This window comes from Syntrophomonas curvata, assembly GCF_052976825.1.
This window is the reverse complement of sequence record NZ_CM129641.1, coordinates 288,358-346,028: the sequence shown is the minus strand read 5'-3', so window position 1 is coordinate 346,028 and position 57,671 is coordinate 288,358. Positions and strand designations below refer to the sequence as shown.

Annotated in this window: 54 protein-coding genes (2 of these 54 only partly in view); 3 read left to right on the top strand and 51 right to left on the bottom strand. The window is 47.6% G+C overall.

All coding sequences use genetic code 11. From position 1 onward, the window contains the following. From ACU70B_RS01665 to ACU70B_RS01595, 15 genes are all read right to left on the bottom strand, one after another. A protein-coding gene (locus tag ACU70B_RS01665) for a gluconeogenesis factor YvcK family protein (RefSeq protein WP_447184629.1) crosses the window boundary here: on the bottom strand, positions 1–63 show its start. The gene continues 900 nt to the left of window position 1, outside the view; the window shows 63 of its 963 coding nt (coding positions 1–63); its start codon is at positions 61–63; its stop codon lies beyond the left edge, outside the window. Beyond that, positions 64–951 (bottom strand): RNase adapter RapZ, encoded by an 888-nt coding sequence (gene rapZ / locus ACU70B_RS01660; protein ID WP_447184628.1) that lies wholly within the window; start codon positions 949–951, stop codon positions 64–66. After that, positions 915–1,703, bottom strand: coding sequence for a PHP domain-containing protein (locus ACU70B_RS01655; RefSeq protein WP_447184627.1), 789 nt, complete (start codon positions 1,701–1,703; stop codon positions 915–917). The genes rapZ and ACU70B_RS01655 overlap by 37 nt, the downstream gene beginning before the upstream one ends. Before the next feature lie 339 nt (positions 1,704–2,042). Beyond that, on the bottom strand, positions 2,043–3,074 hold the full coding sequence (locus ACU70B_RS01650) for a bifunctional phosphoglucose/phosphomannose isomerase (RefSeq protein ID WP_447184626.1): 1,032 nt from the start codon (positions 3,072–3,074) through the stop codon (positions 2,043–2,045). Between the two features lie 121 nt (positions 3,075–3,195). Further along, on the bottom strand, positions 3,196–4,155 hold the full coding sequence (locus ACU70B_RS01645; protein ID WP_447184625.1) for an ROK family protein: 960 nt from the start codon (positions 4,153–4,155) through the stop codon (positions 3,196–3,198). Between the two features lie 14 nt (positions 4,156–4,169). Further along, on the bottom strand, positions 4,170–4,967 hold the full coding sequence (locus ACU70B_RS01640) for a Cof-type HAD-IIB family hydrolase (protein WP_447184624.1): 798 nt from the start codon (positions 4,965–4,967) through the stop codon (positions 4,170–4,172). 109 nt (positions 4,968–5,076) lie between these two features. Continuing rightward, entirely contained in the window at positions 5,077–5,433 is a 357-nt protein-coding gene (locus tag ACU70B_RS01635) for a phage holin family protein (RefSeq protein WP_447184623.1), read from the bottom strand. Between the two features lie 122 nt (positions 5,434–5,555). Continuing rightward, a complete protein-coding gene (gene uvrC, locus ACU70B_RS01630) occupies positions 5,556–7,352 on the bottom strand; it encodes an excinuclease ABC subunit UvrC (RefSeq protein ID WP_447184622.1) in 1,797 nt (598 codons plus the stop codon). A 12-nt stretch (positions 7,353–7,364) separates the two neighbouring features. Further along, the gene (uvrA, locus tag ACU70B_RS01625) at positions 7,365–10,187 is read right to left on the bottom strand and encodes an excinuclease ABC subunit UvrA (RefSeq protein ID WP_447184621.1); all 2,823 of its coding nucleotides are present in this window, start codon (positions 10,185–10,187) and stop codon (positions 7,365–7,367) included. Between the two features lie 40 nt (positions 10,188–10,227). Further along, positions 10,228–12,231: an excinuclease ABC subunit UvrB gene (gene uvrB / locus ACU70B_RS01620; protein ID WP_447184620.1), complete on the bottom strand. Its 2,004-nt coding sequence runs from the start codon at positions 12,229–12,231 to the stop codon at positions 10,228–10,230. A gap of 279 nt (positions 12,232–12,510) precedes the next feature. After that, positions 12,511–13,872, bottom strand: coding sequence for an acetyl-CoA hydrolase/transferase family protein (locus ACU70B_RS01615; RefSeq protein ID WP_447184619.1), 1,362 nt, complete (start codon positions 13,870–13,872; stop codon positions 12,511–12,513). A gap of 34 nt (positions 13,873–13,906) precedes the next feature. Then, on the bottom strand, positions 13,907–15,064 hold the full coding sequence (locus ACU70B_RS01610) for an acyl-CoA dehydrogenase family protein (protein WP_447184618.1): 1,158 nt from the start codon (positions 15,062–15,064) through the stop codon (positions 13,907–13,909). Between the two features lie 25 nt (positions 15,065–15,089). After that, a complete protein-coding gene (locus tag ACU70B_RS01605; RefSeq protein ID WP_447184617.1) occupies positions 15,090–16,436 on the bottom strand; it encodes an acetyl-CoA hydrolase/transferase family protein in 1,347 nt (448 codons plus the stop codon). Between the two features lie 16 nt (positions 16,437–16,452). Next, the gene (locus tag ACU70B_RS01600) at positions 16,453–17,610 is read right to left on the bottom strand and encodes a 2-hydroxyacyl-CoA dehydratase subunit D (RefSeq protein WP_447184616.1); all 1,158 of its coding nucleotides are present in this window, start codon (positions 17,608–17,610) and stop codon (positions 16,453–16,455) included. Between the two features lie 12 nt (positions 17,611–17,622). Then, a complete protein-coding gene (locus ACU70B_RS01595) occupies positions 17,623–18,846 on the bottom strand; it encodes a 2-hydroxyacyl-CoA dehydratase subunit D (RefSeq protein ID WP_447184615.1) in 1,224 nt (407 codons plus the stop codon). A gap of 576 nt (positions 18,847–19,422) precedes the next feature. Between ACU70B_RS01595 and ACU70B_RS01590 the strand changes: the two genes are divergently transcribed. From ACU70B_RS01590 to ACU70B_RS01580, 3 genes are all read left to right on the top strand, one after another. Continuing rightward, a complete protein-coding gene (locus tag ACU70B_RS01590) occupies positions 19,423–20,223 on the top strand; it encodes an acyl-CoA dehydratase activase (protein ID WP_447185684.1) in 801 nt (266 codons plus the stop codon). 275 nt (positions 20,224–20,498) lie between these two features. Next, positions 20,499–21,674 carry a YkvI family membrane protein gene (locus ACU70B_RS01585; protein ID WP_447184614.1) on the top strand — a complete coding sequence of 392 codons (1,176 nt, stop codon included), beginning with the start codon at positions 20,499–20,501 and terminating at the stop codon, positions 21,672–21,674. Positions 21,675–21,768: 94 nt separating this feature from the next. After that, positions 21,769–23,040 (top strand): ArsB/NhaD family transporter, encoded by a 1,272-nt coding sequence (locus ACU70B_RS01580; RefSeq protein ID WP_447184613.1) that lies wholly within the window; start codon positions 21,769–21,771, stop codon positions 23,038–23,040. Between the two features lie 91 nt (positions 23,041–23,131). Here ACU70B_RS01580 and ACU70B_RS01575 read toward each other — a convergent pair whose 3' ends face one another. The 36 genes from ACU70B_RS01575 to ACU70B_RS01400 all read right to left on the bottom strand — a co-directional run. After that, on the bottom strand, positions 23,132–24,562 hold the full coding sequence (locus tag ACU70B_RS01575) for a sigma-54 interaction domain-containing protein (RefSeq protein ID WP_447184612.1): 1,431 nt from the start codon (positions 24,560–24,562) through the stop codon (positions 23,132–23,134). Between the two features lie 134 nt (positions 24,563–24,696). Then, positions 24,697–25,785 (bottom strand): hypothetical protein, encoded by a 1,089-nt coding sequence (locus tag ACU70B_RS01570; RefSeq protein ID WP_447184611.1) that lies wholly within the window; start codon positions 25,783–25,785, stop codon positions 24,697–24,699. Positions 25,786–25,853: 68 nt separating this feature from the next. Then, complete coding sequence (locus tag ACU70B_RS01565; protein WP_447184610.1) at positions 25,854–27,092, bottom strand: PDZ domain-containing protein; 1,239 nt, start codon at positions 27,090–27,092, stop codon at positions 25,854–25,856. A 149-nt stretch (positions 27,093–27,241) separates the two neighbouring features. Beyond that, positions 27,242–28,390, bottom strand: a complete 1,149-nt coding sequence (locus ACU70B_RS01560; RefSeq protein WP_447184609.1) for a S41 family peptidase — start codon at positions 28,388–28,390, stop codon at positions 27,242–27,244. A gap of 217 nt (positions 28,391–28,607) precedes the next feature. Then, positions 28,608–29,750: a murein hydrolase activator EnvC family protein gene (locus ACU70B_RS01555; protein ID WP_447184608.1), complete on the bottom strand. Its 1,143-nt coding sequence runs from the start codon at positions 29,748–29,750 to the stop codon at positions 28,608–28,610. 102 nt (positions 29,751–29,852) lie between these two features. Beyond that, positions 29,853–30,737: a permease-like cell division protein FtsX gene (gene ftsX, locus ACU70B_RS01550; protein WP_447184607.1), complete on the bottom strand. Its 885-nt coding sequence runs from the start codon at positions 30,735–30,737 to the stop codon at positions 29,853–29,855. After that, positions 30,734–31,417, bottom strand: a complete 684-nt coding sequence (gene ftsE, locus ACU70B_RS01545) for a cell division ATP-binding protein FtsE (RefSeq protein ID WP_447184606.1) — start codon at positions 31,415–31,417, stop codon at positions 30,734–30,736. The genes ftsX and ftsE overlap by 4 nt, the downstream gene beginning before the upstream one ends. Before the next feature lie 66 nt (positions 31,418–31,483). Continuing rightward, positions 31,484–32,428 carry a transketolase family protein gene (locus tag ACU70B_RS01540; protein ID WP_447185683.1) on the bottom strand — a complete coding sequence of 315 codons (945 nt, stop codon included), beginning with the start codon at positions 32,426–32,428 and terminating at the stop codon, positions 31,484–31,486. 32 nt (positions 32,429–32,460) lie between these two features. Further along, entirely contained in the window at positions 32,461–33,279 is an 819-nt protein-coding gene (locus tag ACU70B_RS01535) for a transketolase (protein WP_447185682.1), read from the bottom strand. A gap of 181 nt (positions 33,280–33,460) precedes the next feature. Further along, positions 33,461–34,523 (bottom strand): peptide chain release factor 2 gene (prfB, locus tag ACU70B_RS01530; protein WP_447185681.1). Its coding sequence is split into 2 segments (ribosomal slippage): positions 33,461–34,486 and positions 34,488–34,523, totalling 1,062 coding nucleotides; the frame shifts between segments, so codons are not numbered across the junction. Positions 34,524–34,570: 47 nt separating this feature from the next. Further along, positions 34,571–35,389: an OmpA/MotB family protein gene (locus ACU70B_RS01525; protein WP_447184605.1), complete on the bottom strand. Its 819-nt coding sequence runs from the start codon at positions 35,387–35,389 to the stop codon at positions 34,571–34,573. Between the two features lie 4 nt (positions 35,390–35,393). Beyond that, a complete protein-coding gene (locus ACU70B_RS01520) occupies positions 35,394–36,185 on the bottom strand; it encodes a flagellar motor protein (protein ID WP_447184604.1) in 792 nt (263 codons plus the stop codon). Then, positions 36,185–38,677 (bottom strand): preprotein translocase subunit SecA, encoded by a 2,493-nt coding sequence (gene secA, locus ACU70B_RS01515; RefSeq protein WP_447184603.1) that lies wholly within the window; start codon positions 38,675–38,677, stop codon positions 36,185–36,187. The genes ACU70B_RS01520 and secA overlap by 1 nt, the downstream gene beginning before the upstream one ends. 103 nt (positions 38,678–38,780) lie before the next feature. Next, a complete protein-coding gene (gene hpf / locus ACU70B_RS01510; RefSeq protein ID WP_447184602.1) occupies positions 38,781–39,326 on the bottom strand; it encodes a ribosome hibernation-promoting factor, HPF/YfiA family in 546 nt (181 codons plus the stop codon). A gap of 193 nt (positions 39,327–39,519) precedes the next feature. Further along, a complete protein-coding gene (locus ACU70B_RS01505; RefSeq protein ID WP_447184601.1) occupies positions 39,520–39,810 on the bottom strand; it encodes a zinc-ribbon domain containing protein in 291 nt (96 codons plus the stop codon). A gap of 115 nt (positions 39,811–39,925) precedes the next feature. Further along, entirely contained in the window at positions 39,926–40,405 is a 480-nt protein-coding gene (gene flgN / locus ACU70B_RS01500; protein WP_447184600.1) for a flagellar export chaperone FlgN, read from the bottom strand. A 15-nt stretch (positions 40,406–40,420) separates the two neighbouring features. Then, positions 40,421–40,882 (bottom strand): flagellar protein FlgN, encoded by a 462-nt coding sequence (locus ACU70B_RS01495; RefSeq protein ID WP_447184599.1) that lies wholly within the window; start codon positions 40,880–40,882, stop codon positions 40,421–40,423. 2 nt (positions 40,883–40,884) lie between these two features. Next, positions 40,885–41,316, bottom strand: coding sequence for a flagellar export chaperone FliS (fliS, locus tag ACU70B_RS01490; protein ID WP_447184598.1), 432 nt, complete (start codon positions 41,314–41,316; stop codon positions 40,885–40,887). 89 nt (positions 41,317–41,405) lie between these two features. Next, positions 41,406–41,786 carry a flagellar protein FlaG gene (locus tag ACU70B_RS01485; protein ID WP_447184597.1) on the bottom strand — a complete coding sequence of 127 codons (381 nt, stop codon included), beginning with the start codon at positions 41,784–41,786 and terminating at the stop codon, positions 41,406–41,408. A gap of 83 nt (positions 41,787–41,869) precedes the next feature. Next, positions 41,870–42,235 carry a DUF8042 domain-containing protein gene (locus ACU70B_RS01480; RefSeq protein ID WP_447184596.1) on the bottom strand — a complete coding sequence of 122 codons (366 nt, stop codon included), beginning with the start codon at positions 42,233–42,235 and terminating at the stop codon, positions 41,870–41,872. A 105-nt stretch (positions 42,236–42,340) separates the two neighbouring features. Next, entirely contained in the window at positions 42,341–42,547 is a 207-nt protein-coding gene (locus ACU70B_RS01475; RefSeq protein WP_447184595.1) for a YjfB family protein, read from the bottom strand. 152 nt (positions 42,548–42,699) lie between these two features. Further along, positions 42,700–43,833: a UDP-4-amino-4,6-dideoxy-N-acetyl-beta-L-altrosamine transaminase gene (gene pseC, locus ACU70B_RS01470; protein WP_447184594.1), complete on the bottom strand. Its 1,134-nt coding sequence runs from the start codon at positions 43,831–43,833 to the stop codon at positions 42,700–42,702. Then, on the bottom strand, positions 43,830–44,774 hold the full coding sequence (locus ACU70B_RS01465; protein WP_447184593.1) for a dTDP-glucose 4,6-dehydratase: 945 nt from the start codon (positions 44,772–44,774) through the stop codon (positions 43,830–43,832). Before ACU70B_RS01465 ends, pseC begins: the two co-directional genes overlap by 4 nt. A 24-nt stretch (positions 44,775–44,798) precedes the next feature. Next, entirely contained in the window at positions 44,799–45,803 is a 1,005-nt protein-coding gene (locus tag ACU70B_RS01460; RefSeq protein ID WP_447184592.1) for a UDP-N-acetylglucosamine 4,6-dehydratase family protein, read from the bottom strand. Between the two features lie 342 nt (positions 45,804–46,145). Next, positions 46,146–47,153, bottom strand: coding sequence for a UDP-2,4-diacetamido-2,4,6-trideoxy-beta-L-altropyranose hydrolase (gene pseG, locus ACU70B_RS01455; protein WP_447184591.1), 1,008 nt, complete (start codon positions 47,151–47,153; stop codon positions 46,146–46,148). 36 nt (positions 47,154–47,189) lie between these two features. Next, complete coding sequence (gene pseI, locus ACU70B_RS01450) at positions 47,190–48,239, bottom strand: pseudaminic acid synthase (RefSeq protein WP_447184590.1); 1,050 nt, start codon at positions 48,237–48,239, stop codon at positions 47,190–47,192. After that, positions 48,214–48,933, bottom strand: a complete 720-nt coding sequence (locus ACU70B_RS01445; protein ID WP_447184589.1) for an HAD family hydrolase — start codon at positions 48,931–48,933, stop codon at positions 48,214–48,216. The genes pseI and ACU70B_RS01445 overlap by 26 nt, the downstream gene beginning before the upstream one ends. 1 nt (position 48,934) lies before the next feature. After that, positions 48,935–49,903, bottom strand: a complete 969-nt coding sequence (locus ACU70B_RS01440; protein WP_447184588.1) for an ATP-grasp domain-containing protein — start codon at positions 49,901–49,903, stop codon at positions 48,935–48,937. Between the two features lie 119 nt (positions 49,904–50,022). Beyond that, a complete protein-coding gene (locus ACU70B_RS01435) occupies positions 50,023–51,054 on the bottom strand; it encodes a class I SAM-dependent methyltransferase (protein WP_447184587.1) in 1,032 nt (343 codons plus the stop codon). A gap of 17 nt (positions 51,055–51,071) precedes the next feature. Further along, complete coding sequence (locus ACU70B_RS01430) at positions 51,072–52,214, bottom strand: phosphonoacetaldehyde reductase (RefSeq protein ID WP_447184586.1); 1,143 nt, start codon at positions 52,212–52,214, stop codon at positions 51,072–51,074. Positions 52,215–52,252: 38 nt separating this feature from the next. Beyond that, positions 52,253–53,536, bottom strand: coding sequence for a phosphoenolpyruvate mutase (aepX, locus tag ACU70B_RS01425; protein WP_447185680.1), 1,284 nt, complete (start codon positions 53,534–53,536; stop codon positions 52,253–52,255). Positions 53,537–53,559: 23 nt separating this feature from the next. Next, positions 53,560–54,282 carry a phosphocholine cytidylyltransferase family protein gene (locus ACU70B_RS01420; RefSeq protein ID WP_447184585.1) on the bottom strand — a complete coding sequence of 241 codons (723 nt, stop codon included), beginning with the start codon at positions 54,280–54,282 and terminating at the stop codon, positions 53,560–53,562. Beyond that, the gene (gene aepY, locus ACU70B_RS01415) at positions 54,283–55,416 is read right to left on the bottom strand and encodes a phosphonopyruvate decarboxylase (RefSeq protein WP_447184584.1); all 1,134 of its coding nucleotides are present in this window, start codon (positions 55,414–55,416) and stop codon (positions 54,283–54,285) included. Between the two features lie 37 nt (positions 55,417–55,453). Continuing rightward, entirely contained in the window at positions 55,454–56,116 is a 663-nt protein-coding gene (locus ACU70B_RS01410) for a CDP-alcohol phosphatidyltransferase family protein (protein ID WP_447184583.1), read from the bottom strand. Between the two features lie 18 nt (positions 56,117–56,134). Next, a complete protein-coding gene (locus tag ACU70B_RS01405) occupies positions 56,135–57,151 on the bottom strand; it encodes a class I SAM-dependent methyltransferase (protein ID WP_447184582.1) in 1,017 nt (338 codons plus the stop codon). Positions 57,152–57,187: 36 nt separating this feature from the next. Next, positions 57,188–57,671, bottom strand: partial view of an N-acetyl sugar amidotransferase gene (locus ACU70B_RS01400; RefSeq protein WP_447184581.1) — the final stretch only. It continues 647 nt past the right edge of the window; only the last 484 of its 1,131 coding nucleotides appear in the window; its start codon lies beyond the right edge, outside the window; it ends in the stop codon at positions 57,188–57,190.

The following is a 57,671-nucleotide window of genomic DNA, read 5'->3' as shown; positions in this document are numbered from 1 at the left end:
TACTGATAGACCGGTACCTCCGCCTATCACGACTATTGCCGGTTCATGCCTGCCAGTATTCATTTACCCCTCCATTTTGTATCTTGCCACATCTCTATGCCGGGTTAAAACATTATATCCCATCTTCTTAAGCTGCCCGGCCACATAATCGGTCAGCACCACCGAGCGGTGCTGGCCGCCGGTACATCCTATAGAGACAGCCAGATTGGTTTTACCCTCCTGTACATAATAGGGAATCAAATATTTCAGGAGATTCAGGAAACGGCGGGTAAATGACCTGGTGACTGGAGATTCCAGTACATATTCAATTACTTCCCGGTCTTCCCCGGTAAGGCTGCGCATCAAAGGGTCATAGAAAGGATTGGTCAAAAACCTTACATCCATAACTATGTCAGAGTCCAGGGGAATACCCCATTTATACCCAAATGATACTATATTCACCGTAAACTGGGCGGATCTGCTTTCGCTATACAAACTTTGCAATTTGTCCTTGAGCTGCCGGACGGAAAGGCCGCCGGTGTCAATCACCAGATTAGCCCTGCCCCGCAATTCCTCCAGCATCTTCCTCTCCAGTTGGATAGACTCCATAAGCTGGCGGTGATCCGAAAGCGGATGGCGGCGGCGCGATTCCTTGAAACGCCGTACCAGTACATCATCGGCCGCCTCCAGAAAGAGAATCTCGTAGGCTATGCGGTCTTCCTTCAATTCGTGCAGTGACTGGGACAGATCGCTGAAAAAGTCTCCTCCCCTGACATCTATAACCAGGGCAACCTTGTCAACCCGGCCTTCGGACTGCATACTCAGCTCTACAAATTTAGGCAGCAATGCCGGAGGCAGATTATCGACACAATAGTAGCCCATATCCTCCAGACAATTGGCCACCTGGGTCTTACCGGCTCCTGAAAGACCGGTAATTATGAGTATGTGCAGCTTCTCTTCCTTTTTCTCCATTGGGTATAACCCCCTCCCTGGAACCGGTTCACCACCTGCTCGGGAGCAATATCCAGCTTTTCCACCAATTCGGTTCCATATTCCAGGTTTCCTACCGTCTCCCGGAAATGAGCATCACTGTTGATTATAAAATCAACCCCCGCTCCTTCTGCTTCCATTATAGCAGATATATCGGGGTATTCGTGCCCGCAATTTATCTCAAAGAGAACATCATTGCGGACACAAGCCCGGGCCACTTCTCCTACATCGACGGTGAAAAACAGACCGGGGTGAGCCAGGATATCCAGCAGGGGGTTATTATACATAGCCTCTATGCTGGCCTTGGTGTTATTGTTAATTGCTTTTTCCCGCTGTCCCCGCCCCAGGCGGCGCAGGGAATTTTGGACAAAAACCGCCCAACCGTCTTTGATTGAGGTAGGAAGGGTGTAAGGATGCAGCCCGGCAATGAGTATATCCATTTCAGCTATTATCTCCGGCGGGATATCCAGAGTGCCCTGTAAATCCCGGATGTTGGCCTCAGCTCCCAGCAATGCCTTTACGTCAGAGTGCACGGAAGCGACGGCATCCAGCTTGTCTCGCAACAACAGATAGTCACCAGCATCACTTACCCCGATTACAGCCGCCAGCGGACCATGGTCGGTAATAGCCACTTCTTTTAACCCCCGCTCCCGGGCTGCCCTGATAATATCTTCTTCATCCTGTCTGCCGTCGCTGAGCCGGGAATGGGTATGATAATCTCCGTATAGCTCCATAAAACACCTCAGCCGTCTATTCAAAAGTAATGCCCTGGGGCTTTAAATTGGATGCGGAACACGCCGATCCTATATGATTCACGCAGCTTTTTGCTTAACCCCGGCTTATATCTTCATTAGTGATTTCATCCTCGGGGCATGAACGGTTAATTGGAAAACAGAGTTTCCCAGGGCTGCGTCTCCTGCCATTAACGGTGAGACGCGCTTCATCTTGTACATAATGTGTGCATATTCCGCCGGCTTTAGACAGCTCAATAGAAAAACCAGCGTATAGCTGGTTTTAAAAAATTAGCGTTAATCCTACAAATCCGTGTGATCCGCATCTGTTTACGTATTATTCTATTTCCCCAATTCGGCCTTAAGGTAGTCGATGACTGCTACCGGAGTGGGATTTATGCCATATTCCAGGGCCAGGTAGACACTGGCATAGTCCCCGATATAGACCAGGGAGTAAAAGCGGGCGAGGTAGGATTCACCCTGGCTGTTTACTTCCGCTATGCTCTTGACCCGATCCTTGATTATGCCTTTGCTTATCTCTATCCGTCGTTTGACCCGTTCGTGGTCATACTGGTCTTTTAAAATTATGCAGCTCAGGGATGACAATAACTGCGGCGGGACTTCAAAACCCACTATCTCATTATGGCTCAGCTCCGGAAATACATTGTAAAAGGCCGGACATTTGGCATTTTCGTTAATCTGGGCCTTCCAGCGCAGAGCAGCTGCTTCGGATATGCCTGAGGTGCCCCAGATAACCGGTAGTGAACCTTTCAATTGCCGGGCAATAATCCGGGCCTGGTTGGCTGAAGCCGGGGCAGCAGGTTCGAGATTGCCCCGCATATCCCGTAAAACCTTTACCGTTTCCTCCAATTCCTGGCGAACGCCGGCAACTATTCCCAGTTCCTCCAGCAGCAGCGCCAGGGGAGCAAAAAGATGCCCGGTGGCGGCCCGCGGTACCAACCCGGCTGGTATCCCGACTACGGCATAGCCGTCTTCTTCTGCCCGCGCCTTAAGCTTCCCGCCGGTGGTAACGCATATTATCGATGCCTTCTTCTCCCGCGCCTCACTATAGGCGCTGAGGGTCTCTTCAGTATTGCCGGAGTAGCTTACCGCCAGGAAAAGAGTATCCTGGTTCACAAAAGCGGGCACATTGTAGTCCCTCACCACTACCACAGGTATTTTAGCCGTTCCGGCAGCATAGGTGCGTAAAATATCTCCGCCGATAGCCGACCCGCCCAGGCCTGACACTACTATCTGGCGGTAATCCTTTCGGTACCCGGAGGCAAATGCCAGATCCAGATCCAGACTGCCGGCAAACTGTTCCGGCAAGCCATACAGGTATTCCATCATCTGTTCCGCTGTCATATTGCTCAAGCTGTTTTCCCCCTCATTATTTATTATCTTCCGCCTCCCAACGGACAACCGTCCGGCTCTCAGGCCAATACCCGGGCTGCAAGCCGTCATATGTGAAAATATGCTTACCTGCGCCTGCCATCTAACATCTGTTTTCTAATACCGCTGCCACACAGCCATACAAAACTACATCATCTCCCAGTTCAGTACAATCAAGCGCTAAATGCTCCCGGTTCAAGGCAAAAGTATGCCGGAAGACATACTCCTGTACCGGCTGCAGCAGCAGATCCTTTAAACCCAGCATGACTCCCCCTCCCAGTACGACTGCTTCCGGATTCAAAACATTTACCATATTGGCTATGCCAATTCCCAGATATTCCGCCAACCGGGCAATCATTGACCTGGCCTCCTGATCTCCCTGCCGGGCGGCCCTGCCCAGTTCCCGGGCACCCGGCTTAACTCCTGAAGCGGTACATGCCAGTATTCCCTGGCCTGAACCCTGCTTGAACATCTCATCCAAATGCCGGCTGATGGAACTGCCTGAAGCCAGAGCCTCCATGCAGCCCCTGCGTCCGCAGTTGCACCGGGCGCCGCCGGCCTCTATAACCATATGGCCAAATTCTCCGGCTCCACCGGACCTCCCCCGGTATAATTTACCCGAAGTAATTATTCCTGCACCCACACCGGTGCTGACGGTAATATATAAGAGCTCCTGACAGTTGGAGTAGCGGCCATAGCGATGCTCCCCTATTGCAGCCATGTTGGTATCCTTTTCAACTATAACCGGACGACCGAATCGCCGGCTCATTTCTTTCCGAAACTCTACCTCTCCCCAGCCAAGGTTGGGAGAATCCTTTACTACTCCCTCGGGAAAAGCCAGCGGCCCTGGAGTAGCAACCGCTATTCCGGTGATTTCCTGTTCCCTGATTTCGTAAACCCTGATCAATTCACGGGCACTATCTGCAATCATATTCAGTGCCCCGTCAGGGTTATCCCCGGGAGTAGGCACACGGCTCCGACCCAGTATCGCACCATCTATACTGACAATACCGGTCAATATTTTAGTGGCCCCCAGGTCAACCGCCAGTACCAGTTCGCGCAAATAATAACCCCCAATTACAGTATGTACTTACGCAGGGCTTCGGCAACACCATCTTCATCATTGGAGCGGGTTACAAAATCGGCAGCTTCTTTTACCGCTTCCCAGGCATTTCCCATGGCTACTCCCACTCCTGCCCACTCCAGCATCTCCAGGTCATTATAGCTGTCTCCTATCGCCATTACTTCAGCCCGGCTTACGTGGTAATGGGATGCTACCACCCGCAGAGCATCCGCCTTATTGGCCTCCCGTGCCATAACCTCCAGGAAAAAAGGTTTGGAACGGGTAATATTAAGCTTCTCCCCATACCGGTCTTTTAATTCCCGTTCCATACTTAACAAGAGTTTCCTGTCCTCGGTTACCGCCATAATTTTCATAGCGTCTCCGCTGCCGGCAACCGTCACCAGGTCGTCAACCATGACCGCCTTTATTCCTGACAGGCTCTCATAGTAAAGGCCTTCCTCGGTGAGCGTTTCCATCATTAATTGATCCTCCAGATAACTATGATAATGAACCCTCTTGCTTCGGAAAAATCGAACCACCTCGGCTGCCGGCGCCGACGGCAAGGGGCGGTAGTAAATTACTTCTTGGGAGCGCGAGTTTTTTACCAGCCCTCCCTGATAGGTTATCAAGGGAATATCTACTTTTATCTGCCTGGCATAGGGTAAGGCGGAACGGTACATGCGGCCGGTAGCCAGGGTAACCAGAATCCCCCTTTGCTGTACCTCGCTTATAGCCCGCAGGCAATTATCGGCTATTTTCAAACCCGAGTCCAGCAGAGTATCATCCAAATCTATAGCCACTAATTTGACCAACCGCGAAAACCTCCTTTGGCTTAGGGGAAATCAGGTCATCGACATGCATGGATGCCAAGAAGCCGAGCTGATGCCCGGCTTTTAAGAACATTTTGTATTAGTATACCCTTTATTTAAAGTAAAATGTACGATCCTCGACCAGAAAACTTATCAAGAAACTCAGCAGGCTGAATATCAGAGCACTCAGTATAGCCCAGCCAAAACCTTGGATATCAAAGCCGCGGATAGTTATGGAAGTAATCCACAACATGAAACCATTGATAACCAGGGTGAACAGTCCCAGGGTTATAATATTCAGGGGCAGAGTTAAGATTATTAACAAAGGGCGGATAACGGCATTAATAACTCCCAAAAATATTGACCCGACTACAGCCGCCCAAACAGTAAGATGAAAAGCCGGTATAATTGCTGCCGTCAAAATAAGGGCCAGAATGCTCAGCAGCCACCTGATAACCCAACCATGCATCGATATACCCCCCCTCGACAATTAGCTTTCACCTGTTTACATTTATAATCAACGGGTTTGCAATTATTCTAACATAATTTGCAAGCTTAACGATTTATTTCCCGGGAAATCTTTAAAAAAATTTAAAAAGTGCCGCCATGGAAGTAATTATAGACATTTTCGGCGGCCTGGCGGGTCATGCCCGATATTTGGCCCAGTTCCTCCAGTGAAGCCTGCCGTATAGCCTTGACGGAACCGAAATGGCTTAAGAGCTTCTTTTTGCGGGTCGGCCCGATACCTTCAATTTTATCCAGGGCTGAAGCTTTGACTTTTCCGGCCCGGCGCTGGCGATTGTATTCAATGGCAAAACGGTGGGCCTCATCTCTTAGCCTCTGCAGCAACTGCAGGGCTTCGTCGCGGCGGGGCAAACGCAGGGGATGAGCCGGCCCCGGGGTATAAATTTCCTCATTCTTTTTGGCCAGACTGAACAAAGGTATGTCTACCCGCATAGCCTTGAGCACGTTGTTAACCGCATTGACCTGGCCGGCGCCACCGTCAATTATAATCAAATCCGGCTCCGGCAGGAATGCCGGATCTCCCTCCCGCGCCCGCTTAAAGCGCCTTTCCAGGGCCTCGCTCAATGAAGCGAAATCATCATTCTGATCTGACTTCATCTTAAAGCGGCGGTAAGCCTTGCGGTCTGCTGCCCCGCCGGTAAAAACCACCATGGAAGCCACCGTTTCTTCTCCTCCCAGGTGGGATATGTCATAACACTCTATCCTTTCCGGGATTACCTCCAGTTCCAGCACCTGGCTCAAGTGTTTAAGGATTGCCAGGTTGTTCTCTTCTCTATCGTGTTTCTCCTGCCAGAGCAAGGCCGCATTATTTAGGACCATATCCAGGAGACCTTTCTTATCCCCCCGCTGCGGTACCCGCATCACCACCTTGTGGCCGCTTTTGGCCCTGAGCCAGGATTCCAGCACTTCTATTTCCGCCGGCAGATGGGAGACCAGTATCTCCCCCGGTATATCCGGCCGTTCATCATAGTAATGCTTGAGGAAGAATTCCATCAGCTCGGCTTCATCTTCATCAATCGCCCGGTTCAGCCAGAAGGTGCCTTTGGCCATAATAGCACCGCCCCGGATTTTAAAAACCAGAACCAGGCTTTCTCTTTCCTCTCCGGTCAGGGCAATCATGTCCAGGTTGTAGGGGTTTTCAAAACTGATTTTCTGCTTTTCACCGATTTTCTTTATGCTTTCTATCTGATCGCGCAAACGTGCGGCCTTCTCAAATTCCAGATGGGCAGCCGCATTTTTCATCTCTTCTTCTTTTTGCTGCAAAAGTTCGCGGGATCTGCCTTCCATGAAGTCGAGCAGGGAATCAACTACCTGACGGTACTCTTCCGTGCTTGTTTCTCCGCTGCAGGGAGCCAGGCAGCGTCCGATATCACGGTTCAAGCAGGGCCGTATGCCCGTCCTTAAGGTCTTGCAGGTGCGCAGAGGAAAGACCAGATTTAACAGCTTCATGGTCTCGCGCAGAGAGGTGACATCGGTATAGGGACCAAAATAGCGGCTGACTCCATCTTTCTCTTCCCTTACCAGGGAAAGGCGGGGATAGGCTTCGCCTATGCTTATCTTCAGGTAGGGGTAGGTCTTATCATCCCGCAATCGGATATTGTATCTGGGTTTATAGGCTTTAATCAGGTTGTTTTCCAGGATAAGGGCTTCAACTTCGCTGCCGGTGACGACATAATCAAAATCAGCCACCCGGGCCATCATGGCCCGTACCTTGGGATGCAGTTTATCCGGGGACTGGAAATAAGAGCGCATGCGGTTACGCAGGGCTTTGGCCTTGCCCACATAAATAACCCGGCCATCCCTGTCCTGGTAAAGATAAACCCCCGGCTTCAGGGGTACATTACGCAACCGTTCCTTTAACATAGATACCACCTTTTATTTTAAAACATCCCTTAAATATTTACCGGTATAAGAAATCGGGCTTTGGGCTACTTCTTCCGGGGTTCCCCGGGCTATTATTTCTCCTCCTTTTTCGCCGCCTTCCGGCCCCAGGTCGATTAAATAGTCGGCCGTTTTTATCACATCCAGGTTATGCTCGATAATAAGAACGGTATTGCCATTGTCTACTAAAATGTTTAGCACGCTAAGCAGGTGTTTAACATCATCCTTGTGCAGTCCGGTGGTAGGCTCATCCAGTATATACATGGTTTTACCGGTGGAGCGCCGGGACAGCTCACTAGCCAGCTTAACCCGCTGAGCTTCTCCCCCGGAGAGAGATGGCGCCGGCTGCCCCAGGCGGATATAACCCAGACCTACATCCTGCAGGGTCTTTAATTTACGGTGTACCTTGGGAATGTTCTCAAAAAAATCGACCGCCTCGTCAACTGTCATTTCCAGTACATCAGCTACGGTCTTGCCCTTGTACTTTACCTCCAGGGTCTCCCGGTTATAACGTTTGCCCTTGCAGACCTCACAGGGTATATAGACATCCGGCAGAAAATGCATCTCGATTTTGATGATGCCATCTCCGGAACAAGCTTCACAGCGTCCTCCACGGACATTGAAACTGAATCGTCCCGGTTTGTAGCCCCTTATCTTGGATTCGTTGGTGCTGGCGAAGAGCTCCCTAATCCCGTCAAAAGCACCGGTGTAGGTAGCCGGATTGGAGCGTGGAGTCCGGCCTATGGGAGACTGGTCTATATTTATAACTTTGTCTACTTCCTCGATTCCCCTCAGTCCTTCATGCCGGCCGGGGCGGTGTCTGCCCCCGTGCAGTTTCTTCATCAGGGCGGGATAGATGATATCTTCCACCAGGGTGCTTTTACCCGAGCCTGACACTCCGGTTATAACCACCATCTTACCCAGAGGTATGTCTACATCGATGTTTTTCAGGTTATGCTGGGAAGCGGATTTCACCAGCAGGGATTTGCCGTTGCCGACCCGGCGCCGGCCCGGTATCTCTATATCCATACGCCCCGAAAGGTATTGACCGGTAAGGGAATGCCCGCTGGCAATTATATCCTCCAGCTTGCCCTGGGCCACCACTTCTCCCCCATGGATGCCGGCCCGGGGGCCGATATCGACAATATGATCGGCACTTCTTATGGTATCCTCGTCATGCTCCACCACTACCACGGTATTACCCAGGTCGCGCAAGCGCTTCAGGGTAGCCAGCAGACGGTCATTGTCCCGGGGGTGCAAACCGATGCTGGGCTCGTCCAGCACGTATAGCACCCCCACCAGGCTGGAGCCCACCTGGGTAGCCAGACGTATGCGCTGAGCTTCCCCTCCCGACAGGGTTCCCGCCGCCCGGTCCAGGGTCAGGTAGTCCAGCCCCACGTCTACCAGGAAGGTCAGCCTTTCTTTGATTTCCTTGATTATCTGACGGGAAATGTAGGCTTCCCTCTCATTCAGCTGCAGTTCCGTGAGAAACCGGCAGGCTTCGCGCACCGACATTGAGCTTACTTCGCTTATGGATTTATGCTCCAGCAATACCCAGAGTATCTCTTGCTTGAGCCTTTTCCCCTGACAGCGGGGGCAGAGGCTCGAGGTCATATACTTTTCGATTTCTTCGCGCATGGCTTCGGATTTGGTCTCATGGTAGCGGCGTTTAAGGTTGTTAATCACCCCTTCATAGCTGCTGCGGAAGGAACTGGCCTCACCGTAGGAGTTGGTATAGTTGACCTTGAAACGCTCCTCGCCATTGCCATAGAGAATGATATCCCGCTGTTTGCGGCTTAAATCTTTAACCGGCTGATCCAGCGGTATTTTGTGCTTTTGGGCCATGGTAGCCATAATCTGGTTATAAAAGGTATAGAAATTATTGGACCAGGGGATTACCGCCCCATCAGCCAGACTTTTGTTCACATCCAGAACCAGGGCCGGGTCAATTTCCCGTTTTTCCCCCAGGCCGTCACATTCCGGACAGGCGCCGAAAGGACTGTTAAAAGAAAACATGCGGGGGCTCAGCTCCGGCAGGCTGAATCCGCAATCGGGGCAGGAAAAGTCCTGGCTGAACATCATTTCCTGTTCCCCCTCCTCCTCCAGGCGGTGAACCATCACCAAGCCCTCACTCAATTGAAAAGCGAGCTCCAGCGATTCCGCCAGGCGGCTGCGGATGCCTTCCTTTATTATCAGCCGGTCGACCACGGCACTGATATTATGCTTTTTGTTTTTGTCCAGTAAAATCTCTTCATCCGAGGTATATTCGTAGCCATCCACCAGCAAGCGGACAAAACCGTCCCGCAAAAGGTTGGCGATGGTCTTTTTATGCTCCCCTTTCTGCCCCCGGACCACCGGAGCCAGCACCTTGATCTTGCTGCCGTCGGGCAGACTCAGGAGGCTGTCCGCCACCTGGTCCACCGTCTGCCGCCGGATAGGCTGGTGGCAATGAGGACAATGGGGCGTACCTACCCGGGCAAAAAGCAGGCGCAGATAGTCATAGATTTCGGTCACCGTCCCTACCGTGGAACGGGGATTGTTGGAAGTCGATTTCTGGTCTATGGATATAGCCGGGGAGAGCCCTTCGATGTAATCCACATCAGGTTTGTCCATCTGCCCCAGAAACTGGCGGGCATAGGTGGAAAGCGACTCCACATAGCGCCGCTGGCCTTCACTGTAAATGGTGTCAAAAGCCAGACTGGACTTGCCCGAGCCCGACACTCCGGTAAAGACCACCAGTTTATCCCGGGGGATGACTACGTCGATATTCTTAAGATTATGCTCCCGGGCTCCTTTTACATATATATAATCCTTCACGATAATCCTCCTGAGACGTTAAAGCTGCAACATCGGCTCTTTATTTTCTTCTCTTCGCTTTGCCCCGTTTGCTCCGGGCGGGTTGCTGCAGTTCCCTGATGGCGTCGCGGAGCTGGGCGGCCCGTTCGAATTCCAGCCTTTCGGCAGCAGCCTGCATCTCCAGTTCCATCTCGGTGATGAAGCGCCGGCGCTCCTCCCGGGGCAGCTGGGTCAGTCCGTTAATATCATAATCCGCCGGTTCTTCCGCGATGGTGGCTTCCACTGCTGCATATACCGCCTTCTTGATGCTTTCCGGGGTGATATTGTTCTTTTCATTGTATTCAATCTGCAGCCGGCGGCGCCGGTTGGTTTCATCTATAGCCAGGCTCATGGATTCGGTAATACGGTCGGCATACATCAGTACCCGCCCTTCGACATTGCGGGCGGCCCGGCCGATGGTCTGAATCAGGGACCTTTCCGAACGCAGGAAGCCTTCCTTATCCGCATCCAAAATAGCTACCAGGGCCACCTCCGGCAAATCCAGGCCCTCCCGCAGCAGATTGATTCCCACCAGTACATCGAAATCGCCGTTACGCAGATCCCTGAGGATATTCAGCCTCTCCAGGGCATCTATATCAGAATGCATATAGCGTACCTGGATTTTGACATCAGCCAGGTAATCACACAGGTCTTCCGCCATCCGTTTGGTCAGGGTGGTCACCAGTACCCGAAATCCTCGGGCTACCGTAGCCCGGATCTCGGCCATGAGATCGTCAATCTGGTTTTCGGTGGATCTGACCTGTACTTCCGGATCAATCAGGCCGGTAGGCCGTATTATCTGTTCCACCACCTGGGCGCTTCTTTTTATTTCCCCATCTCCCGGGGTGGCGCTCACATATACTACCTGTCCTATTTTATTATAGAACTCATCAATTTTCAGGGGGCGGTTATCCAGCGCCGACGGCAGCCGGAAGCCATAGTCCACCAGATTCTGCTTGCGGGAGCGGTCGCCTTCATACATCCCCCGCACCTGGGGTACGGAGATATGGGATTCATCCATAAAGAGCAGAAAATCAGACGGGAAAAAGTCGATCAGGGTATAGGGAGGTTCTCCCGGAGCCCGTCCCGTAATATAACGGGAATAGTTTTCTATGCCCTTGCAGTAGCCCACTTCTTTTATCATTTCCAGGTCGTAACGGGTGCGCTGTTCCAGACGCTGGGCCTCCAGCAGTTTTCCCTGGCTTTTGAACCGGCTAAGCTGCTGCTCCAGCTCTTCCTCTATGTCTCCGGCCACCTCCAGCATATGTTCCCAGGTAGTAACGAAGTGGGAGGCCGGGAAGATCATTACATGGATGCGGCGGCCGTAGACTTCGCCGGTTATAGGGTTAAATTCTATGATTCTGTCTATTTCGTCACCAAAAAATTCGATCCTGATAGCTTTTTCCCCGGCAGATGCGGGAAAGACCTCCACTACATCCCCCCGGGCCCGGAAATAGCCTCGGCTGAAAGCATAATCATTGCGCTCATAGTGGGTCTCCACCAGCCGCCGGAGCAGCTCGTCACGGCTCAGTTCCATCCCCGGACGTAAAGATATGGCTAATTTATAGTAATCGTCAGGAGCCCCCAGGCCGTAGATGCAGGACACGCTGGCTACGATTATCACATCGCGCCGTTCCAGGATGGATGCGGTAGCCGCATGGCGCATCTTGTCGATTTCATCGTTTATGGAAGAGTCTTTTTCAATATAGGTGTCGGTATGAGGTACATAAGCCTCGGGCTGATAGTAGTCATAATAACTGATAAAATACTCCACCGCATTTTCCGGAAAGAACTGCTTAAATTCCGAATAGAGCTGTCCGGCCAGGGTCTTGTTGGGCGCCATAACCAGGGCCGGGCGCTGCTGCTGCTCGATGATCTGAGCCATGGTGAAGGTCTTGCCGGAGCCGGTAACCCCCAACAGGGTCTGCTCCCGGTAGCCCTGATTCAGCCCTGCGGCCAATCCCTTGATAGCTTCGGGCTGGTCGCCGGTAGCTTTATAGTCCGAGTGTAGCATAAAATTCCCCATTTTTTTACCTCACTTACATGATCCCGGGGACAAACAATTGTTCTCCTCAGATTATAATAGCAAACCGTATAGCGGCAGGGCAAGCATTACAAAAAACCTTTTTAAAGGGATAACAAGACGGAACGGAGATTGCGGAGCCTGAAAAAGGCGGGGCGCAAGGGTATAAAAACATTCAGAGAGGCTGAAGTTAAAACAAAACCGCAGCCTCCCTGATTTCAGCATAACCCCCCACCAGGATTCCGGTATAAATTCAGGTTTATCCTTTGACTATCCGCATGATTAACCCGCACTGCCAAGAATCTTGTTGCTTTTTCTCCATATATTAGCTTCCCGGCAGGCCTTGACCAGTTCATCCTGGCAGTCAGGATGGGATATCGACACCAGGGCTTCGGCTCTTTCCCAGGTGGATTTTGCTTTGAGGTTGACCATGCCATACTCGGTAACCACATAGCCGGTCAGGGAAATGGGCAGGCTGACCACGGTACCGGGGATAAAGGACGGCACGATATTGGACTCGTATTTGCCGGTTTTCTTGTTGAAACGGGCGGAGGGCAGACATACGATTCCCTTGCCGCCCTCGGAATGGAAGGCGGCAAAATGGTAGTCCATCTGTCCACCTGTTCCTGAAATCTGGCGCCGTCCAACCGACTCCGAGGAAACCTGCCCGAGGATATCTACATTGATGCAGCTGCAGATGGATATGACCTTGTCGTTCTGCATAATTACATAAGGATCATTGGTATAATCGGTGTTATATACATGTACCAGCGGATTATCATCCACAAATTCATATAATTTTTTTGACCCCATGGCAAAATTTGCTACCGATACGCCTACGTTGAGTGTTTTCTTCATGTTAGTAATTTTACCGGCTTCATACATCTCCACATAGGCGTCAGCCAGAAGTTCGGTATGCACACCCAGATCCTTTAAATCGGATCCGGCAATTATTGTACCCACGTAATTAGGGGTTCCGCCCACACCCAGCTGCAGACAGGCGCCGTCTTCAATCACTTCCACTATGTGCTCCGCAATCTGCTTATCGATATCAGTCGGTTCAATTACCGGCAGGTGCAGAGGCAACTGGCTGTTCTCGACCTCAACCACACGGTCGACTTTGGAAATATGCAGATACTGGGTATGGGGTCCATGCACCCGGGGCAGGGTGTCATGGACTTCAACCACGATATGCCGAGCCGTTTCCAACTGAGCGCCAAGACTCAAACCGGTAACCGAGAGATTGAGATAGCCCCGGTCATCCATCGGTGCGGCGCAGCAGAATACCACATCGGAAGGCCGGCGCCTGAAAAATTCAGGGATTTCGTGCAAGACTTCGGGGATATGGTAGACTAATCCGTCTGCCTGCATCTTCCTTTCCGCTACCGAGAAAGACAGATCATTCATTATAAAATGCTGCTGGCCGGGATCGCATTTGGCGCATTCACAATAATGCATCATACTGGAGGAAATGATATAGACATTCTGCAATTCATCTCTGCGTTTAGCCAAAGCCTGGTCCAGTTCCAGCGTAGGAGTGACGATTTGCCCGAAATTTACCCGGTCGCCTGATTTAACAATTTTGACCGCTTCATCGGCACTGCATAATTTGCTTCTATATTCATTCCAATAACTGCCGCTCATGCTATGACCTCCTTTACATAGTCATATTTTATTTTTAAAAATAAGGGGTATATCCGTTCTTGCTGAGGTCTTTGCCGATGACCATTCTCTGCACCTGGGCCGTCCCCTCATAAATCTGCATGATCTTGGCATCCCGATAGTATTTCTCCACCGGGTATTCCTTGGTGTAGCCGTAGCCGCCAAATACCTGAATAGCGTCACAGGATACCTTTACGGCTGCGTCTCCCGCCCAGGCTTTGGCCATGGATGAGGTTGATTTAAACGGCAGGCCGGCATCCTGCAGACTGGCGGCTTTCATATACAGGAGTCTGGAAGTCTCAGTATATATAGCCATGTCGGCCAGCATGAACTGTACACCCTGAAAAGCGCTGATGGGTTTGCCAAACTGCTGTCTTTCATTGGCATACTGCAAGGCTGCTTCCAGAGAAGCCTGGCAAATACCGGTTGCCATGGCTGCAACTCCGGTCCGGCTTAAATCCAGGGTCTGCATAAGAATCTTCATGCCCTGCCCTTCTGCTCCCAGCAGGTTCTTGGCAGGTACCCGTACGTCTTCAAATACAACCTGGTTGGTGCAACTGGTTCTGATGCCCAGCTTGTCTTCTTTTTTACTGATGGATATGCCCGCGCTGTCCCGGTCCACCATAAAGGCACAGATCCCTTTGTTGCCCAGTTTTTTATCCAGGGTGGCCAGAACCGTAAACTGCTGGGCGATTTCTCCGTTGGTAATGAACTGCTTGGTGCCGTTCAGTATATAGTCGCCACCGTCTTTAACGCATTTGGTGGCCATGCCCAGGGCATCGGAACCTGCTCCCGGTTCGGTCAGGCAAAAGGCGGCGATGGCCCCTTCCATCATACGCCCGTACCACCATTTCTTTTGTTCATCATTGGCCCCCACCAGAACCGGGTCGGAAGCCAGCCCCGTAGACGCCATGACCGCGGTGGCCAGGCCGGCATCCCCACGGGCCAGTTCTTCCATAACCCCGCATAGGGAGACATTGTCCAGGCCGGGTCCGCCATATTCCGCCGGCACGCCTACGGTGGTCAGGCCCAGATCGTACATCTTGGCAATGACATCCAGGGGGCAGTGGTCGTCCTTGTCCCATTGCATGGCATAAGGCGCTAATTCATTGGTGGCAAAATCCCTAGCCATTTGCCGGGTCATTTTCTGTTCATCCGTCAATACGAAATCCATTAATTACTCCTCCTTGATGCCTGTTTTAAATAGCAATCTTGTTGCTGGGTCTCCAGATATTGGCTTTTTTGCATTCGTTGATTAAGTCATCCCGGAAATCGGGATGGGCTATGGATATTAAATCTTCTGCCCTTTCCCAGGTCGATTTTCCCTTGAGATTGACGATGCCATACTCGGTAACCACATAATTGGTCAAGGAACTGGGAACTGTTACTACCGTACCGGGCAGAAATGCCGGAACGATTCTGGACATCTTTTTACCGGTTTTTCTATTCATATTGGTGGAAGGCATGCAGAGAAATCCTTTTCCGCCTTTGGAATGGAAGGAAGCAAAGTGGAAATCAAGTTGCCCGCCGGTGCCGGAAACCTGTTTAAAACCTATGGATTCTGAGGAAACCTGACCCAGAATATCAACGTTCAGGCAACCGCAAATGGAAACAAAGTTATCGATGCTGGCAATTACCCCGGGACAGTTGGTATAATCCGCCGGATAAGCGCAGCAGGCGGGATTGCGGTCAATATAGTCATACAGCTTTTTAGAACCCATGGCGAAAGTGTAAACGCTTTTGCCTTTATCTATATTCTTGGCCATATTGGTTACTCTCCCGGCTTCATAGAGGTCAACCACGGAATCCACCAGCATTTCGGTGTGAATACCCAAATCCTTTATATCCGAATCGGCCAGCATTTCCCCCACGCAATTGGGCATGCCGCCGATTCCCAGCTGCAGGCAGGCTCCGTCGGTGATTTCTTCCACCAGATAAGACGCGATGATGCGGTCGATCTCATTGGCGTTAACCTTGGGTATTTCAAAAAGCGGAGGATTAGTTGAACTTTCCACCACATAATCCGCCTGGGAAATATGCACATTGTTGTCAACCCCGTAGGTGAAAGGCAGCGAACGGTTGACTTCCAATACAACGTGTTTGGCTGACTGCAATGCCGCCGGGTTGACCGAGCAGGTACTGCTCATATTAAAGAATCCATGCTCATCCATGGGAGTTACCGGCAGGAATACCACATCTACCGGTCTGATTTTCCTGTAATAGTCGGGAATTTCATGATAGGCTTCCGGTATAAAGTAGGCCTGTCCTTTTTCATTCAGTTTCCGGGATACCACTCCAAAGGAATAATCATTAAAAACAAAGTGTTCTCCCTCCGGGTCTGCCTTTACGATTTCCGGTACATGCATAGCAGTGCCAAGCATTACGTATACATCTCTCAATTCATCCTTGCGCTTGGCCAGGGCCGCATCCAGGTCAAAAGCCAAGGTAACAAACCATCCGTACATTACCGTGTCGTTGGACTTGACAACTTTTACCGCTTCATCGGCGCTGACCAGCTTTTCTTTGTACATTGCCTGATAGTTCATTATTTTAAACCTCCTTCTATGCTAACCGCTTCAAATCTTTATAACTGGCAAGCATTTCTGCAAATCCCTGAATACGTGTCCGGGCCTGCTCCAGCGACTGCATCTGCTGGTCTATTTCCAGGTATAACAGAGGAATGCGGACTTTTTCCAGTTCGACGGTAAGTATCGGATAGTCGAACTCTTCCGGATCACAGAACTTCATCATACAAAGCACGACTCCGTCGGCATCGCTTTCTTTTACCATGTCGATCAGCATGTCACCGCGTTTTTTCTCCGGGTCATAGACAAGCGAACATCCTTCAATCACTGACCATTGCTGGGCTAAACGAAGCAGCGGGTCACTGCCGGCCGGGACATCGGTTCTGAACTGTCTGGATTCATGAGCCAGATCGTCCCCCACCACAGTAATGCCGTTTTCGCTGAACAGTTCCAAAAGGCCGTCAGGTTCAGCCATAATTCCCGTCAATATAACCTTTTGGCCCTTAAATTCTTCCGCCGGAAGCTTATGGAGCTCATTAATCAATTCGCTCACCAGCAGAGTGTGCTGGCCTTTTTCCATAAAATATCCGCTCTTGATAACCAGATGCCTTACGGCCGGGGTAACGGTTGCAGGATACCGGCGGGCCACTGAGCAAAACTCCCGCATCACTCTGCGATGCGCATTATAGACCTCAATGCTTTTATTAAGGGCTTCATCGCTTATAGGTTCGCCGCCAATTGCCTCAACTGCGCTCTTGATATCCTGAAACTCGGACTTGAGATACTCAACCCCCGCTGCTATTTTTCTCATTTGGGGATAAACCGTAAGTATAGCCTTGATATCAGGAATAGCATAGAGCCAATCCTGTCCAATCGATTTCAGGGTATCGCAGGGGGCCGGAATAATAACCGCATCCAGGTCGCTGTATACGCCCTTTAGGGCAAATTCCATGATGGATTGCATAATTGAACAGCAAAAGGGAGGGAAAACCGTATGCGCCTGGGAAACCTGGGTCTGTCCGCCCCATATTCCAATAGGAAGCATGCCTGCTGCATGGACAATTTCTTCCGGGCAATAGACCGGGAAACAACCGATTACGCCTTTGCCTGTCTTTTCCTTATAGTCCTTTACTGCCTGGCGGGGGTTGGATACCGCATCTTTCATCTCGTCAAGTATTTCTTTAACCGCTTCCATTATTATCACCTCCTAAAGTTGTTGCGCTTTCGCCTTGTTGTTTTCCATCATTTCAACCAGCGCCTGGATCCTAGTTTCAAATTGGGCTTTGGCAAAATTCCTGGGGTCAGTCTGATCTCCGTCAAAGGTTATATATGGTACTCCGGTGCGCTTGTACACCTCCTGGGCCAGTTGGTACTGCATAAAGTCCATCAGCTTGCAGCTGCGGTTCAAATGATAGACTGCTCCGTCACACTTGCATTCCTCGATGATTCTTACCCGGAGGTCAATCTGGCGTTCCAGGTTGCAGTTGTTCATAACACCGGCATAAGCCCGGGCCATCCCGTCGATATCTCCGGCTTCATACAGCAGGGTCCAGGCTTCGGGATAAGTGGAACCCACCATATTTATCCCGTACTGCTTAAAGGTCTTAAAATTGTGGGACAGATAGGGCCAGCAGGCTATTCCCTCCCACATAATCCGATATTTTTCCTCCACCGGAAATTGGCTCTGTCCGTTCTGAACCATAGCTTCCATTTCGTCAGCAATCATGTCGAACAGCTTGGCCGACTCCTCCCGTCCCCGCATGCAGACCATCATCGCCATATAATTAAAGATATTAAACCCGTTAAGGGGCGAAGGTGTGTATTCGGTATATTTCATAGCCCGGTTCCACGCCTTGGCGGCTTTACTGGAATTTTCCATAACAGCCTGAAAGCGGTCGTAATCAAAGGGTTTGCCGCATATTTCCTCCAATTGCCGGATGGCCTCCCGGAATTGGCCTTTAATATACTCCACCCGTTTTGGGCTGATTTCATATTCAATGTTGTAGGGCACGTCAATGCAGATAAGAGGGATGTTCAATTCCCGGGAAAGATTTTCGTACCATTTAACCAGGGTATTGCAAATGTTGTTGCAGATAATCAGCAAGTCCGGGAGAGGAATATTTTCAAAGCAGCATTCCTGCATGTCCTTGAAGGCCAGGTTGATTCTGGCATAGGAGCAGAGGTCAACCGAATAGCCCCGGGACTCGGCGTAGTTAATCAGGGGCAGGGCGCCGCCTTTGGCGCCGATGGCAGCGGCATGATTCTCGGGATACAGGACATGAATCCCCATAGTTTCACAGAACTCCTGGGGAGCTATGGACGAGGACCAGGCTACCAGTTCGCCGCGTTTTTTGCCTTCAATAGCGTCCTGGTAATGCTTGGCAGTCAACTCGGCCAGATATTGTTTTGAAGTCGGCTTTTCTTCTGTCATAGCAAACACCTCTCATATATTATTAATTTGGTTGTCAATTACGAACGGCTCAAAATTCAGATTCTGCAGTTTGGCCGTATGAGATTGCAAAAGCTATGCCAGTTGGTTTGTGTGGATAAAACCACCTTTGTGAAAGATATGCGGAAGCAGGGTCGGAAGCGTTTATTTCCGGGAAACCAGACCTTTAAACAGCAGTTCGCCGGATACCTTTTTATTCTGTTGTTTACTTTTTATGGTTAGGCTTTTTACCTCAGTGCCGTATTTGTGCCTCAATTTTCGACAAACTTCATTCTCACGCTATTTGATTCGAGTATTTTATGTGAAATATATCACTTTCGAGGCATTTTACCTCAAAAACGTGTCGGCGGAATGCCCCAACAGACTATTCCATATCGTAATCGTCATAGCACCGGAAATTATTTTGGGCGGTGGATTACGGGTCAGACAGAGGTTTTTATAAGAGGTCATGGAGCAGGCATTCTTGGTCAAAACACTATTGGCATATATTTTGCTCTTACAGAAGTGCAGCAACAAATCACCATCCGATTAAGAATATAGCGAAAGGAGGATCATATGGTGTACGCGCTGGGGATTGATATAGGCTCGGCTTCGTCCAAGGTCGTAATTATCGATAAGGAGAAAAATGTCATTGCCAATGCCGTAGTTCCAGGCGGGGCAGGTACAACCGGACCTGTCAGAGTTGTGGATGAAATCTTTGTTAAATCCGGTCTAGCATGGGAGGACATAACCAGAACTATCGCGACCGGATACGGAAGAATAGGCTTTCAGCGAGCTGACAATCAAATTAGTGAAATTACCTGCCATGCTTTGGGAGTTCATCACTTGGTGCCATCGGTCCGCACGATCATTGATATCGGCGGTCAGGATGTAAAAGCCATGTCTTTGACTCCAGAAGGCATAGTATCCCGATTTGCCATGAATGACAAATGCGCAGCGGGAACAGGCCGTTTTCTGGAAGTTATGGCAAGGGTGCTGGAAGTAGATGTAAGCGAACTGGGTACGCTAGCTGAACAAGCCGACGCTGTCATCGATATCAGCAGCACGTGCGCAGTTTTTGCAGAATCAGAGGTAATATCCCGCTTAGCCTCTGGAGTTAAACCTGCTGATGTCGCTGCAGGCATACACCAATCGGTGGCTCGACGTGTAGCCGGATTAGCCGTCAGGGTAGGAGTAAATCCCGATATTGTCCTGACCGGAGGGGTAGCTAAAAACGGAGGGCTGGTAAATGCTCTGGCCGACGAACTGCAGCAAGATATCACGGTCGCACCTGATTGCCAACTGACCGGCGCTCTGGGCGCAGCACTGATAGCCATGAAAGAAATAACCATTTCAGCATCCCAACCAATGTATGCCTAAGTCACTATTTTGGTAAATGATTTACGTAATTCCTTCATTTTGTCCATGACCGCAGGACATGACCCCATATAGAATAAGTTATCTCTTTAAAACCAAGCTTGCTTAATAATAACGAATAGGGCAGGGACCATCCCTGCTGAAGACGAGGTTGATTCTTGTGCATTATCCAATAAGGTTTGCATCGCTTACAGTGAAAAACCACTATCACAAAGCCCATAGGCATGCTCCCCCCAAATGACGGTGTAATAGTTAGGTAATATAAGGAGGATAATAATATGACAGAAAATAAAAAAGCGGCAGCAACATCTGCAAGTATTGCATTCGGAATGGCGGCAGTCTGGTTCGGAACCCATTGCGGAGGTGGCTTTGCTACCGGCAACCAGGAAGTAAATTTCTATGTACAATATGGCTGGTATGCCATACCTCTGGGAATATTGGCTATGCTCCTGCTGGGATACTGCCATAGGAACGGCCTCATTTTTGCCAAAGACAATAAGACCTATGATTATAAGAGCTATGCCAATGCACTTTTCCATCCCTATGAAAAGATATTTTCCCCCATTTTCGAAATCGGTTATATAATCCTTATCCTGTGCGGTGTCAGCGCAGCTGTTGCCGGTGGCGCCGCCCTCCTGAGCAAAACAACAGGTATTCCTTATGGTCTGGCTATCGTTATAATCGGTGCCATCTTGCTGGTAATGACTATATTTGGATCAAAGCTTATTATTGCCGCCTCTAAATATATGACTTATTTCCTGCTGGTTGCTGTCGGACTTACATTTTTTCTGGGAATTAAGGCAGGCTGGGTCAATTTCACCCACATTATGGCCGCCCGCGATACATTTGGTACCAGCTTCGGCCCCGCCCTCTGGAAGGCATTAGTATATGTGGGATTTCAGTCTTTTACCCTGATGCCGATTATTTCATGTGCCCAAGATGTCAGAAGTACCAAGGAGTGTAATACCTTCTTCGGGTACGGGTTTGCCATGAACGCAATAATGCTCCTGCTCGCCTGTGTTATGTTGCTGGGATTCTCTCCCCAAGTGCTTAAAGAAACCCTGCCCGTTCACTTTGTCGCTACTTCTCTGGGATACTCCTGGATGCTGGCGATTTATAGCCTGGTACTGTTCATTGCGCTGGTATCCACTGCCGTAACTCTGGTATTTTCCATGGTGGCTCGATTTGAAAATGTATGGCAGCCCAGTTCCGGTATTTTCGAAAATCTGAGAGCACGACGCATAGCTATTTCCATTCTTACTACGGTCATTTGTACTTCGATATCCATTTTTGGTCTGACCGCTATTGTAGTAAAGGGTTACGGTTCTGTGGGTTATCTTGGCCTCCTGATTGTGGTAATTCCCGGTATATTCGTGGCTGGATATAAAAATAGGAAGGCTACTGAATTAAGGGCAGCAAACGGTATTGACGAATCCGATTCCATACCGGCCTAAGAAAGACCTAATCCTGAGATGCGGGGTAAGGAGCGATGAATAGTCCTTCTTGCCCCTATTTATTATATATCTTCTAACATAGGAGGAAAATGCGATGGACTGGCAAGTATGGTTTTCCGCTATACTTTTTTTGTTGGTATATGCCGTAATTATTTCCGAAAAGATCCACCGTACTGCTATAGCCCTCTTTGGTGCAGCCCTTTTGGTAGTATTGGGCATTCTTGACTTTACCGAGGCCGTCGGTAAAGTTGACTTCAATACTATCGGCCTTTTGGCAGGCATGATGATAATCGTGGGCATCACCAGGAAAAGCGGGGTATTCGAGTACATGGCTATCAAAGCCGCTCACCAGACCGGGGGAGACCCGGTCAAGACCATGATAGCACTTAGTATTGTAACCGCAGTAGCTTCAGCTTTTCTTGACAACGTTACCACCGTTCTACTGATAGTTCCGGTGACTATCTCTATTTGCTCCGCTTTACGCATTAGCCCGGTGCCCATCTTTATAGCGGAAATTTTGGCCTCGAATATAGGCGGAACCGCAACCCTGATCGGCGACCCGCCTAATATCATGATTGCCAGCGCGGCCGGACTCGGATTTATGGATTTTATTTATAATATAGCTCCGGTGGTAATAGTGATATTTATCGTTACTATCCTGCTATTAAAGGTTATCTATGGCAAAAAACTGCAGGCCGCTGAAGAAGACAAGGCCAAGCTGAAGGCTATGAACCCTGAAGATGCTATAAAAGACCGGCCCCTGATGATCAAATCTCTAACCCTGATAGCTCTCGTAATATTGGGCTTTATTACCCACTCCGCGCTGGGTCTTGAGCCGGCAGCTATAGCCCTTGCGGGAGCATCTGTGCTGCTGCTGATAACCCGTGAAAATCCGGAAGAGGTTCTGCAGACGGTTGAATGGGCCACCCTGTTTTTCTTTATAGGTTTATTCATCCTGGTAGGAGGGCTGGAGAAAGTGGGTATTATTGAAGACATGGCAAGGGGAGCGATTGCCGTTACTCACGGTGATTTAACCATCTCGGCCATATTAATCCTCTGGCTTTCCGCTATTGCTTCCGCCTTCATCGACAATATACCCTTTGTAGCCACTTTTATTCCGTTGATTAAAGAAATGGGAACTATCGGACATATGGACATCATGCCTTTATGGTGGGCGCTTTCCCTGGGAGCTTGCCTGGGCGGCAACGGTACCATAATTGGCGCTTCAGCTAATGTAATTGTTTCCGGAATCGCATCGCGTGAAGGCTATCCGATGACTTTCCTCGGTTATATGAAGATTGCCTTCCCCTTAATGCTGGTGTCGATAGTAATTGCGATGATTTATTTACTGCTGTTCTTGGTATAATCGGTTTTATAATTTATCAAAGGGAATATACCCGGGAAGCAGACAGCATCTGCCGGCAGGGTATATTCCCCTTGGTTTAGAATATCAAAACTTATTTATGGAGTTCATGCTGCAGCCCGTATTTTTTTATTTTACGCAAAACCGTAGTCTGGTCTATACCGGTATTTTTAGCTATCTGGCGGCTGCTGGAACATTGTTTCATGGCATGACACAATATTTGCTTTTCCACTTCTTCGATTGCTTGAGGGATGGAAATAAAATGATTAACGGTAACCGCTTTATTAGCATCAATCTGGCTCTGCAGATTGGGATTCAACTCAGAACAGGGCAATGCCGATGTTTCCAAATAATCTCCGTGACTTAAAACCACCATGCGTTCCATGGCATGTTTCAGTTGACGGATATTCCCGGGCCAGCTGTAATTTTCCATGGCCCTTAGCACATCCAGGCTAATCCGTTTGGCCTCCCCGTAGCGCTGGTTGCATTCTCTCAGGAAATGCATGCAAAGCGGACGGATATCTTCGGGGCGTTCACGCAGCGGCGGTATGTCAAGATTAACGACGTTTAAACGATAATACAAATCTTCCCTGAACCTGTGTTCCTGGACCATTTGATTGAGGTCCTGATTGGTTGCCGCCAGTAATCTTATATCTACGGGGGTGGGACTGTTAGCCCCCACTCTGGTAATTTCACCGCTGTCCAGAGCCCGCAAAAGTTTTACCTGCAGGTTAAAAGGCAGGTCGCCAATCTCATCCAAAAAAAGGGTCCCCCCGTTGGCAGTTTCAAACAGGCCTTTTTTCCCGGTTTTGGTGGCCCCGGTGAAAGCTCCCCCAACATATCCGAAGAACTCCGATTCCAGAAGCTGTTCGGGAATAGCGCCACAGTTGACCGGTACAAAAGGCTCCGCCTGTCTGGGGCTGTTTTCATGGATATACCGGGCCAATACTTCCTTTCCCACCCCTGATTCACCGGTTATCAGAACGGTTATATCGACTAAGCTGACCTTCAGAGCCGCCATCAATAATTCTTTCATTTTACTGCTTACCGCTATGGGACAGGTTTTTAACTGTTTCAGCCCGTCAAGATGCTTATAGTACAGCTCCTCCATCTCCTGCGCTTTTTCAAGCTGTTCCCTTAATTGCACCATCTCCGTCATGTCGCGGCAATTGGTTATTACCAGACGGATCTCATTTTCACTGTCAAAAATGGGGCTCGCCGTTACCATGACCGTCTTGCCCGGTATCAGATTGGAATGAGTATAGGTTACCGGGACTTTTCGCTCCAATACATCCAGACAGGCAGCTTTTTGATAAGGGGTCAAGGCAAAAAATTCACGGAAATTTTTACCTACCACTTGATCCTTGTTAAGCCCGGTAATACGGAAATAGGAATCGTTTACCATTACAACATCAGCATTGTAGTCAGTCACCAATATGCCATCATAGGATTGTTGAATAACAGCTGCCATTTCGTCGTAGGAAAGATCAACCCTGATTGAGGGTGAAGATGATGTGGAATCCATTACACTCACTCCTATCAAGAGCTAATGACCGCAGCATACATGGTTCCTATTTTATATGCTATTGCATCTTCACCGGTTGCGCAATGTATCATAATGGCAAATAAAACCGAATATATCGCCTATGCTCCACAATCTTACAGGAATTGGGGCCGGGAGCCGTTGTTGATTATTTCCTCCAGGATTTCCTGGCGTCGGTCATCCAGTTGCTCAAAATCCATGAAGCCGGTATAAATCTTCTTTAACTCCTTGAGCGTGGAGTGGGCGCTCTCCAGTTTCACCTGCGCATCCAGCAGCAGCGATTCATAATTGCGAGAGGCCTCACTGCTCCGGGTTGCTGCCGCTTCCGGGTCATAATTATCCAGATAGGCGGTCATGTCAATGACAATATCCCAGGGCTTAACGGATAATTCCATATTCCCTCCATCTATAAGCGCCAGTTGCAGGTTGCGGATAATGACCATGACAATGCTTTCCACATCGAAACCGCAGTGATAGTATTCCAGAAAATATCCTTTCTCCCGGGCCAAACGAGCCAGCTCGGTAACAACCAGGGACTTGCCGCTGCCCGGAGGCCCTTTTAAGATATAACGCCGCTTGCATTCGTTGCTGATTTCGTCAATATAATTGACCACCCCATCGGCAGTTACGGCACTGGCAAAATAATGCCTTTCCCCCGGTTGTTCGCGCAACAATTCACTGGCCAGCTCTTCAATCAGCTGCCGGATATTGCCCATATTCAAGCAAGCCCGGGCCGCTGTTTTGATCTGCTCCCGGGCCTGGCTGGCGCTTCTTAAGACATCATAAGCCTTGCCGTTTTGCTCCTCCTGGCAGTCAATCAACTCGATTATTTCCCTGGTTTTGCCGTTCAATTCTTTTTTATTGCGGTATTCTCCCAGATAGATTATATGCCCGGTGGCACCCGGATATCTGGGGTCTATAGGCTGAGGCAGACTGCCGTTGATAACAGCTGTGCCCAGACGGGGAATATACACGCCATCGGGATTTACCGGGTCCAGAGCCGATATCCAGAACTCAATCTCATACCCCTTTTCGGAAAGCGATTCGCCCAAGAGGCGAATAAACGTGGACTTGCCCGAACCAGGAGCCCCTTTTAATATATATATCTTCCTTAATCCCCGTATCAGGTCCGGAATAAAGGTGTAAAACCCCTGGCTGGTGTTGCTGCTGGTCAAAACATAACGAATTTCTCCCGATTTGCTCATTTCCCTAACCCCTCCATAATACTTTGCTATAAGGTATTCATTTGGGATACGGAATGTTAATACTCCGGCTACCTTTTTTTAAGCTTGCGCCCAATTCGCTGGGTGAAGCCAAAGAGGCTGCCGTCATCCAGGGTCAGGTATCGGGTGGTAGTATTATCCGGTACCGGTATAACGCCTAATTCCTGCCAGGGTTTACGGGTGAGCTGAAGCAGGATGCGCTGACCTTCCCGCAATATTTCGAATTCCAATTCTTTAAATCCGCAGCTTAGAAACTGCTGAACAGCATACAGCTCATTTACCGGTTCGCCGTTAATGCTTAAGATTACGTCTCTCGACCTGATGCCGGAACGGCTGGCCGGAGAAGCGGTCTTTACTTCCAGCACCATAATCCCCCGAGGCGGCTTTACGTAAATGGGTTGACTGGTACTCTCTTCCCGCATGCCCAGCCAGATTACAAATTCGTGGCCCAGCGGACTGAAAAGAGCGGCTATGATGGTCAATTGCCCCCAGTGGGAGGACAAAATAGCAAGCAGCAGCAGGATTATGCTAAAACCAAAAAGGTTTCGGGCCGACTTCTTCACCCTCTGCTCCGGGGTACGGGTGGAACAGATCTCGCCGTAACCGAGCACGGCCAGAACGGGCAGGAGGGAATAGTGGCGTCCGTAATCGAATGGTGAATAATCTTTGATCAGCGGCCACCAGTCAGGCATGCTTACTCCGGCAGCGGGGTCGGCCAAACCATTGGCCATCAGGGCAATCAAAGGGATGGGCCAGAAGTATTGCAGATTAAATCCGCCCCGCAGGCTATGGCTGCGCTTCAGGTATATGGGTATAGGGCCGGCACTGCCGTTCAGCAGGATAAGCATACTTTCCACCATATGCAGCACGGCTATAAGACCCATTAGCTGGGCGATATTGATGTCAGGATAGCCGACCGCTAAGCTTATCAGGGACAGTATACCCCCGGCATAGGCAAAACATAGAAACCGGGGATTGACAAGCATCAGCAAGACCGCTGCCAACCACAGATACATGATTCCCAGGTGGCTTAAGTCGATGCCGATAAAAATCAGCAGGATGCTGCCCAGCAAACCGCCCAGGATACCCAGTGCAGCAGAAACCAGGGCGGACTGCAGGTAGCGGTTGCGCGTATAGTTGTGGAGGCTGCGGGTTATGTCTTCCATGCGCCGGTACTGCCAGGCGACGATAATCAGCAGGAGCAGATAAATAATAATGAACATGGGCGAAGTAAAGGCATTAAGGAGTACTTTCCCCATTAGGACCACAATTGAAACCAACAGCTCCAAGCTTCCATCTCCTTTACGCTCTGGAAGAAAAAACCCCCACGGGTAGCGGGGGATTCTGGCCCAATGTTTAAGGTTAAGATTCAGTAGGGAAAACCCGCCCTCTATGAGGGCGCTGATGTTAACCGTTCGCAATCAAGGACGCGTTTTTTCTAATATATTTGTTTTTTTATAAGGGATACCGCCTTTTCCAGTTGTCGGTCCTGGCTGTCATTGTCTTTATTCTCCACCACGTAATCCGGGGTTATGCCGACTTCATTGATATCGATTCCAGCCGGAGTGTAGTACTTCTGAGTGGTAAGCTTAAGAGCGCCGCCATTGCGCAGGGGAAACACGGTCTGCACCAGCCCCTTGCCGAAGGTCTTCTTGCCCACCAAAACTGCCCGCCCGTTATCCTGCAGGGCGGCAGCCAGGATCTCCGAGGCGCTGGCACTATCTTCGTTTACCAGAACCACCATGGCGGTATTTACCTTGCCCTTGCTGGCCCGGTATACTTTTTCATTACCCTGGGCATCGGCCACGCTTACAACCTTATCCCCATCCAGAAATACCCCGGCAATGTCGACGGAAACATCGAAATCACCGCCGCCGTTATTACGCAGATCCAGTATCAATCCCCTGACTTTCTTGCTCTCCACCAGATCTTTAACGCTGGCTTTAATCTCTTCGGCAGAACGGGTACCAAACTGGTTGAGGCTTATATAACCGATCTGATCGGCACTGTCCAGCACCTTTGCCTCCACCGAGGGTACATTGATAATTTCCCTGGTTATACGGAAGGTATGCTCCTTGCCGTCCGCTTCGCGGTAAACGCTGAGGGACAGCTGGGTTCCGGGGTCACCCCGCATCAAATGTACGGCCTCATCCTGACTCATGCCCACGGCACTGTCGTCATTTATCTTGATGATAATATCCCCGTGTTTAATGCCCTCCTTGTATGCGGGAGTACCTTTTATAGGCGACAGAATTTTTAATCGCCCCTGATTATCCTGTAAAATATAGACGCCGATACCGCCGAATTTGGCATCCAGCCGTATTTTTAAATCCTGCCAGGTATCTTTATCCAGGTATTCTGAATAGGGGTCATCAAGGGAAGATACAATGCCTGAAGCCGCCCCCTCAAAGACCCGGGAATTATCAATATCGTACAAGGATTGGGTCTTCACCAGTCCCAGAACGCTGATAAAGGTATTCAGCCCGCCCGCATTGGTTAAAAAGACGTAAACCAGTCCGGTAACAAACAGAGCACCCATTATACTCAAGAAAACAATCAGGCCTTTTAAAAAAGATTTTTTCTTCAAACTTCCACCACCATACATTATTGTATTTATACCGGCTTCATCCTATGCCAGTTAAGGCGGGTAAAATATTCCTGCAGCCGCAGAGGAATTAATCTCTCCGCAAAATCAACAAGCAAGCCCGCGTTTATTTCAACTCATTCATTATATCGGTTTCCCCGCTATCTTAGCCAGCTAAATAAAATGAGCCAGGGTATTGACCCTGACTCGCTGATTATTCCTAGCGTACATAACCCGTGGGGTCGGTGGGAGTTCCGTTTATACGTACCTCAAAATGAAGATGGGGACCGGTGCTCCATCCGGTACTGCCTACCTTCCCTATAGCTTGGCCTTTTTCCACATTGGCTCCTTTCCCTACCAGAAAACGGGATTGATGGGCATAGAGGGTAGACAAACCATTGCTATGATCTACGATCAACACCTGACCATAGCCTGACATCCAACCGGCATACATGACCGTTCCACTGTCGGCCGCAACTATGGTAGCTCCCATGGGGGCGATTATGTCTATGCCGGTGTGCATCCTTCTTTGCTTAAGTATGGGATGGAACCTCATGCCATAAGGCGAGGATATGCCGGTATGACCAGGGGCAGGCCAGGTATAGGTGCCGGTACCGGCCTGACCGCCGCTGTTGCCCGCCTGGTACTGGCGGATTATCGTCTCCAGTTCCTGCGAGGTCCGCTCCAGCTCATCCAGGGCTTTTTCATAGGCTTCCTTCTCCTGGCGTACATTGCCCAGAAGTTTCTGCTTCTCATCCTTTTGGGCGTCCAGTTCCTCTTTCTGGGCCAGACACTCGGCCTGAATATTCCGCAGCTCTTTCTGCTTTACCTCCAGGTCGCATTTTTTCAGGGACAGTTCCCGTTTCTCTTTATTTATGGATTCAATAAGCTCCACATCCTGTTCCACTATGACATTTAAAAGATCATAGCGGGTTAAAAAGTCCTTAATGTCAGTGGCTGAGAGCAATACCTCCAGATAGGAGACATCGCCGCCTTTTTCGTAGATGAACACCAGCCGCTTGCCCAAAATATCACTTTGTTCGGCCAGAGCTTCCTCCGCTGCCTTAATCTCCTTTTCGGCTTGGTTAATGTTCGTCTCCAGATAGGCAACCCGCTCCCCGGTATTTTTAATATCGGCTTCAGTTTTGCTGATATTCTTATCCAAACTGCCGATCTGTCCCATAATGGACTTTTCCTGTTTACGGGCCTGGTTTATATTATTCCTTTGCCGGTTAATCTGCTGGTTAACTTCCTGCAGCTTCTGCTGCTGTTCCTGCAGAGGATCGGCATAGACCGGGAAAATAGCGCCGCTCAAAAGAACCAGGGCCAGTCCAGCCGCCAGCAGGTGTTTTCTACTTCTCACTCTCTCCCCAACCTTTCTGGTTTGATTTATTGCTTGGGCGCGGATTCATCTGGGTTTTCCGCGTCTATTTTATCTTAAGAATTTATAACCGGATTGCTTAAATTAGACATCCAAAAAGCGATTCAGTGATACCCAGGTTCCTATAATCCCCAGCAGAGCCCCGCCTGCCAGCAAGCCCAGATAGACGTTGGTCAACATTCCCGGATCGGTAACCAGAGGCAGGAAAAAGAGCGCATCAATTCGCTGGATTAACGAACCATAGCCTGCAGCCAGTACCAGGATAGAAATAAGCCCACCGAACGTACCCAGGAATACCCCTTCGATAAAAAAGGGCCAGCGTATAAACCAGTCGGTGGAGCCGATGAGTTTCATCAGGTAAATCTCCTTGCGGCGGGCGAAAATAGCCAGGCGAATGGTAGTGGCTATCAGGAATACGGCCGCCACAACTAAAAGGACTATGAATACCATGCTGATGAGGCGAACCCAGCGGGTTACTTTGAAAAGCCTTTCCACCACGCCCTGTCCGTAATTCACCTTGTAAATCCCGTCAATCTTCTTAATTTTTTCCGCCATCCGGGGTACGGCATGAGGATCCCGGGCTTTGATTTCATAACTATGGGGCAGCGGATTCTCTCCTAAAGTATCCTTAAGGTTATAATCCTTCCCTCCGAAACTGCCCTGCAGCTTCTCCAGGGCCCGGTCCCGGGAAAAGAAGTTTACCGACTCTACTCCCGGGATAGCCTTCAGTTCCTGCCTGATATCAGTAATCTGGGTTGAGGTCAATTCCTGATCCAAATAGGCAACAATCTCTACGTCTGATTCCAGATGCTTCATAAACTCGCCGGCGTTAAGAGAAAGCAAAACGGCAAAGCCCAATATAAGTATGGAAATCGCCACGGTGGAAACAGTGGCGAAGCTCAAAAGGCGATTTCTAAGCAGTGATTGCCAGGCCTGCCCCAGGAAATAAAAAATACTGCCCGGTCTCATAGTATGGCCTCCCCGGATGGGTTATCGGCCGCTATTTTACCATCCTCCAGCATAATTACCCGCTTACCGGCGTTTTTTACCAACTCCCGGGCATGAGTGGCCATAATTACAGTAGTTCCTTTGCGATTGATGCCAAAGAGCAATTCCATAATCTCATGGGAGGTGTCTAAATCCAGGTTGCCGGTAGGCTCATCGGCTATCAGGAGCAGAGGGCGGTTGGCCAGTGCCCGGGCGATTCCAACCCGCTGCTGCTCACCTCCGGAAAGCTCCCCCGGAAACGATTTTTCCTTGCCCTTTAATCCAACCAGGCTGACTACCTCCGGTACCCGTTGTTTAATTTCCCGGCTGTTGGCTCCCACCACTTCCATGGCAAAAGCAACATTTTCGTACACCGTTTTATTCTCCAGCAGCTTAAAATCCTGAAAAATAATGCCCATATTACGCCTTAGTTTGGGAACCTCGCCCCGTTTCATCCTTACTATGCTGCGGGCCGCCAGAAATATCTGTCCCCGGGTGGGCAATTCTTCCCGAAACAGCATCTTTACCAAAGTGGACTTTCCTGCTCCGCTGGGGCCCATCAGGAACAGGAATTCACCCCGATCTATTTTAAGGGAAATATCATCCAGAGCTTTAACTCCATTGGGATATATCTTGGAGACGTTATAAAACTGAACTAACATCTGTTACCTCCAAATAAAAAAACCACCAATATTGGTGGTTCTACAAAAATACCGGGAAATCCTTTTTTATTTTAGTTTCTTTTTAAGTAAAAGCCGTATATTCTGTACTATTTTATCGGACGTCAGGCCATAATGCTGCATTAGCTCATCAGGGTTGCCGGATTGTCCAAAAATATCGTCAATTCCCATTCTCCTTACCGGAATCGGATATTTTTCACTTACCGCCTCACATACTGCGCCCCCCAGCCCACCAATTATGCTATGCTCCTCAACCGTCAATATGGCTCCGGTTTCCCTCGCCTTGCGAACAACCAAATCTTGATCCAGGGGCTTGATGGTGTGCATATCAACCAGTGATACCTGAATTCCTTCTTCGGCTAGGGTATGCGCCGCTTCCAGAGCCAGGGATACCGTAGTTCCGCAGGCAATCACAGTGGCGTCCCGGCCATCACGAAGCACGATACCACGGCCGATTTGAAAATCCGTATCATCTTCATATATCAATGGCAGCGCCGACCGCCCCAGGCGCAAATAAGCCGGTCCCGGCTGCTCATAGAGCTTTCGCAGAGCGAGGCGGGTGCTGGCTCCATCAGCAGGTACGATTACGCTGAGGTTAGGTATGCTTCTCATAATGGCAATGTCCTCCACCGACTGGTGGGAGCCGCCGTCTTCGCCCACGGTAATTCCGCTGTGGGTGGCGCAAATTTTTACATTCAGGTTGGCATATGCCAGGGAATTGCGTACCTGCTCGAAGGCCCGGCCAGCGGCAAAAACAGCAAAAGAGCTGGCAAAGACCACTTTACCTGCCGCAGCCAGCCCGGCGGCCATACCCACCATGTTCTGCTCGGCAATCCCGGCATTGATGAAACGCTCCGGGAATATTTTGGCAAAATCGGCGGTTTTGGTCGACTTGGAAAGATCGGCATCCAGTACTACAATATCATCGTGCAATTGCCCCAGCTCCACCAGGGCTTTCCCATAAGCATCTCTCGTCGCCTGTTTATTCAAAATCCGTCAACTCCTGATATTAAATTAACCACCCATTACCCTAATTCAGCCAGGGCTTTTTCGACTTCGTCGGGTTTGGGAGCTACTCCGTGCCATTCCGCCCGATTCTCCATGAAGGAGCAACCTTTGCCTTTTATGGTGCGGGCAATTACGGCGGTCGGCTTGTCAGGCACCGTGCGGGCGGTGTTCAGGGCCTCCATGATCTGGCGGTGATCATGCCCGTTTATCTCCAGCACCTCCCAGCCAAAGGCCCTGAACTTATCCGGGATGGGCAGGGGCGACATAACCTCTTCCACCCGGCCGTCAATCTGCAATCCGTTATTATCGACAAAGGCCATGAGATTGTCCAGTTTATAATGAGCTGCCGCCATGCTGGCTTCCCAGACCATCCCCTCCTCAATTTCGCCGTCGCCCAGCAGAACATATACCCGGTAAGGTTTTTTATCCATTTTGCCGGCCAGGGCCATACCCACCGCCCAGGATATGCCCTGTCCCAGGGAGCCGGTAGAGGCTTCCACTCCGGGGAGCTTGCGCATATCGGGATGTCCCTGCAGGGGACTGCCCAGCTTTCTCAGCCGGTTAAGGTAATCACGGGGAAAGAACCCTTTTTCCGCCAGGGCCGCATAGAGAACCGGTGCGGCATGACCTTTGCTGAGGACAAAGCGGTCTCTTGCCTTCCAGTCCGGGTTTTGGGGGTCGATATTCATTTCCCAGAAATACAGGCAGGCCAATATGTCGCTGGCGGACAGCGAACCGCCGGTATGTCCGGAACCTGCCTGCCCCAGCATGCTTATTATGTCCCGGCGAATCTGCCGGGCTTTCTCGGTGGTGATTGCTATTGACTGTTCGGTAATCTCCTTCACCTTTCGCGCTCCTTAAGTTTTAATAATAGTCGCGGATTTATAAAGGATTCCCGCGGTTATTTTTAATCAATACCCTTAAGCTTCTGCGTTAAGTCTTTTAATGGCTCCCATTTTCCCAATACCGCGTTATCCCCTTAAGAATCCGCGTATTCCGCGTCCTCGCCAACCAAGATTACGCCTTCTGCTGCAGGCGGGCGTAGATGAAGTCGTCCAGGCCGCCGTCCAGGACTGCCTGGACATTGCCTTCCTCCAGGTTGGTGCGATGATCCTTGATTAAATTAAAGGGATTAAGGGTATAGGTTCTTATCTGGCTTCCCCAGGCTATCTCTTTATATTCCCCCTTGAGATTCTGTAAATTATTTTGGGCTTCTTTCTGCTTCATCTCATATAGTTTGGCGGTCAAAATCTTCATGGCCGCCAGGCGATTGGCATGCTGGGAACGTTCATTCTGGCACTGCACCACAATACCGGTAGGCAGATGGGTAATGCGAACCGCAGAATCAGTTTTATTTACATGCTGGCCGCCGGCGCCACCCGAGCGATAGGTGTCTATGCGCAAGTCTTCCGGATTAATGTTAACCTCCACATTTTCGATTATCTCAGGTAATACCGAAAGAGACGCAAATGAAGTATGGCGCCGCCCGGAGGAGTCAAAAGGTGAAATCCTTATCAGGCGGTGCACCCCCTCTTCACACTTGAGTTTGCCAAAAGCGTATTTGCCCTTGACCATGAAAGTCACACTCTTTATTCCCGCCTCATCCCCGTCCAGGTAGTCCATAACTTCCGTCGTATAACCGGACGATTCCGCCCAGCGCATGTACATCCGAAACAACATCTCCACCCAATCCTGGGCTTCGGTGCCGCCTGCACCGGCATGCAGGGAAAGAATAGCATCCCGTTCATCATGGATTCCAGAAAACAAAACCAGGAGTTCAAACTCCCGAAATTTTTTCTGCAGTCCTGTTAATTCATCTGAAGTTTCATTCCAGAGCTCCTGATCATCATCCTCCTCGGCCATGTCCAGGATATCCTTAATATAATTAGCCTCTTCCCAGAGATTGCAGAATCTATTGATACTCTCCTGCAGGTCACTAATGCTTTTTAAAACCTTTTGGGCTTCCTGGCGGTCATTCCAAAAGTTCTCGTCCAGGGTTTTTTTATGGAGGGCCTCTATCTCCTTCTTCTGACCATCAATGTCAAAGAGAAGCCCTCATTTCTTCAAGGCGTTTGATCATATCGCTACAAACAGTTTGCGGGTCTTCAATCAATATCTTTCACTCCTTTAAGGTTGCGATGTACTGCTGGATGGTTCAAAATAGTCATATTTCTTTTTCAGTATGACAATGTCCACCCGGCGGTTCATGGCCCGGCTGATCTGATCCTCATTGGGAACCAGGGGGCGGTATTCGCCAAAGCCGATTATGGACAGGCGTTCGGCCGGAATCCCGGCGTCTTCATTAAGTACATGTACCACATTGGAAGACCGCAGTACCGAGAGTTCCCAGTTGGATGGAAATTTGCCGGTATTGATGGGCAAATTGTCGGTATGGCCTTCCACCCGGATATAGTTGGGTATTTTAACCAGGGTTTTACCGATATCCCGGATTATGCCCTGGGCCCGGGGGGTCAACTGATCGGAGCCGCTGGCGAACAGCAGGGTATCCTTGAAGCTTATAACCAGTCCCCGTTCCTGTTCGTATATTATTATATGTTCACTCAGCTTGGTAACCGCGGTGTTTCCCTGAGACTGTGCCTGACTGGCCTCCAGGTCTTTAGTGTTTATAAATTCCGCAATTATTTTTTTCACTTCATCCAGTTCTCCCTGCTGGGCGGGAGCCGGTCCGGGGCCTTCCGGCATTTGCTGCCCCGATATTCCTTGTATCATGGAAGGGCCCTGAGTGTCAAGTACCGACATAGCCTGCCCGGTCAGAACCACGCTCAGGGAATTGGCTACGGCTGCATATTTGCGGGCATCAACCTGGCTCATGGTATACATCAGGATAAAAAATATCAGTAAAAGCGTAATCAGATCGGAATAGGTAATAAGCCAGCGCTCCATATTGGCTTCTTTCTCCGGTTGCTTTTTCCTGCGCCCTGCCATATAATCACATCCTTGCCTGGGCCTGCTGTTGCTCGGCCGCAGCCTCTCTGGTCTGCGGCGGCAGGAAGGTCATCAGTTTTTCTCTTATTACCCGAGGATTCTCTCCCGCCTGAATGGAGAGTATACCTTCCAGTACCAGCTCCATCAACAGGACTTCTTTTTCCGATTTGCCTTTTATCTTGTTGGCAAAGGGAATCCAGAGCACATTGGCCGAGGCCACACCGTAAAGAGTAGCCAAAAAGGCTACCGCGATGGCGCCACTCAGCTTGTCCGGCTCAGATATACTGCTCAGAACATGGACCAGCCCCATGACCGTACCGATAATACCCATGGTAGGCGCAAAACCGCCGGCTGCCATGAATATTTCAAAGCCCACTTTTTCTTTTTTTTCATAGGCTTCTATCTCCATTTCCAGCATATTGCGGGTAAGTTCAGGGTCAGTTCCGTCAATCACCAACTGCAGCCCCCGGGCCAGGAAAGGATTGCCTATTTCGCCCAGCTGGCTTTCCAGACTCAGCAAGCCTTCCCGCCGGGCCTTGTCAGCCGTCTCTACCAGGGAATCAAGAACCGTTAAATAATCAATTTTTTTATCTGCAAATATAACCTTGAGAAAATAAGGAACGGTCTTGATTTCCTCCATGGTAAAGCTTAATATTACCGCTCCAAAGGTACCCCCGAACACGATCAAGGCAGCGGTTTCCACCAGGAGCATCCTCATGGTGCCGCCTTCCAGGAAGAATCCGCCCAGTAATCCTCCGAATCCCAGGAGTAATCCTATTAGAGTCGCTATGTCCATTAACTAACCCCTCTTCCACAACAATTCTTATACTTTTTGCCGCTGCCGCAAGGGCAGGGCTCATTGCGTCCTATTTTCTTGCCTACCCGAATGGGTTTTTTCTCGGCTTCCTCCCCTTGATTGACAAAGGTCTTACGCTCCTGCGGCTGCTGCACCACTTTGACCCGCAGTATAAAGCGGACGACATCCTCCTTTATACTGTAGACCATAGACTCAAAAGCGTTAAAGGCTTCAAACTTATACTCAATAAGCGGATCCTTCTGGCCGTAAGCCCGAAGGGATATACCATTGCGCAGCTGATCCATGGCGTCGATGTGATCCATCCACTTGTCATCTATGATCCTGAGCATAATGGCCTTTTCCAGTTCCCGCATGGTTTGGCCGCCCATTTCCGCTTCCCTTTCCTCGTAGAGGCGGTGGGTGCGTTCCTGGAATAATTCCTTGACCTCTCTTTTGGTCATCCCTTTGAGGCCGTCAACGGTAAAATCTATGCGGGGCAGCACATGCTGTTCCATATAGGCCAGCAAACCCGGTAGATCCCAATCATCAGAATACTTGATTTCACCGGCATAGCCGTTAACCACCTCATCGATAACATCATCAATCATACTGGAGATGGTATCTTTCAGATTTTCCCCATCCAGCACCTTTTTGCGTTCCCCGTAAATGACTCCTCTTTGCTGGTTAATAACATCGTCATATTCAAGAACATTCTTTCTTATGCTGAAGTTGCGGCTTTCCACCTTCTTCTGGGCATTTTCAATACCCCGCGAAACCATCTTGTTTTCAATCGGCATACTGTCATCCATGCCCAGGCGATCCATAACCCCTTCGATGGTGGAAGCTCCAAACAACCGCATCAAATCATCTTCCAGCGACACATAAAACCGCGATTCGCCCGGGTCACCCTGACGTCCGGAACGTCCCCGCAGCTGGTTGTCGATACGCCGGGCCTCATGCCTTTCGGTACCCAGCACATACAGGCCGCCCAGCTCTTGCACCCCTTCGCCCAGCACAATGTCGGTTCCTCTGCCCGCCATATTGGTAGCTATGGTTACGGTGTTTTTGCCACCGGCGCCGGCTATGATCTGGGCTTCTTTCTCATGGTGTTTGGCATTCAAAACCTGGTGGGGAATGCCCCTTTTTTTCAGCAAATCGCTTAAAAGCTCAGATTTTTCTATGGATATAGTACCCACTAATACCGGCTGTCCGGTCCGGTAGCGCTCCGCGATATCTTCCACCACCGCCTGGAATTTTCCCGCTTCACTGCGGTAAATGATATCCGGCTTGTCATCCCTTACCATAGGTCTGTGGGTAGGTATGACCACCACATCCATGCCGTAGATCTTGCGGAATTCTTCTTCTTCCGTCCTGGCGGTACCAGTCATGCCGGCCAGTTTTTCAAACATGCGGAAATAATTCTGGAAGGTTATGGTGGCCAGAGTCTGCGACTCCTTCTCAATCTTGACCCCTTCCTTGGCCTCGATCGCCTGATGCAGTCCATCGCTGTAACGGCGCCCGAACATCAGGCGTCCGGTAAACTCATCTACTATTATCACCTGGTCATCCTTAACCACATAATCCCGGTCCCGCTTCATAAGGCCGTACGCCTTGAGCCCCTGGTTCACATGGTGGGCCAGTTCCATATTCTCAGACAGGTTGTCAATCGCAAAGTGTTTTTCCACCTTGCGCACCCCGTCTTCGGTCAGGGTTACCAGGTGAGCTTTTTCATCTATTTTATAATCCTCTTCATTTACCAGCCGGGGAATGAACTTGGCTATCTGGTAATAGAGGTTGGTGGGTTTGTCCCCCTCACCGGAAATAATCAAAGGGGTACGCGCCTCATCTATAAGGATCGAGTCAACCTCGTCAACGATCGCGTAATGCAGGTCCCTTTGCACCATGTTTTCGGCGGCAATCACCATATTATCGCGCAGGTAGTCAAAACCAAACTCGTTGTTGGTTCCATAAGTAATATCACAAGAATAGGCATGTTTACGCTCTTCATAGCTTAAGTCATGGACGATAAGTCCCACTGACAGGCCGCAATACTCATAAATCGGCCGCATCCACTCCGAGTCGCGGGTGGCCAGGTAATCGTTGACGGTTACAATGTGAACCCCTTTTCCTTCCACGGCATTCAGATATGCCGGCAGGGTGGCTACCAGGGTCTTACCTTCACCTGTCTTCATCTCGGCTATTCGGCCTTCATGCAGCACCATCCCGCCGATAAGCTGAACATCAAAATGCCTCATTCCCAAAGTTCGGCGGGAAGCCTCCCGTACCAGGGCAAAAGCCTCAGCTAATATATCGTTTAAATTCTCTCCGCCCTTTAACCTTTCCTTAAATTCTGCAGTTTTTTGGGGAAATTGCTCGGCGGGCAAGGCGGTATAGTCTGCTTCCAGCCGGTTTATTGCCTCCACCTTGTGGCGCAGCCGTTTAACCTCTTTTTCATTGTCATCCAGTAACCTTTTAAGGGCATCTTTAATCATCGGTATCTCTCCTCTTAAAAAAAGAGGAACCATCCAGGTTCCTCGTATTCAGCATTCAATAAATTAACATTTTTATATTATCACTTTGCCGGTGAGCCTTCAACTAATCAAATTCCGGCTCAATCAGGCCATAACCTTTATCTTTGCGTTTATAGACCACATTTACCTCTTCGGTCCGGGAATTAAAGAATACAAAGAAGTTGTGGCCCAGAAGGTTCATCTGCATAATTGCTTCCTCTTCATCCATAGGCTTTAAGGCAAATCTTTTGCTGCGGACAATGTTGAACTTTTCTGCCGCTTTGCCTTGATCCAATTCCTTCAGAGCTTCTTCTTTCAGAGATTTTTTCAGGCCCGCCCCGCGGTTATTCCTATATAATCTGGTCTTATATTTTTCGATTTGCTTCTCCAGCTTCTCCTCTACCAGATCGATGGAACTGTACATATCGTCGGTACATTCTTCCCCCCTCAGGATTATCCCGTTAAGCGGTATGGTAACTTCCACCTTATGCCCCTCGGCGCTGACTGAGAGGGCTACCTGAGCCTCCTTTACATCCTCGATGTATTTTTCCAACTTGGAAAGCCTTTTAGTGGTATAGTCCTTTAAAGCATCAGTAAGTTCAATGTTTTTACCTCTGATATCAAACTTCATACGACCACTCCTTTCCCGTTGCTTATGTATATTATACTACTCGAAGAAGAAGAAATCCTTACATTCATACTTTAGTATTATGCGTAATATCCTTGAATATCCCAGCTATATCCCCAGACAACCCTGCGTGCCTGCTGGGCGCGCAGAAAATGAAAAACCGGGCTTAAAGCCCGGTGTTAATATTCCTTCTTTCTTAATACGCCGCCTCTTTCGACTGCTGAAAACATTCCATACAATAAACAGGTCTGCCTTCTACCGGCTTAAAAGGAACCTGGGTTTCGGCTCCACATCTGGCACATACAGCTGAAAACATCTCACGTGGAGCTCTGTTGCCATTGCGGTTGTTGCGGCGATTGCTCCTGCAGTCTTTGCAACGTTTGGGTTCATTTTCGAAGCCCTTCTCATGATAGAACTCCTGCTCTCCAGCAGTGAAAACAAATTCCTGACCACAATCCTGGCATACTAAGGTTTTGTCTTCGAACATAAAAAGATATCCCTCACTTTTTAGAATTTTGCCGGCGATTACTAAAAAGCATCCTACCGACCCGTATACATTATTATACCCATCAAATTTTAAAATAGCAAGAAATGCCTTTCTATTATAGCTTCTCCTTGTTAAATTTTGCCGCCTGCCGATAGAGACTAGCGGCTTCTTTATTGCTCGTTCCGGTTCCAGTTTTACTTACCTGGGCCAGGCCGTCTCTCATCAATAGCTGATTCTGGCGATCCGTTTCGCTTATAGCTTTAAGGATAGCCCCAAGCTTATTGAGCATATCCCTGAGATCGCTGTACTGTTCCGGATCAAGCCCGGCTTGAAGCTGGCTTAAGGTAAATTCGCTGATGGCAAGCTCGCTTAACGCTTGTTCCTGCAAGCTTTTGTTTTCCGTATCTAACAGCTGCAAATCATCCATCAGTCTTTGCCGCTTAACCATGATATCCATAACCTGTGCAGAAGCGCCTGCCGGCTGAGGCTCTTGCAACAACACCAGTTGCTCAGCGGCCAAGTCGGCCATTGTTTCGCATATCCGATACTGCCCGGCAAAGTTGTTAATGACACTGTCGATAAGGGTATTTCTCACCTTTAATCTTCCCTTTTACTTTTTCTTATCAATAAACCAGCCCTCAGTATATACGTCCTCCTGCAGGTAGGCCTTTTGGGCTTTCTGATTGTTCCTCAAAGAGTTAAGTTTGCTTTGGGTTTGCTCCTTCGCTTTCCCGAGCAAATCCTGATACCTCAGGTCATTATCATTTATAGCTAAAATAACCGCTTTAATCATACCCAGATATTTATGATAATCAGCATCTGTCTCCAGGTCCAACAGCACCAATCTTTTAGACTCATCCCTTATGCCCCACTGTCTGCGCAGCTTGGCTTCAAGTAAATCCACCTCTTCCATGATAACCTGACGCTGCGCAATAAGCCCTTCCAACATATCCAGATCCAAATCAAGCTGGTTGCCGCCAAGTAATTGTACCTGCTGTGCAGATACCTGCTGCATCTCCTGCAGCAGGGCGGTTATTGCCTCCAGATTTTTAATGATTTCAGTATTTTTCATAATCAACCCTTTATATTCAAGGTTCGCTGGACACTCTCTTCACTTTTTTCCCGGGTAGCGACAGCCGCCTTTTTCATGACCTCTTCCCAGGTATCGCGAAACTGCGCCAGAAATCCCCGAACTTCGTTCAGCTTACCGATATCCTTTCCGGCATTGGCCTGCACCAGTTGATAATAGAGATACTCATAGAGGCTGAAAAGATTATTGGAGATTTCGTATTCCATATTAAGACTGGCTATAAGTTCAAGCACAATATTTTGGGTTTTGACAATAAGGTTGTGGGCCGCGTTGACATCCTTGTCATTTATAGCTTTTTGAGCATTGTCAATATTCCTTATAGCCCCGTCAAAAAGCATCAATAATAACTTTCCCGGTGCGGCGGTTTCGACAGTGGCTCTTTTGTAATTATCATATGCCTGAGCGTTGACATTCATTGCTTTTATCCCCCTGGGTTAATTATTGAGATATTAGTCCTGGGACTTGACTCCGATAAATTTAGCTGTTAGTTTCGCAAGTCAATAAATTAAATAATCTCATCCAGCAGTATCCCTGCCATCTCGTCCAGCATGTCCCTGATCATAGCCGAGCATTCGAGAATTTTTTCCGGCGGGATTTCACGAATAACCTTTTGTGAATCCGAATCGATTACCTTGACCTGTATTCGCCCGCTCTCCTTATGAACTTTAAACTGCAAATGGTGATTGGAGATTCTCATGACTTCGTTCATGACATTGGTGGTATTCCTGATCTCTTCTTCGTTGGGGTGCTGTTGTTTTTTTACCTCAGCAACGCTGATTTTAGTTTGATTTGTACTGCGTTCCTTATCATTTACCATCTTCGATTGTTCCGTCCCCAGGTTGCTAGCGGTATAGTCCGTGGCAGTCCGTTGCCCCTCAACCCGCATTTTTGTCGCCTCCCTGCTAGGTAATGATATGTATTTATATTATCGTCATCCGGGCAGGCAGACTTTAATACTAGTGATTTAAACTATGAAGCAACATAATCGGAAAGACATCTTTCCAACTCATTTTTCCATTCCTTGAAAGCAGGAATAAGCACCAGCTGCATATCGGTCTTGGCCTTTTCAATTCGCTGGGTTTGATAATTATTGGTCATTTCGTCGATCAAATGATTCAGATGCTCAGCATACTGCTCTATCCGGTTCTCCCCCATCAAGGGCAGCATAGGCTCGGTAGCTTTATGTATTGAAGCGATAGCGTCTATTATGTCTTCCAGGAGATAATAAGTCTCTTCAAAATACCCATCAAATACCCGCTTCTTAATATGTTCCAATCCTTCCATTATTGTATCGGACAGGCTTATAATATCGCTGGCAATTTGAAATTGCTCCACCAGATCCCACCCCTTTCCCAATCTATGTACAAGAAGTATAAATTATCAGAGTGCAAAGTGAAAGCCCCTTAAGCAAGGGGCCAGCCACTTCTGCCCTGCTATCACCTAAGCCAGCACATCAATCGTGCTTCCCAGATGGGGCTGCACGGAATTCTCCAAGAGCTGGGTATTGACCTTCATCATATCGGTGATAGCCTGGGCACTCTGTCGGGTACTGTCCATGGACATCTTCATGACCTGCATAGCGGCCATCTGCTGTAGCTGGGCAGCCTGCATGCTCATGGCCAATCCGGCAATAGCCAGTGTATCCATGTAGTATCCCCCCTTTAAGTGTTTTGCAGTGATTCTGCAAATTTAATATCCTATGCATAGCATCTTGCAGTTATAACTATACGATTATCATATTAATTATGGGCGATAGCGAATATCGTTCCTCATATTATGGCTTTTCTTTCCCTTCTTGTTTATATTCCTTTCACTATTTCAATAACATATTCCTGCTGCTCCGGGGTCAATCCCGGAAACAGAGGAAGGCTGATTTCACGATTATAGAAGTTCTCCGCCTGCGGGAAATCGCCCAACTTATGGCCAAAGCGGCGGCGATAATAGGGTTGTAAATGTACCGGGATGTAGTGTACCTGCACGCCGATATCATGCTCGCGAAGCCAGGTGAAAAGCTCTGTGCGATCAATATTCCCCGCCAGTAGCAAAGGATAGAGGTGATAAGCATGGCGGCCACCGGACGACGGTCTCGGCGGAGTCTGCAGCCAATTGACGTCACTAAATTCCCGGTCATATTTTGCAGCCAGTAATCTGCGCTCTCCTAAAAACTTTTCCAGCTTCTTCATCTGGGAAATCCCCAGGGCACACTGGATGTCAGTAATGCGGAAATTGTATCCCAGTTCCTGCATTTCGTAATACCAGGGGCCATCATTGGCTTCCAGATACTCCGTATCTTTGGTAATCCCATGATTGCGGAACAATTTTAAGCGCCGCCAATATTCCGGGTTGCTGCAGATAATCATACCGCCTTCCCCGGTAGTGATATGCTTGACCGGATGGAAGCTAAACATGGTCATATCGGCCTGGGCGCCAACTTTTGCCCCGTCCCGTTCCGCTCCCAGGGCATGGGCAGCGTCTTCAATTACCAGCAGATCATGTTTATCGGCAATCTCCCGAATAGGTTTCATATCTACCGGGTATCCGGCATAATCCACCGGTACTATAGCCCGGGTACGAGGTGTTATGGCCGCTTCTATTTTTCCGGTATCAATACAATAGTTTTTCTGGTCAATATCGACGAAAATCGGCCGGGCTCCTACATAAAGGGCAGCATTGGCCGTAGCTGCAAAAGTAAGGGGAGTGGTAATCACCTCGTCCCCGGGACCAATCCCGGCCGCAAACATGGCCGCATGCAGAGCCGAAGTACCGCTGTTAAAGGCCACGGCATAACGGGCCCCGCAGAACTCTTTTACCCGCGCCTCGAATTCGTCGACTTTCAGCCCCTGGGTAATCCAGTCGGAACGCAAGGCTTCTATAACCGTTTCTATGTCCTCTTCGTCTATATTCTGCCGTCCATAGGGTATAAATTCTTTCATCGGTTGACTCCTTGCACGGCAATCCACTCACTGGTTCTGGCGATACCCTCCTCCAGACTTATCCGCGGCTGCCATGATAATAAACTCCGGGCCTTATCATAATTGCAGAGCAGCTTTTGAATCTCACTCTGGGGATGAATGTGGGGTACATGTTTGATACGGTTCTTATCTTTACAAATTATATAAGCCAGCTCGTTTATGCTTACATCCTTGCCCAGCCCGGCATTTAATAATTGCCCGTCGGCCCGGCTGTCCGTCCCCGCCTTTATTACAAAATCGGCACAGTCCTCGGCATAGAGCAGATCCCGGGTCTGAGTGCCGTCACCGTATATATTCAGATCTTCGCCCCGCAAGTTACGCCGGATAAAGATCGCTACCACGCCGCCTTCCCCGGAAGACTTCTGGAAAGGCCCGTAGGTGTTGAATGGTCTCACAACTACTGTCGGCAGTCCATAGGCATAATAGTAGGACAGGGTCAAAGCCTCCCCGGCCAGCTTGCTGGCTGCATAGGGCGAGGCCGGTTTGACCGGGTGTACTTCACTTATGCCTGCCTCGTCCAGGCTGCGCTCGTAAACCATGCAGGTGGACATAAACAGCATCTTAATGCCCTGCTGGCGGCACTCCTCCAGCACATTAAAGGTTCCGGCCACATCATTCTCATAAGTAGTACGGGGGTCATCGATTGAATCCTGCACATTTATGCTGGCCGCCAGGTGATAGACCAGGTCAAAACCGCCGGCGAAAACCTTGCCCACTACCTCCCGCTCCTTGATATCTCCTTCTATAAACAAGAAATCAGGGTTATCCCCGAATTCCTCGATATTCATTAACCGACCGTTGGACAGATCATCCAGAGCCGCAACCCTATGCCCATCTAATAGCAGTTTTTTGACCACCCATCTTCCGATAAACCCGGCCCCGCCGGTAACCAGAATATTCATGATTAAACCTCCGTTAACCTATAATCAGACAATCATAGCTTTTATATCATCCAGGCTCATGGCCTCCGCACCAGTCGAACTATATGTACCACAGGCGGCCAACCCTGTACCAGGGTAGCTTCCCTGATAATCCCGGCGGTCACGGTCATAGGGCAGTATGATAAAAAGTTCATCATTTTCCAGCGCCCGGGCACTCTCTTCCTCGCTCATTAATTCCTCGTACATCTTCTCCCCGGGTCTAAGGCCGATAGTTTTCATTTCTACCTCCTGGTTCGAACTGTCTGCCACCGCCCGGGCCAGATCCCCCACGGTTAGAACCGGCATTTTAAAAACGAAGGTCTCGCCGCCTAATGATATGGCCAGGGACTTTAAAATCAAGTCAACCGCGCGCTCAGCACTCATAAAAAAACGGGTCATGGCAGGATCGGTAACCGTAACCGGGCCACCCCGCTGAATCTGCTTCCGAAAGAGAGGAACCACCGAACCCCGGCTGTTAATAATATTGCCGAAACGTACGGACAGAAACTTTATTTGCCGGGGACCTTTCCATTGATCTGCCGATGCTATCAGCCTTTCGGCCAGCAGTTTACTGGCCCCCATGGTATTGGTAGGTGAAGCCGCCTTGTCGGTGCTGGTATATACCACTGTGGAGACGCCGGTTTCCATAGCACACTCAATCACATTCTGGGTTCCCATCACATTGGTCTTGACCGCTTCCGAAGGATTATACTCACAGGCCGGTACATGCTTCAGGGCCGCCAGGTGAAATACTATATCGATATCCTCCATCGACCTCTTCAAGCGTTCCTTGTCCCGTACATCACCGAGGAAAAAACGCACCCTTTTCATGTCCAGACCCTGATATGCAAAATACTCCTGTATAGCAAACTGCTTATGTTCATCCCGGGAATAAATACGGACTACCGCCGCCTCCAGCTCCAAAAGCTTATACGCCAGCTTCTTCCCCACTGTCCCCGTCCCCCCGGTAATCAGTATCTTTTTATCCCGGATTATCTCCCGTATATCCATTATTTCTTCTCCTCATCTCATCAAGCAGTATAATATATCCGCAACCACCTGTACCCACCGAGCCACCAATAAGCTCTTACCCGGAAACGGTCATGTATTACCAGCAGCGCCGATACGCCACGGGTAGCCAACTCATAAGTGATAATCCCGCCTGCACTAATAGATATATCGCGTAATTCCATCAAATTCTTTAAAGCAGAAAAGATAGCTTCTGGCCATCTACCAGCCGCAAAGGAATTGCTTTCAGGTAATATTTTTCTTATTATTGCGTGTCTTCTTATAAAAATACGGTATCAAGGGAGCTTTCTTCAGTCATCCGACGTTCACCGGCCAATTCTTGTATTATGCATTTGCCTTCATCTCATCCAGAAGTATAGCTGCAACCCGCTGCGCTCCTCGACCATCGATAAGCTCTTGCCCGCTATTTGCCATTTTCCCCCTTAATGCCTGATTATTTATTAGACTATCCAGGATAGAGAACAATTTAGCCGCATCCAATTCATGGTACCAGCCCAGGTTAAACGCCATTCCCTGCCGCTCTGCTTCCCGGGCCATCCGAACCTGGTTATCTGCCGCAACTACCAACAAAGCCGGTACACCACAAGCCGCCAGTTCATAAGCGGTACTCCCGGCGGCACTGATAGATATATCACAAAAATCCATCAATTTCTTTATATCCGGATTATAATGCAGAGTCACATTGGGATAATCCCTTACCATAGCCTCTATCTCCGCAGTATTATGAAATACCGGCCCTACCACCACGTGCCAGTGTAAATCTTTAAATTGCGCATAACGTTTAAGCTCATGTAATAATCCCGGGGTAATATTCTCCATATCTGCCGCCCCAAAAGTAATCAGTACATGCTCTGTACCCGGATTTGGTAAGCGTACAGGAACCCTTGCAAACTCCTTCCGCATCAGTAAATATTTTATACCCAATAAAAACCTGGCCTTTCCCTGGTAAAAAAGCCCCGGAGCATAAAGGTTGCCATTAACTACAAAATCCGTATTGAAAGGATGGCGGTTGAGGTCATCTATATACACGCTTAATAAATCCAGTTGCCCTGCCCGGTCCAGCCTCTCCTGAGTATATTCATAAGAATCTATAATAAGCATTCCTGCCTGCATATTCATCAGTATTTCTTTTAGCAGCAGCTCCTCTTCATTGCCACCTTGCCGGTCCAATTGCAATACCCGGTATCCCTCAATATTCTCTGGATTCCTGCTCAAAAAAATAACCTCAGCCCCCTGCTTTACAAGCTCACGGGCCAAAGCCTTCATCCTCATCAGATGTCCAAAACCTGTTTCACTGTTGCCATCTGCACGAATGGCTATTATATTGTCCATACCCAGCCTAGCTCCCCATTATTATTCCCATGGTACTTATATCAAATCCCAGTTTAAAGGAGTTCCCTTTTTTACATCTCTATTTATTCTCTTTCCTAGCAATACATCATAATATTTAGGTTCCAGACCATATCCCGGCCGTATAATGCGTAAATTATCCGGGGTTAAAACCTCCCCTGCCGCCATGTCTCTTGCTATATATAAAGAACGCCGGAACTTCAAAGATTTGCTTTCCTGCTCACCCGGGCTGTAGCTGATTCTCCCCATTGCCTGCCAGGCCCGTTCCGTCTCAATGACCAATTGCCTCATCTCTTCCGGCTCCGTGGAAAATGCAGAATCCACTCCGCCATCGGCCCGGGATAGAGTAAAATGTTTTTCAATCATACAGGCTCCCAAGGCTATAGAAGCAACCGCAACACCAATTCCCATGCTATGGTCCGATAGCCCTACCGGGCAATCAAACAATTTTTGCATATGTGGAATAGTAAGTAAATTACTGTCCTCCGGGCTGGCCGGATAAGAACTGGTACACTTGAGCAATACCAAATCCTCGCAGCCCGCTTCTCGCGCAGTTCTTACGGTTTCATCCATTTCCGCCACGCTGGCCATGCCGGTCGAAATAATCATGGGCTTTCCGGTTGCAGCCACCTTGCGAATAAGAGGCAAATCAGTATTTTCAAAAGAAGCAATCTTATAGCAGGGAACATCCAGCGATTCCAGAAAATCCACCGCCGTCTCATCAAACGGGGTACTGAAAGCTATCAGCCCCAGTTCCCGGCAGCGTTTAAAAATCGGTTCATGCCATTCCCAAGGAGTATAGGCCTCGCTGTAAAGATCATAAAGGCTTCTTCCCCGCCAGAGATTATCCTTATCCTCTATAAAAAAATCACCGTCGTTAATGTCCAGAGTTATTGTATCTGCGGTATAAGTCTGTAATTTAACCGCATGAACGCCGCTTTCAGCAGCCGCCTGTACGATTTCTAAAGCACGCTCCAGAGAGTGGTTATGATTCCCCGACATTTCGGCTACTATAAAAGGCCTATTTCCGGCGCCCAGAACCTTATCGCCCATACTGATCCCCGGCATCTATATCCCATCCCTTCCTTAGCTCCCGGCTTGTAATACGCTGCAATAATTGAGCATCCAGTTCCGCAAGGGAACTAATATTGCAATCCGCTTCGAATTCCGGTGGTTTTTTCAAATTTCTATACGGGCCTTGCAGCACTCTTATAGTCTTAAAGCCCAGAGGTTTTATGCCCACGAAGTCCTTGTCGGGATTATCAGCAATATATACCACCTGATCAGGGCTTGCTTTTTCCCGCTCGCAAATTTTATAAAAGCAATAGGGTGATGGTTTGGCATGTTTTAATCCGTATCTGTGGGTAATAAAAACAAAATCGACCTTATTATAAAGGTCCAGAGCCGCGACTTTATTATGTTGAACCAGCTTATTGCCATCTGTAACTATGTATTTAGGATATCGGCTCAAACCATTAAGACATAGCTCAGCATCCGGATAGATGTGAATCTCAGGCTTATGTCCCCGATAGATGCTCAAACACCGCTTAACATTATTTTTACTGTATAAGCTAAAATGCTTCAGAACATCATCCAGTATACCTTCACGTCCATACTTTATTCTATCCTTAATAAAGCCCCGGCTAGCAACTAACGGTATCATAAAGGAGCTTTCCAGGTATTCTGATACTGCCAGCAATCCGCTGTTTACAAAAGTCATTTCATCATAGAGGGTATCATCCAAATCAAACACAATAACCATATTAAAAAATCAAATCCTCTGCATAGCGTACCTGCGTTTTTTCTTCAGGTGAACGTACAAACAGCTCCGGCCCGATCGAATATCCGCTGCTTTCAAGCAAGAACCAGTAAAAGCTGTCCAAACCTGCTGCCAGGCTTAAAGATGAGGCGCCGCCGAAACGGTTATTACACTCTATTATGTGATAATTAGCCTGGTCATCCATTACAACCTGAAAAACAGCATGTCCATAAATCCCCAATTTCTCGGCCATCTCCGCACACATGGATTCTAACTTTTCATCCCGAATAGTCCTGGTTATCTGAGATTCACCACTAACCACCAGTTCACGAGTCCTCGCCACTACCCCTTTGCATATTCCATCCTTACCGACGTAAAGATCAACGCTTATTTCCCTGCCTTCGATGAAGGGCTGAAAAATCGGACTCTCAAGCAAACCGGCATGTTTTATGGCATCCTGCCTTGAGCAGTTCAGCGCAATCTTCTGCGAACCCGCTCCGTACCTTTCCTTTACTACATATGACTCACAGGACAATTCTTCGATTCTTGCTACGGTAGATATGGCCGGGTAATTGAAGTCGTTTAGAACCTCGCCAAAAAGAAGCTTATCCAAACAACGCTGAACCGTAACATAATTTGCAATCATTACAGAAAACCCGTTTTCTTCAAGAAGATTGGCATTGGCAGCAAAAAAAGACAGTTCCCCGTCCCGGGTTGGAATAATGGACATAACATTATTTTGCTTGCAGTAATTAATAAGAACTTCTATATCAAGCTGTTCTGTTGGAGGCATCAACCAAAAATCATCCACAAAAAACCTTCCCACAATATTTTCGCTGCAATCCCCTCCAATTACCCGGCCCTTTCTGCGGTATTTATGAACAGCTTTCTTAACCGCTTTAATCAAGGGTACTTTCTTAGATATACTGGTAATCAGCACATTACCGTCGGCCTCAGGCAACCTACCGGCCATTAATAATCACCCGCTAATCCATAACTTTATAAGAGCCAAACGGAGAAGTCTCCGGTTTTCCAATGCCATTAACAGCAAAATAAAAATTAAAAAACAAGGAAATCATCATAGACAGAGGGCTACTTTCTTAATATACACATCATATGACTACTGGCATTTACCGTCGAAATAAGATGCTGGATCAGCCCCCTGGTTTCATCATCAAAATCCGCTATCATTTTTAACCCCTCATCTTTTAAATAATCCCTGGTCAAAGACATCATATCCATGTCTAGCTTTCCGGGGGTTTTTATCTGCAGAACTTTATAATTGCTCCTTATAGCAAAATGGGTGATATTGAATGTATTAAAGGCATTAAGATGCAAAGGAGGAAAAATACTGGGTGCAATTAACCTGTATGAATTATAATCAGAACTGATTTCCTCTAAACCAGCTGAATTAGGAGTAGTAAATATCATTAATCCATCTGGTTTCAGAATGCGGTATAAGTTTTTCATAAATGTAAATGGATCTGTCAAGTGTTCAATTAGCTCAAAATGTACAATGATATCATAATTCCCGGTATGTTTTTTAGTAAACTCCTCAGCATTTGAACAAATCAAATTCAGTTCATTATCCACATTGTTCTCAATTGCATTCCTATCTACATCGATTCCATATAACTCCACATTCTTATCGGGTAATTCTTTTTTTATGGCTTGGTTTAACTTTGATAAAAAGGAACCAGATCCACACCCTATTTCAAAAACCTTTAAATTACCGGCCGGATTTTCGCTGATATGCTTCAAAACTTCTTTGACTCTATCATCCATGATATAATTGTCAGATTTGGCATGCCTTTTTTTATATAATCTATCCAGGAGCATATTACATTTTGAATTCTTATAATAATCATCCAGAGCCTCGATATCAGGACAAGGATTTACATATAATGAGTTGCACTTATTGCATTTACTGATTCCGTATGTATTATGAAATTTTTCTGAGTCTGTATAGTCGCCGGAGCCGCAAAAAGGACACTCTCTCAAAAAGAATCTTCCATTATACCTTTTATAGATGTCAATTGCATCTTCTATACGCTGATTATACATTTCTTCGGCTTCCTCCAAACTCCTATTTGAAGAAAACTTAACTAACCGATATTTCTCCATTTCAGCCCTCCTGAATACTACATGACCGAGGCAAGTACATTTATCACATCATTTCTACTCAAAGCCACGGGATTATTATCCATTCTGCCCTCTGTGAAAGCTTTATCAGCCATAAATATAATGTCTTTCGAAGATATCCCATATGCAGATAGCCTCAAATTAATTACCCCTTCACACACACTATCTACCCATTTCTTAATGCCACCGCATTGACTAAACAATGCGAATAGCTCTTTATCGTTAGGAAAATGACCTCGATTGATCTGTCCAACTGCATCCAAGGTTATAGAAGCTGCCAAGCCATGCGGTATATTATATAGCATAGTAAGTGGATAAGATATAGAGTGACAAGCAGTTGTTCTGGTTTGTGAAAAAGCTAATCCTGATAATACCGACGCTCTGCAAAGCCTCTCTCTGTAAAAAATATCACCGGGTGAATCAACTGCTTTTCTGAGGTTGGCTATTATTATCTCTGCAGCCCTGTAAGCGATTTCCTGAACAAGCGGGGTAGTATGTTTTGACCAATATGATTCAATCGCGTGACACATCGCATCTAATCCGGTAGCAAGTGTTGTCAGGGGGGGTACAGATAACGTTAACTCCGGCGTAACAATCGCTTTTTTGGGTCTAAGCATAGCATGATCAATAGAAAACTTGCCCCTCTTATCCTGATCCCAAATTGTAGCCCACTGCGTTATTTCCGATCCGGTTCCTGCCGTAGATGGTACCGCTATGATATTAATAAATCCGGTTTTTTTATACTTTTTACTTTCGATAATTTCTGTTAAATCCTCTATCTTATAACGATTATTGTTTTCTGGATCATGAAATAAGCTTATTCCTTTTGCAAGATCTATACTGCTTCCTCCGCCACAAGCAATAATTGCATCAACATTCCGGGCTCCGATCTGCTGTAGAGAAAACAGTATATCTTTTTGAGTCGGGTTAGACGCCAACTGTTTTATCCAAGTAAACGAGCCTTTTAATGACAAACATCGATTTTTTAACTCTCCGATGAGGGAAGCCATTTCCCATGCGGAAACCAGCTTTTTATCCATTATCAATACGATGTTTGCTTCGCCTAAAGCAAGAAGGTTCTGCTCCAGCCCGCACTTATCGGAAAACGAAATAGCCGTACTGCAAAAGGGTTGGGAATCCATAATCTTCTCCTCTAATATGTCGGCCTCTACATCTTCAGCTAATAGTTCTCAGGAATTAAAGTTATTATTTCATTGATTGACATACACATATCATCGGCTTCCTTGGCTCTATGATTAGTCAATATGATTTCTGCTGTCTTCTGCATGGCGGGGAAGCCGCTACGGGTTAGATGATTTGCATATATGACAATATTGACACCGCGCCTGGCAAATTCTTCTTCCGTTACAGTGTTAAACGAAGTAGGAACAACTACCAATGGTGTAACTGTATCCTTGGCTCTGAATTTTCCGCAGAATTCAAATATTTCTGCAGGGTCCTTTTGCCTTGAATGAATCATTATTCCGTCAGCTTTCGCATCAACATATGCAAATGCTCTGACTAGCGCATCATCCATACCCTTTTCTAATATCAGACTTTCAATTCTTGCTATCAGAAAAAAATCTTTGGTTTTTAAGGCCGCTTTACCCGCTGCAATCTTAGCGCAGAAATTATCAATGCTATCTTGGGTTTGTTCAACATCGGCGCCAAAAAGCGAGTTTTTCTTAAGGCCTGTTTTATCTTCAATAATTGTAGCCGACACACCCATGCGTTCCAAAGTTCTAATATTATATACAAAATGCTCAGTCAATCCGCCCGTGTCACCGTCTACAATAATTGGCTTAGTAGTCACATCCATGATTTCATCCACTGTACGTAATCGGGTAGACATATCCAACAACTCGATATCGGGTTTACCTTTGGCGGTTGAGTCGCACAAACTGGAACTCCACATAGCATCAAACTGATAAGTTTTGCCGTCTTGTAAAACAGTTGTTTTTTCGGCAATTAATCCGGTGATTCCGCTATGAACTTCAATCGCGTTAATCAAGGGTTTCATGGCAAGCAATTGCTTTAATCTTCCCCTGCGCATATCTGGTATGGCAAGTTGTTCCCTCTGATGAAGCTCTAATTTTTCGTACTCTTCATTTTTAGTGTACGGATATTCAATGAGCTCTCCGCCATATTCCCTTAGTATCTTTATTACTTCATCCCTGATAGGCCTTTGAAAACCTGTTACCCAATTATCACCGTGGACAACATAGTCCGGTTTGAGCCTGCGCAGATTTTCGGCATGGCTTAACGTATTTTGCGGTATTACTCGGCTTACGCCTTTAATGTTTTCAATTATTTTCACTCTTTCCTCATATTTCAGAACCGGGAAACGTCGATAGGTTGCCACCACCTCATCGGTTAACATGCCGATGGTTAATTCACCTAGCGCAGCCGCTTTTTGAATTATTGCCGTATGACCGCCATGAATTATATCCGTACTAAAACACATATAAACAGTTTTGGTATCGCTGCTCAAAACTGCTCCTCCTTTAATCTCAACTTTTGACAGATTGAAGCTAAATCCTGTGGTGTATCAATTTCCGCACAAAGGCGACTCTTGAAATCCAGAGGGTACATATGACACTTATCTGACACTTCATTGAAAGCATCTTCAGCATAGCAGTCCGCTTGTCCCTTTTCACAATATAAGATAATACGATCCAACCAAATTTTCCAATCATCCTTGCAGATTTTATATAAGGGCTGTGCTGCAACGGCATTATCGAAAAACTCAATTCCTATTTTTTCCACCAAGCCATCTTTGATAACTGCTTTAAAGTCCTTTTGGGGTAAAGCAATGGTTGAGCTTACAGTCACGCAGCTGTTATTTTGTCGCAGCATATCTTCCAGTACCTCAAAAGCAAATACTAAATCACCGTGCATTAATACAATATTATCATTCAGATGCTGCCTAGCCAGGTAAATGGAATAGATATAGTTGGTTTCAGCATAAACAGGATTTATAACAAAAGTATAATCAATAGGTAACTTTAGGGAGTTACAGTAATCAACTAGCACATTATTGTAAAACCCCGTAGTCATTACTATATCTGTGACACCGCATTTATGTAGAAATTTCAGTTGACGGCTAAGTATGGTATCCCCTTCTTTAATTTCTGTCATGCACTTGGGATGTTTACTGACCAGTTCACCCATTCTTTTACCCATACCTGAGTTAAGCAGCAAAGCCTTCATCTAAGAACACTCTCCAATATAATCCATAAACACTGTTTTGTTTTCTATGGGGGTAATAGCAGGCCTTCCCAGGTCTTTTCTTGAACCTATTGCCGATTTTACCTCTATAAAAATCGGGCCTTTTTTCCCCTCTATTTCAGACAAAACAATCTGCAGCTCTTTTAAATCACTTGCATGATATGAAGCCTTATACCCACAGCCTAAAGCAATCTGCTCAAAGCTAATAGCATCAGCTGCAGTAGGTTGTCCCCCTACGGATTCATGGGCGCCGTTATTTATAATTACGTGAATATAATTCAGCGGGGCTTTTTCACCTATAACAGCCATGGCTCCCAGATGCATTAAAGCCGCGCCGTCTCCATCGATGCACCATACTCTTTTATTGGGCTTGTTAAGTGCAATGCCTAAAGCAATTGACGAGCTGTGCCCCATGGAACCAACTGTCAGGAAATCATACTTATGTAATTGCCCCTTCTTTTCTCTTATTTCAAATAACTCCCGCGATGTCTTACCGGTAGTTGCTATAATAATATCATCTTGGGCTGCTTCGGTAATAAAATTGATGATTTCTTCGCGTAATATTGAACTATTATTCTTATAAATTACTTTTTCAGAATAGGATAATCCGCCTTGCTTAATAACCAAAGCCACACTTTTCCCCGAATTAAGCAAAGATTTAAACACATATAACTGCTTCTCTAGATCTTGTTCGGTGGTTTGCCGGTCTATTACCATACAGGCAATGTCTAATACTTCCAGCATTTTTAACGTAATTTCACCTTGGAATAAATGCTGCGGCTCATCATGTACGCCCGGTTCCCCTCTCCAGCCGACTATAAAAACACACGGAATTGCATAAACCTTATCGTTTAGCAGTGAAGTTACGGGATTAATAATATTGCCCAGGCCGCTATTCTGAAGATACACACAGGGAATTTTACCGGTGGATAAATAATATCCTGCTGCCAATGCCACCGCATTTCCTTCATTGGCAGTTATAATATGATTAAGAGAAGATACTCCAAAAGTATTTATTAAATAATCACATAATGCTTTTAACTGAGAATCTGGAACCCCGGCGAAATAATCAACCCCGATTTTTTTTAACTGAGCGGTCAGTCTTAAAACATCCATTTAAGAGCCTCCTGAATTCTGGCGATTCACAAAAATCTCAGCTTATCACATTTGCTTGTAATTTCTCATTCCGTTTTAACTCAAGCAATCGCACCGTTAAATCCAAAATCAAACCTGCAGCTAACACAATATATAAGTAATAGATTTCATTTAATATTAAAAAAAGAGAAATCAGCAAATCTATATTCCCTAAGTCCATACCTAAAATGAAACCTCTATCCATGAAATACTTTTTTAATCCCCTTCTTTCAATGGTTTTTAATCTACTTAATCTCGGAGTAATATAATAGGCCGCGATAATCGCATATAAGTTTACCAATAGAATTACTAAAACAATCAAATATAAAGGGATGCTTTTGATTCCAATAAAAATAAAAATTAACGTATAAAAAACCCTGTCGTTAATATCATCCAGCTTGGCGCCAAATTTACTCTGCATATCCTTATATCTAGCCAGACTTCCATCTAATGTATCTAAAATCACAAATATTTGTATACCTATTGCTGCTATTAAAAACTGCTCTTGATATGCTAAATAATATATCAACAAAGAAAAAAAGCAGTTGAATATGGTTATCATATTGGGAGTTAGAAATGTTTTAGACAGAACAGGCAGTATTGGTTCTATGATTTTAACTCTATAAAAATACTCGGTCAAATACATGGTATTATCTTTTCTTTTATATTGATTTCCTTCCATATTTAATTACCCTCTTGATTAATCCCGTTTTTTCCGTGCCACTGCCCACATATGTGATGACAGAAGATTATCAGCCAGAAACTGTTGGAATAAATCTGCTATATTGTCCCACTGATTTATTAATATCTCCTTTAGAAACGGTTGGGTAGAAATATCATATTCACCGGCAAGGATCTTTTTTCGTACCAGTTCGGCATCTAATTTTCCCGGAGTCAGTACCTGCATTATTTCGAAACCGCAATCACTTAATAAGTTAGCGAGAGAACATGGGTTAAAATAATTAAGGTGTTCATTATCTACCGAATCAGAAAGCTCCTGCAGAGTCATAATATCGAAGCCTTTAATGTTAGGACAGGTTATAATAATAAATCCGCCGGGCAGTAGTATCGATTCACAGGCTGATAAAAACTCGCGCGGGGAAAAGAGATGCTCTATTACTTCGAAACTAACTACAATATCAGTCTTTAGTCCTTCCAATGAAACTTTCTCTATGGGAAGTTCTATGACCTCCAGCCCTTTGCTGCGACAGGTATTGGCCAGATCGGGAGTAGGTTCTACGGCTATTATTCTCTTAAAAAAATCCCTTGCAGACATTTCCTCACAAAAAGTACCGAATCCAGCTCCTACTTCCAGCAAACAATCGCGCCCTACATCATATTGCCGACAAATATCTAATATGCGATCCACCCGAGGCTTAAAAATCTTTTCTCTGCGATTCGATTCGGAAGCCGGAAATATATATTTGTTCCAATAAGCATAATTTTCCGATTCTTTATAATAATAGTCCAAAATTTCCGGAGTAGGACGGGGATTAATGTATACAGTCTCACAATTGATACACTTAGTAAAATCAAGCTCATATTTACTGAATTGATATATCGATTCAGGCGAACCGCATGCGGGACAAGGTACGCTTATAAATTTATTCTTATATTTGATCAACCTGCGAATATCATTTTGTACGCATTGTGCCTTTTCTTTCAATAAATGTGCCGGACGAATTTCTTCTTCATTTAATTTCGAAGAATATTTCAAATTTAATCCTCCCTCAATCAGCTGCTCATTATCAATTTATTGGGATTCGTCAAAATCTTCACCTACCTGAAATTTCGGAATCCATTTTGTTTCATCCTTAGCAAAGAGCTTTTTATTTATAAATTTTTCGGTTACTCTCCAGAATTCTTGCGTACTAATGTCGATATATCTACAGAACTGCTCTATGTATTGCTGCCCGCATTTCCCATCGTATTCCCTTACATACCACTTTGCATCATCTCTTGTTAACCGCCCTTCCCGGATATCATAGCAGGCTTCGTCGGTGGCAAAGCCAAAACCGAATTTATAGTATTTAAGCATTTGGTTTACAATCTGCATATCGGAGTCAACTGCCGAGTATCTTCTGTAGCGGCCGATATCGTAAAGGCTTTCCTGAGTTCTTCCCCCGATGCCTCGTGCAACAGCAAAATCAGTATTATGGGTATTCGACCACTCTCTTACATAATACTGCAAGTAAATTGCCTTTATATTTTTTTGGATTAATCTGTTTTTATCAGGA

Excerpts from the sequence above, each read along its gene's own strand:
- rapZ (WP_447184628.1), bottom strand. The coding sequence starts at position 951 with ATGGAGAAAAAGGAAGAGAAGCTGCACATACTCATAATTACCGGTCTT.
- ACU70B_RS01655 (WP_447184627.1), bottom strand. The coding sequence starts at position 1,703 with ATGGAGCTATACGGAGATTATCATACCCATTCCCGGCTCAGCGACGGC.
- ACU70B_RS01635 (WP_447184623.1), bottom strand. The coding sequence starts at position 5,433 with ATGCATGGTTGGGTTATCAGGTGGCTGCTGAGCATTCTGGCCCTTATT.
- uvrC (WP_447184622.1), bottom strand. The coding sequence starts at position 7,352 with ATGTTAAAGGAACGGTTGCGTAATGTACCCCTGAAGCCGGGGGTTTAT.
- uvrB (WP_447184620.1), bottom strand. The coding sequence starts at position 12,231 with ATGGGGAATTTTATGCTACACTCGGACTATAAAGCTACCGGCGACCAG.
- ACU70B_RS01615 (WP_447184619.1), bottom strand. The coding sequence starts at position 13,872 with ATGAGCGGCAGTTATTGGAATGAATATAGAAGCAAATTATGCAGTGCC.
- ACU70B_RS01610 (WP_447184618.1), bottom strand. The coding sequence starts at position 15,064 with ATGGATTTCGTATTGACGGATGAACAGAAAATGACCCGGCAAATGGCT.
- ACU70B_RS01605 (WP_447184617.1), bottom strand. The coding sequence starts at position 16,436 with ATGAACTATCAGGCAATGTACAAAGAAAAGCTGGTCAGCGCCGATGAA.
- ACU70B_RS01600 (WP_447184616.1), bottom strand. The coding sequence starts at position 17,610 with ATGGAAGCGGTTAAAGAAATACTTGACGAGATGAAAGATGCGGTATCC.
- ACU70B_RS01595 (WP_447184615.1), bottom strand. The coding sequence starts at position 18,846 with ATGACAGAAGAAAAGCCGACTTCAAAACAATATCTGGCCGAGTTGACT.
- ACU70B_RS01585 (WP_447184614.1), top strand. The coding sequence starts at position 20,499 with ATGACAGAAAATAAAAAAGCGGCAGCAACATCTGCAAGTATTGCATTC.
- ACU70B_RS01580 (WP_447184613.1), top strand. The coding sequence starts at position 21,769 with ATGGACTGGCAAGTATGGTTTTCCGCTATACTTTTTTTGTTGGTATAT.
- ACU70B_RS01575 (WP_447184612.1), bottom strand. The coding sequence starts at position 24,562 with ATGGATTCCACATCATCTTCACCCTCAATCAGGGTTGATCTTTCCTAC.
- ACU70B_RS01570 (WP_447184611.1), bottom strand. The coding sequence starts at position 25,785 with ATGAGCAAATCGGGAGAAATTCGTTATGTTTTGACCAGCAGCAACACC.
- ftsX (WP_447184607.1), bottom strand. The coding sequence starts at position 30,737 with ATGAGACCGGGCAGTATTTTTTATTTCCTGGGGCAGGCCTGGCAATCA.
- ftsE (WP_447184606.1), bottom strand. The coding sequence starts at position 31,417 with ATGTTAGTTCAGTTTTATAACGTCTCCAAGATATATCCCAATGGAGTT.
- ACU70B_RS01525 (WP_447184605.1), bottom strand. The coding sequence starts at position 35,389 with ATGGCAGGGCGCAGGAAAAAGCAACCGGAGAAAGAAGCCAATATGGAG.
- ACU70B_RS01520 (WP_447184604.1), bottom strand. The coding sequence starts at position 36,185 with ATGGACATAGCGACTCTAATAGGATTACTCCTGGGATTCGGAGGATTA.
- secA (WP_447184603.1), bottom strand. The coding sequence starts at position 38,677 with ATGATTAAAGATGCCCTTAAAAGGTTACTGGATGACAATGAAAAAGAG.
- hpf (WP_447184602.1), bottom strand. The coding sequence starts at position 39,326 with ATGAAGTTTGATATCAGAGGTAAAAACATTGAACTTACTGATGCTTTA.
- ACU70B_RS01505 (WP_447184601.1), bottom strand. The coding sequence starts at position 39,810 with ATGTTCGAAGACAAAACCTTAGTATGCCAGGATTGTGGTCAGGAATTT.
- ACU70B_RS01495 (WP_447184599.1), bottom strand. The coding sequence starts at position 40,882 with ATGAAAAATACTGAAATCATTAAAAATCTGGAGGCAATAACCGCCCTG.
- fliS (WP_447184598.1), bottom strand. The coding sequence starts at position 41,316 with ATGAATGTCAACGCTCAGGCATATGATAATTACAAAAGAGCCACTGTC.
- ACU70B_RS01485 (WP_447184597.1), bottom strand. The coding sequence starts at position 41,786 with ATGCGGGTTGAGGGGCAACGGACTGCCACGGACTATACCGCTAGCAAC.
- ACU70B_RS01475 (WP_447184595.1), bottom strand. The coding sequence starts at position 42,547 with ATGGATACACTGGCTATTGCCGGATTGGCCATGAGCATGCAGGCTGCC.
- pseC (WP_447184594.1), bottom strand. The coding sequence starts at position 43,833 with ATGAAAGAATTTATACCCTATGGACGGCAGAATATAGACGAAGAGGAC.
- ACU70B_RS01465 (WP_447184593.1), bottom strand. The coding sequence starts at position 44,774 with ATGAATATTCTGGTTACCGGCGGGGCCGGGTTTATCGGAAGATGGGTG.
- ACU70B_RS01460 (WP_447184592.1), bottom strand. The coding sequence starts at position 45,803 with ATGGATATACGGGAGATAATCCGGGATAAAAAGATACTGATTACCGGG.
- pseG (WP_447184591.1), bottom strand. The coding sequence starts at position 47,153 with ATGGACAATATAATAGCCATTCGTGCAGATGGCAACAGTGAAACAGGT.
- pseI (WP_447184590.1), bottom strand. The coding sequence starts at position 48,239 with ATGCCGGGGATCAGTATGGGCGATAAGGTTCTGGGCGCCGGAAATAGG.
- ACU70B_RS01445 (WP_447184589.1), bottom strand. The coding sequence starts at position 48,933 with ATGGTTATTGTGTTTGATTTGGATGATACCCTCTATGATGAAATGACT.
- ACU70B_RS01440 (WP_447184588.1), bottom strand. The coding sequence starts at position 49,903 with ATGGCCGGTAGGTTGCCTGAGGCCGACGGTAATGTGCTGATTACCAGT.
- ACU70B_RS01435 (WP_447184587.1), bottom strand. The coding sequence starts at position 51,054 with ATGGAGAAATATCGGTTAGTTAAGTTTTCTTCAAATAGGAGTTTGGAG.
- ACU70B_RS01430 (WP_447184586.1), bottom strand. The coding sequence starts at position 52,214 with ATGGATTCCCAACCCTTTTGCAGTACGGCTATTTCGTTTTCCGATAAG.
- aepX (WP_447185680.1), bottom strand. The coding sequence starts at position 53,536 with ATGTGTTTTAGTACGGATATAATTCATGGCGGTCATACGGCAATAATT.
- ACU70B_RS01420 (WP_447184585.1), bottom strand. The coding sequence starts at position 54,282 with ATGAAGGCTTTGCTGCTTAACTCAGGTATGGGTAAAAGAATGGGTGAA.
- aepY (WP_447184584.1), bottom strand. The coding sequence starts at position 55,416 with ATGGATGTTTTAAGACTGACCGCTCAGTTAAAAAAAATCGGGGTTGAT.
- ACU70B_RS01410 (WP_447184583.1), bottom strand. The coding sequence starts at position 56,116 with ATGGAAGGAAATCAATATAAAAGAAAAGATAATACCATGTATTTGACC.